Source organism: Pseudoalteromonas sp. SG41-2, assembly GCF_014164535.1.
Lineage (GTDB): Bacteria > Pseudomonadota > Gammaproteobacteria > Enterobacterales > Alteromonadaceae > Pseudoalteromonas > Pseudoalteromonas rhizosphaerae.
In genome coordinates, this window is record NZ_JACJFK010000003.1 from 1 (window position 1) to 56,866 (window position 56,866).

Annotated in this window: 58 protein-coding genes, 3 tRNA genes, 2 pseudogenes and 1 riboswitch (1 of these 64 cut by a window edge); of the genes and pseudogenes, 37 read left to right on the forward strand and 26 right to left on the reverse strand. The window is 40.8% G+C overall.

What is annotated here, in order from left to right:
- Positions 1-218, forward strand: a pseudogene (locus H5186_RS22835) (helix-turn-helix domain-containing protein); the annotation flags it as partial.
- A 394-nt stretch (positions 219-612) separates the two neighbouring features.
- Here the strand turns inward: H5186_RS22835 and H5186_RS02795 are convergent.
- From H5186_RS02795 to H5186_RS02820, 6 genes are read right to left on the reverse strand one after another with little or no spacing between them, the layout of a single operon-like run.
- Positions 613-1,998 (reverse strand): lipopolysaccharide assembly protein LapB, encoded by a 1,386-nt coding sequence (locus H5186_RS02795; RefSeq protein WP_182718361.1) that lies wholly within the window; start codon positions 1,996-1,998, stop codon positions 613-615.
- A gap of 27 nt (positions 1,999-2,025) precedes the next feature.
- Positions 2,026-2,688, reverse strand: a complete 663-nt coding sequence (locus H5186_RS02800; protein ID WP_182718360.1) for a hypothetical protein — start codon at positions 2,686-2,688, stop codon at positions 2,026-2,028.
- A 1-nt stretch (position 2,689) separates the two neighbouring features.
- Complete coding sequence (locus H5186_RS02805) at positions 2,690-3,094, reverse strand: biopolymer transporter ExbD (protein WP_182718359.1); 405 nt, start codon at positions 3,092-3,094, stop codon at positions 2,690-2,692.
- A gap of 4 nt (positions 3,095-3,098) precedes the next feature.
- The gene (locus tag H5186_RS02810) at positions 3,099-3,470 is read right to left on the reverse strand and encodes a MotA/TolQ/ExbB proton channel family protein (protein WP_145234597.1); all 372 of its coding nucleotides are present in this window, start codon (positions 3,468-3,470) and stop codon (positions 3,099-3,101) included.
- Positions 3,463-4,773: a MotA/TolQ/ExbB proton channel family protein gene (locus tag H5186_RS02815; RefSeq protein ID WP_149983260.1), complete on the reverse strand. Its 1,311-nt coding sequence runs from the start codon at positions 4,771-4,773 to the stop codon at positions 3,463-3,465. The genes H5186_RS02810 and H5186_RS02815 overlap by 8 nt, the downstream gene beginning before the upstream one ends.
- Positions 4,770-5,534, reverse strand: coding sequence for a DUF3450 family protein (locus H5186_RS02820; protein ID WP_182718358.1), 765 nt, complete (start codon positions 5,532-5,534; stop codon positions 4,770-4,772). Before H5186_RS02820 ends, H5186_RS02815 begins: the two co-directional genes overlap by 4 nt.
- A gap of 336 nt (positions 5,535-5,870) precedes the next feature.
- Here H5186_RS02820 and H5186_RS02825 point away from each other — a divergent pair, with 336 nt between their 5' ends.
- Complete coding sequence (locus tag H5186_RS02825) at positions 5,871-8,051, forward strand: TonB-dependent siderophore receptor (RefSeq protein ID WP_182718357.1); 2,181 nt, start codon at positions 5,871-5,873, stop codon at positions 8,049-8,051.
- Between the two features lie 87 nt (positions 8,052-8,138).
- Positions 8,139-8,819, forward strand: a complete 681-nt coding sequence (locus tag H5186_RS02830) for a Fe2+-dependent dioxygenase (protein WP_149983258.1) — start codon at positions 8,139-8,141, stop codon at positions 8,817-8,819.
- Positions 8,820-8,953: 134 nt separating this feature from the next.
- Here the strand turns inward: H5186_RS02830 and H5186_RS02835 are convergent, their stop codons facing one another.
- Both H5186_RS02835 and galE read right to left on the reverse strand, forming a co-directional pair.
- Positions 8,954-9,691: a DUF417 family protein gene (locus tag H5186_RS02835; protein WP_310736249.1), complete on the reverse strand. Its 738-nt coding sequence runs from the start codon at positions 9,689-9,691 to the stop codon at positions 8,954-8,956.
- A 204-nt stretch (positions 9,692-9,895) separates the two neighbouring features.
- Entirely contained in the window at positions 9,896-10,909 is a 1,014-nt protein-coding gene (gene galE, locus H5186_RS02840) for a UDP-glucose 4-epimerase GalE (protein WP_149983256.1), read from the reverse strand.
- 248 nt (positions 10,910-11,157) lie between these two features.
- On the opposite strand from galE, the gene H5186_RS02845 reads away from it, so the two are divergent.
- Positions 11,158-11,655: a DUF3016 domain-containing protein gene (locus tag H5186_RS02845; RefSeq protein WP_182794102.1), complete on the forward strand. Its 498-nt coding sequence runs from the start codon at positions 11,158-11,160 to the stop codon at positions 11,653-11,655.
- A 45-nt stretch (positions 11,656-11,700) separates the two neighbouring features.
- On the opposite strand, the gene H5186_RS02850 is transcribed toward H5186_RS02845, so the two are convergent.
- On the reverse strand, positions 11,701-11,991 hold the full coding sequence (locus H5186_RS02850; protein WP_182794103.1) for a prephenate dehydrogenase: 291 nt from the start codon (positions 11,989-11,991) through the stop codon (positions 11,701-11,703).
- A gap of 71 nt (positions 11,992-12,062) precedes the next feature.
- Here H5186_RS02850 and H5186_RS02855 point away from each other — a divergent pair, with 71 nt between their 5' ends.
- Positions 12,063-12,272, forward strand: a complete 210-nt coding sequence (locus H5186_RS02855; protein WP_145234615.1) for a hypothetical protein — start codon at positions 12,063-12,065, stop codon at positions 12,270-12,272.
- 9 nt (positions 12,273-12,281) lie between these two features.
- Here H5186_RS02855 and epmB read toward each other — a convergent pair whose 3' ends face one another.
- Positions 12,282-13,295 carry an EF-P beta-lysylation protein EpmB gene (gene epmB / locus H5186_RS02860; RefSeq protein ID WP_182794104.1) on the reverse strand — a complete coding sequence of 338 codons (1,014 nt, stop codon included), beginning with the start codon at positions 13,293-13,295 and terminating at the stop codon, positions 12,282-12,284.
- Between the two features lie 40 nt (positions 13,296-13,335).
- On the opposite strand from epmB, the gene efp reads away from it, so the two are divergent.
- Positions 13,336-13,902, forward strand: a complete 567-nt coding sequence (gene efp, locus H5186_RS02865) for an elongation factor P (protein WP_145234620.1) — start codon at positions 13,336-13,338, stop codon at positions 13,900-13,902.
- A 55-nt stretch (positions 13,903-13,957) separates the two neighbouring features.
- The gene (epmA, locus tag H5186_RS02870; protein ID WP_145234622.1) at positions 13,958-14,932 is read left to right on the forward strand and encodes an elongation factor P--(R)-beta-lysine ligase; all 975 of its coding nucleotides are present in this window, start codon (positions 13,958-13,960) and stop codon (positions 14,930-14,932) included.
- A gap of 78 nt (positions 14,933-15,010) precedes the next feature.
- Here the strand turns inward: epmA and H5186_RS02875 are convergent, their stop codons facing one another.
- Entirely contained in the window at positions 15,011-17,104 is a 2,094-nt protein-coding gene (locus H5186_RS02875) for a TonB-dependent receptor (protein ID WP_182718364.1), read from the reverse strand.
- 120 nt (positions 17,105-17,224) lie between these two features.
- Between H5186_RS02875 and H5186_RS02880 the strand changes: the two genes are divergently transcribed.
- The 8 genes from H5186_RS02880 to H5186_RS02915 all read left to right on the forward strand — a co-directional run bounded on the left by H5186_RS02880 (position 17,225) and on the right by H5186_RS02915 (position 24,873).
- Positions 17,225-17,620, forward strand: a complete 396-nt coding sequence (locus H5186_RS02880; RefSeq protein WP_182718354.1) for a thioesterase family protein — start codon at positions 17,225-17,227, stop codon at positions 17,618-17,620.
- Positions 17,621-17,744: 124 nt separating this feature from the next.
- Positions 17,745-18,146 carry an META domain-containing protein gene (locus tag H5186_RS02885; protein ID WP_281290953.1) on the forward strand — a complete coding sequence of 134 codons (402 nt, stop codon included), beginning with the start codon at positions 17,745-17,747 and terminating at the stop codon, positions 18,144-18,146.
- A 55-nt stretch (positions 18,147-18,201) separates the two neighbouring features.
- Positions 18,202-18,313: riboswitch (TPP riboswitch) on the forward strand.
- Between the two features lie 168 nt (positions 18,314-18,481).
- Positions 18,482-20,434, forward strand: a complete 1,953-nt coding sequence (thiC, locus tag H5186_RS02890) for a phosphomethylpyrimidine synthase ThiC (RefSeq protein WP_220491364.1) — start codon at positions 18,482-18,484, stop codon at positions 20,432-20,434.
- Between the two features lie 85 nt (positions 20,435-20,519).
- Positions 20,520-21,521: an FAD-dependent oxidoreductase gene (locus tag H5186_RS02895; protein WP_182740642.1), complete on the forward strand. Its 1,002-nt coding sequence runs from the start codon at positions 20,520-20,522 to the stop codon at positions 21,519-21,521.
- Positions 21,522-21,541: 20 nt separating this feature from the next.
- Entirely contained in the window at positions 21,542-21,739 is a 198-nt protein-coding gene (gene thiS, locus H5186_RS02900) for a sulfur carrier protein ThiS (RefSeq protein ID WP_145234634.1), read from the forward strand.
- 1 nt (position 21,740) lies between these two features.
- The gene (locus tag H5186_RS02905) at positions 21,741-22,538 is read left to right on the forward strand and encodes a thiazole synthase (protein WP_149983249.1); all 798 of its coding nucleotides are present in this window, start codon (positions 21,741-21,743) and stop codon (positions 22,536-22,538) included.
- A gap of 33 nt (positions 22,539-22,571) precedes the next feature.
- Positions 22,572-24,107, forward strand: a complete 1,536-nt coding sequence (gene thiE, locus H5186_RS02910; RefSeq protein WP_182794105.1) for a thiamine phosphate synthase — start codon at positions 22,572-22,574, stop codon at positions 24,105-24,107.
- Entirely contained in the window at positions 24,100-24,873 is a 774-nt protein-coding gene (locus H5186_RS02915; protein WP_182732512.1) for a HesA/MoeB/ThiF family protein, read from the forward strand. The genes thiE and H5186_RS02915 overlap by 8 nt, the downstream gene beginning before the upstream one ends.
- Positions 24,874-24,980: 107 nt before the next feature.
- On the opposite strand, the gene asd is transcribed toward H5186_RS02915, so the two are convergent.
- Together asd and rsgA are read right to left on the reverse strand one after the other, a co-directional pair.
- A complete protein-coding gene (gene asd, locus H5186_RS02920) occupies positions 24,981-25,847 on the reverse strand; it encodes an archaetidylserine decarboxylase (RefSeq protein WP_179959238.1) in 867 nt (288 codons plus the stop codon).
- An 18-nt stretch (positions 25,848-25,865) separates the two neighbouring features.
- Entirely contained in the window at positions 25,866-26,924 is a 1,059-nt protein-coding gene (gene rsgA, locus H5186_RS02925) for a small ribosomal subunit biogenesis GTPase RsgA (protein ID WP_145234644.1), read from the reverse strand.
- A 121-nt stretch (positions 26,925-27,045) separates the two neighbouring features.
- Here rsgA and orn point away from each other — a divergent pair, with 121 nt between their 5' ends.
- The 4 genes from orn to H5186_RS02945 all read left to right on the forward strand — a co-directional run bounded on the left by orn (position 27,046) and on the right by H5186_RS02945 (position 28,352).
- Positions 27,046-27,591: an oligoribonuclease gene (gene orn / locus H5186_RS02930; protein ID WP_145234646.1), complete on the forward strand. Its 546-nt coding sequence runs from the start codon at positions 27,046-27,048 to the stop codon at positions 27,589-27,591.
- A gap of 247 nt (positions 27,592-27,838) precedes the next feature.
- Positions 27,839-27,914: transfer RNA gene (locus H5186_RS02935), tRNA-Gly, on the forward strand.
- A 239-nt stretch (positions 27,915-28,153) separates the two neighbouring features.
- Positions 28,154-28,229: transfer RNA gene (locus tag H5186_RS02940), tRNA-Gly, on the forward strand.
- Between the two features lie 47 nt (positions 28,230-28,276).
- A tRNA-Gly gene (locus tag H5186_RS02945) sits at positions 28,277-28,352 on the forward strand.
- A gap of 184 nt (positions 28,353-28,536) precedes the next feature.
- On the opposite strand, the gene H5186_RS02950 is transcribed toward H5186_RS02945, so the two are convergent.
- From H5186_RS02950 to H5186_RS02960, 3 genes are all read right to left on the reverse strand, one after another.
- Positions 28,537-28,962 (reverse strand): secondary thiamine-phosphate synthase enzyme YjbQ, encoded by a 426-nt coding sequence (locus H5186_RS02950; RefSeq protein ID WP_145234649.1) that lies wholly within the window; start codon positions 28,960-28,962, stop codon positions 28,537-28,539.
- On the reverse strand, positions 28,959-29,426 hold the full coding sequence (locus H5186_RS02955) for a chemotaxis protein CheX (protein ID WP_145234652.1): 468 nt from the start codon (positions 29,424-29,426) through the stop codon (positions 28,959-28,961). The genes H5186_RS02950 and H5186_RS02955 overlap by 4 nt, the downstream gene beginning before the upstream one ends.
- A gap of 80 nt (positions 29,427-29,506) precedes the next feature.
- Positions 29,507-29,941, reverse strand: a complete 435-nt coding sequence (locus H5186_RS02960) for a transcriptional repressor (protein ID WP_145234655.1) — start codon at positions 29,939-29,941, stop codon at positions 29,507-29,509.
- Between the two features lie 93 nt (positions 29,942-30,034).
- On the opposite strand from H5186_RS02960, the gene H5186_RS02965 reads away from it, so the two are divergent.
- The 9 genes from H5186_RS02965 to H5186_RS03005 all read left to right on the forward strand — a co-directional run bounded on the left by H5186_RS02965 (position 30,035) and on the right by H5186_RS03005 (position 36,215).
- A complete protein-coding gene (locus H5186_RS02965) occupies positions 30,035-30,655 on the forward strand; it encodes a MarC family protein (protein ID WP_149983245.1) in 621 nt (206 codons plus the stop codon).
- 104 nt (positions 30,656-30,759) lie between these two features.
- Positions 30,760-31,230 carry an outer membrane lipoprotein-sorting protein gene (locus H5186_RS02970; protein WP_149983244.1) on the forward strand — a complete coding sequence of 157 codons (471 nt, stop codon included), beginning with the start codon at positions 30,760-30,762 and terminating at the stop codon, positions 31,228-31,230.
- Between the two features lie 175 nt (positions 31,231-31,405).
- A complete protein-coding gene (dusA, locus tag H5186_RS02975) occupies positions 31,406-32,365 on the forward strand; it encodes a tRNA dihydrouridine(20/20a) synthase DusA (RefSeq protein ID WP_220496371.1) in 960 nt (319 codons plus the stop codon).
- Positions 32,366-32,600: 235 nt separating this feature from the next.
- The gene (locus tag H5186_RS02980; RefSeq protein ID WP_182718349.1) at positions 32,601-33,272 is read left to right on the forward strand and encodes a PspA/IM30 family protein; all 672 of its coding nucleotides are present in this window, start codon (positions 32,601-32,603) and stop codon (positions 33,270-33,272) included.
- Between the two features lie 11 nt (positions 33,273-33,283).
- Positions 33,284-33,490, forward strand: a complete 207-nt coding sequence (locus H5186_RS02985; protein WP_149983241.1) for a PspC domain-containing protein — start codon at positions 33,284-33,286, stop codon at positions 33,488-33,490.
- A gap of 9 nt (positions 33,491-33,499) precedes the next feature.
- Positions 33,500-33,823 carry a hypothetical protein gene (locus H5186_RS02990; protein WP_145234667.1) on the forward strand — a complete coding sequence of 108 codons (324 nt, stop codon included), beginning with the start codon at positions 33,500-33,502 and terminating at the stop codon, positions 33,821-33,823.
- A 101-nt stretch (positions 33,824-33,924) separates the two neighbouring features.
- Complete coding sequence (locus H5186_RS02995; RefSeq protein ID WP_182718348.1) at positions 33,925-34,443, forward strand: copper chaperone PCu(A)C; 519 nt, start codon at positions 33,925-33,927, stop codon at positions 34,441-34,443.
- A gap of 8 nt (positions 34,444-34,451) precedes the next feature.
- Entirely contained in the window at positions 34,452-35,438 is a 987-nt protein-coding gene (locus H5186_RS03000) for a DUF2333 family protein (protein WP_145234671.1), read from the forward strand.
- Between the two features lie 3 nt (positions 35,439-35,441).
- Positions 35,442-36,215 (forward strand): TIGR04219 family outer membrane beta-barrel protein, encoded by a 774-nt coding sequence (locus H5186_RS03005; protein WP_182794106.1) that lies wholly within the window; start codon positions 35,442-35,444, stop codon positions 36,213-36,215.
- Between the two features lie 24 nt (positions 36,216-36,239).
- On the opposite strand, the gene H5186_RS03010 is transcribed toward H5186_RS03005, so the two are convergent.
- Both H5186_RS03010 and H5186_RS03015 read right to left on the reverse strand, forming a co-directional pair.
- On the reverse strand, positions 36,240-37,127 hold the full coding sequence (locus tag H5186_RS03010) for a TIGR03899 family protein (RefSeq protein WP_182740730.1): 888 nt from the start codon (positions 37,125-37,127) through the stop codon (positions 36,240-36,242).
- Positions 37,096-37,599 (reverse strand): SRPBCC family protein, encoded by a 504-nt coding sequence (locus H5186_RS03015; protein WP_246175639.1) that lies wholly within the window; start codon positions 37,597-37,599, stop codon positions 37,096-37,098. The genes H5186_RS03010 and H5186_RS03015 overlap by 32 nt, the downstream gene beginning before the upstream one ends.
- A gap of 268 nt (positions 37,600-37,867) precedes the next feature.
- On the opposite strand from H5186_RS03015, the gene H5186_RS03020 reads away from it, so the two are divergent.
- Positions 37,868-40,063, forward strand: a complete 2,196-nt coding sequence (locus H5186_RS03020; protein WP_182794107.1) for an EAL domain-containing protein — start codon at positions 37,868-37,870, stop codon at positions 40,061-40,063.
- Positions 40,064-40,157: 94 nt separating this feature from the next.
- Positions 40,158-42,332: a YgiQ family radical SAM protein gene (locus H5186_RS03025; RefSeq protein ID WP_145234682.1), complete on the forward strand. Its 2,175-nt coding sequence runs from the start codon at positions 40,158-40,160 to the stop codon at positions 42,330-42,332.
- A gap of 67 nt (positions 42,333-42,399) precedes the next feature.
- On the opposite strand, the gene H5186_RS03030 is transcribed toward H5186_RS03025, so the two are convergent.
- The 3 genes from H5186_RS03030 to coaBC all read right to left on the reverse strand — a co-directional run bounded on the left by H5186_RS03030 (position 42,400) and on the right by coaBC (position 47,252).
- Positions 42,400-45,174, reverse strand: coding sequence for a prolyl oligopeptidase family serine peptidase (locus H5186_RS03030; protein WP_182794108.1), 2,775 nt, complete (start codon positions 45,172-45,174; stop codon positions 42,400-42,402).
- Positions 45,175-45,331: 157 nt separating this feature from the next.
- Positions 45,332-45,919, reverse strand: coding sequence for a nucleoid occlusion factor SlmA (slmA, locus tag H5186_RS03035; RefSeq protein ID WP_182718344.1), 588 nt, complete (start codon positions 45,917-45,919; stop codon positions 45,332-45,334).
- Between the two features lie 115 nt (positions 45,920-46,034).
- Entirely contained in the window at positions 46,035-47,252 is a 1,218-nt protein-coding gene (coaBC, locus tag H5186_RS03040) for a bifunctional phosphopantothenoylcysteine decarboxylase/phosphopantothenate--cysteine ligase CoaBC (RefSeq protein ID WP_179959239.1), read from the reverse strand.
- Positions 47,253-47,405: 153 nt separating this feature from the next.
- Between coaBC and radC the strand changes: the two genes are divergently transcribed.
- The 3 genes from radC to rpmG all read left to right on the forward strand — a co-directional run bounded on the left by radC (position 47,406) and on the right by rpmG (position 48,761).
- On the forward strand, positions 47,406-48,080 hold the full coding sequence (gene radC / locus H5186_RS03045) for a DNA repair protein RadC (protein ID WP_169020545.1): 675 nt from the start codon (positions 47,406-47,408) through the stop codon (positions 48,078-48,080).
- A 277-nt stretch (positions 48,081-48,357) separates the two neighbouring features.
- Entirely contained in the window at positions 48,358-48,594 is a 237-nt protein-coding gene (rpmB, locus tag H5186_RS03050; RefSeq protein ID WP_004335549.1) for a 50S ribosomal protein L28, read from the forward strand.
- A gap of 11 nt (positions 48,595-48,605) precedes the next feature.
- Positions 48,606-48,761, forward strand: a complete 156-nt coding sequence (gene rpmG, locus H5186_RS03055; protein WP_004335545.1) for a 50S ribosomal protein L33 — start codon at positions 48,606-48,608, stop codon at positions 48,759-48,761.
- 251 nt (positions 48,762-49,012) lie between these two features.
- On the opposite strand, the pseudogene H5186_RS03060 reads toward rpmG, so the two are convergent.
- A pseudogene (locus tag H5186_RS03060) lies at positions 49,013-50,131 on the reverse strand (GGDEF domain-containing protein).
- 160 nt (positions 50,132-50,291) lie between these two features.
- Positions 50,292-51,218, reverse strand: coding sequence for a manganese-dependent inorganic pyrophosphatase (locus H5186_RS03065; protein WP_182718343.1), 927 nt, complete (start codon positions 51,216-51,218; stop codon positions 50,292-50,294).
- Between the two features lie 172 nt (positions 51,219-51,390).
- On the opposite strand from H5186_RS03065, the gene H5186_RS03070 reads away from it, so the two are divergent.
- Both H5186_RS03070 and mutM read left to right on the forward strand, forming a co-directional pair.
- A complete protein-coding gene (locus tag H5186_RS03070; RefSeq protein WP_145234706.1) occupies positions 51,391-51,909 on the forward strand; it encodes a hypothetical protein in 519 nt (172 codons plus the stop codon).
- A gap of 1 nt (position 51,910) precedes the next feature.
- Positions 51,911-52,720, forward strand: coding sequence for a bifunctional DNA-formamidopyrimidine glycosylase/DNA-(apurinic or apyrimidinic site) lyase (gene mutM / locus H5186_RS03075; protein ID WP_145234708.1), 810 nt, complete (start codon positions 51,911-51,913; stop codon positions 52,718-52,720).
- A gap of 72 nt (positions 52,721-52,792) precedes the next feature.
- Here mutM and H5186_RS03080 read toward each other — a convergent pair whose 3' ends face one another.
- From H5186_RS03080 to H5186_RS03090, 3 genes are read right to left on the reverse strand one after another with little or no spacing between them, the layout of a single operon-like run.
- Positions 52,793-53,293, reverse strand: coding sequence for a DUF3299 domain-containing protein (locus tag H5186_RS03080; RefSeq protein ID WP_182731300.1), 501 nt, complete (start codon positions 53,291-53,293; stop codon positions 52,793-52,795).
- Positions 53,294-53,303: 10 nt separating this feature from the next.
- The gene (locus H5186_RS03085) at positions 53,304-54,554 is read right to left on the reverse strand and encodes an FtsX-like permease family protein (protein WP_182718341.1); all 1,251 of its coding nucleotides are present in this window, start codon (positions 54,552-54,554) and stop codon (positions 53,304-53,306) included.
- Complete coding sequence (locus H5186_RS03090; RefSeq protein ID WP_149983162.1) at positions 54,551-55,240, reverse strand: ABC transporter ATP-binding protein; 690 nt, start codon at positions 55,238-55,240, stop codon at positions 54,551-54,553. Before H5186_RS03090 ends, H5186_RS03085 begins: the two co-directional genes overlap by 4 nt.
- Before the next feature lie 184 nt (positions 55,241-55,424).
- On the opposite strand from H5186_RS03090, the gene H5186_RS03095 reads away from it, so the two are divergent.
- Both H5186_RS03095 and H5186_RS03100 read left to right on the forward strand, forming a co-directional pair.
- Positions 55,425-56,531: a phosphoribosylaminoimidazolesuccinocarboxamide synthase gene (locus H5186_RS03095; RefSeq protein ID WP_182718340.1), complete on the forward strand. Its 1,107-nt coding sequence runs from the start codon at positions 55,425-55,427 to the stop codon at positions 56,529-56,531.
- Between the two features lie 163 nt (positions 56,532-56,694).
- A protein-coding gene (locus H5186_RS03100) for a methylamine utilization protein (RefSeq protein WP_182718339.1) crosses the window boundary here: on the forward strand, positions 56,695-56,866 show its 5' portion. 488 nt of this gene lie beyond the right edge of the window; 172 of the gene's 660 nt are visible here — the first part of the coding sequence; the start codon lies at positions 56,695-56,697; its stop codon lies beyond the right edge, outside the window.

Consider the following 56,866-nt stretch of genomic DNA (forward strand, 5'->3'; position numbering starts at 1 on the left):
TTTTAGCTTTATCACGTAAAGAGCCTAATGCAAGAAAGCGCATACGCCTGCTTGCTGTTTCATTATTCTTTGAGGGTGAAAACAGAACGAATATTGCTAAGCGCCTAAATACAGCGCGCGGCAGTGTCAATAAATGGGTTTCAAACAACCTTAACAATGGAGTTGGATACGGCAACACTGTTTATCTAATCGTGTGTTTAGTGGTTATGAAGAAATAGTCGAACAGGTTTCGCAAGCGTGGAATAAATTCATTCCTGATCCTGATACGGTTAAAAGCATATGCTCTAGAGACTGGATCAAATTGACTTAATCTTTATGCAGACTGGTATCACAGACAAACCCGCACTCTCTATAAAATCACCCAACTCGCTAACGACATAAGAAGAAACTATAAACTAGACAATAAAAAGCCCAACGTTGTGCTGGGCTTGGTGTAATACCAATCGACTTAAATATTTAACCATTCTAGCGAGCTAAATAAAGTGCTAACTGCGTTATAATTTATTCAAGTATAACAACTACATGTCGAAACTTACGCCTTGTTATCACTGTATTTATCTGTCGCTATAAATGGTCAGTAACTTAACACGATTGGTATAAATCTATTAACTATTAACCTTCTCGTTGGATCAGTCCTTCAAGAGCGCGAATGTTGGTGAGTAAGTCTTGCCTTTGTGGGTTGGCGTTAAGTGCTTTTTTAAGCTGGCTTAATGCTTCTTTGTAGTTTTTATTTTCAATTTCAATTTGCGCGAGGCCTAACCATGCAGAGAGTTGGTACTCAGGTAAAGCTTGTGCTCGTACATACATTAACCTTGCTTGTGTCAGTTGGTTTTGTTGCTGATAGATATTTGCCAGGCTTAACAGTGCATCGCCAAGATTTGGGTCGATTGTTAATGCTTTATGTAAACTCTTTTGAGCTTGTTTAAAGTTACCTTGCTCAATTGCTAGCTGAGCGGTATAAACTGAAAACTCTGCGCGGGATTGTTTTGATAACTTATTTATAAAAGGGTTTAGTTGCGAAACGAGCTGCTTGGCTAGCTGCCATTTTTTTTGTGCGATAAGCCAATTTAGGGTTTGCATACTAATCTCGCTAGCTTCTGCTATTTGAGGTGGCTGAGTGCTTGCTAATGCATTACTTAACAATTCAACAGAGCGTGAGTAGCTACCTTGTGTAAGATGAAGTTGTGCTGCAAGTAATTGATTACTTGCATTGCTAGGTGCCAGCTTTAAAGCTACTTCAATACTTGCCAAAGCTTGTTTATTGTTGTCTTGTTGTAAGGCAATTTGTGCACGTTCTAGCCAAAGCTCTGGATTGTTAGGGGATGCATTTAATAGCTCTTTTAGCAGAGCTTGGGCTTGACCTAGATCGCCGGCAGCAATTAGTGAAAATAGTAACCCTTGTTGATATTGTGCTTGCTGTGGCTCAAGCATTAATGCCTGACGATAAGCTGCAATTGCGCTCCAAGGTTGCTCAGCTTGTACATGAATATAGGCAAGTTGCGCATAGACTTGCGCATCAGCTTGGCCAAGTTCAATACAGCGGGTTAGATGTGGCTGTGCTTGTTGATAATTACCTTGCTGCATATAGAGCAGACTTAAACCTTGATGAGCTTTAACTAAATCTGGCATGCTTGATAAACTTGCCTTTAACGCCTGCTCAGTTCCTGCAAACTGTTTTAAGGTTAACAAAACTTGGCCACGTAAAAGTTGTAACGCAGGGCTATCGTTACCTAATTCACGTTGTGTAAATAGATCAGCAACAGCTTGGTAGTTACCTTGTTGTAATAGTGGTTTTAGTTGCTGGGCGAAGCTGCGTTCATTAGCTTCGATTTTTATATCTGTTGGGCTCAGTAAATTATTATTGATCAGCAACTGCCAGTGTGGATCGCTTGGCTGTAGTTTTACCTGCAATGAGGTTGCTTGGCTGGCAGTCATATAAAAGGTTAATGGCACGATAGCTAAACACGTTAACCATTTTTTTGTTGTTAATCTTTTCATTGTATTTTCACTTAAATACTGGCTTTACTAAGGTTTAAATTCAATGGGCCAAATAAATCTGGCTCTCACTATTTCACCGTCTTTTTTTGGTGAACTAAACCGACTTTGCTTAATGATCTTATCTATTTCAGGCTTTAGCTCAGGGTACGGGTTTTGTATAACATCAATTAAGCTTAATCGGCCATTTTCATCGATAAAAACATCGAGCTTCACGATGAAGGTACTCACACCTTGGCGAGTTAACTTTTTAGGTAATACTGCTTTTACGGGAGTGAGTAGCGTGGGTAAACCATCTAGTTGATTTAAGCTAAAGGCATCCCAATTAACGTCGATAGATTGAAATTCAGGAGTCGCAATTGGCATATTTGCAAGGGTTGGTTTACTAAGCGAAATTTTACTTTCAATTTTTATATTAATGGCTTGAATAGTTACACCCGCACCTTCGACAATGAGGCTTTGCATCGGCTCTGTCACAGCTGATTGCGTCACGGTTGGTGGCGGAGGTGGAGGCAGTGGCACTAAAGCAACTTCCCGAACGATAACTTTGTCGTTGATAGCGTGCTCAGCAATTTGCCCAAGCCAAAGTAGAACTAACGCGCATGCAAGTACCGTTAGGCTCAACATAAAAGCAAAAAACGGATGACGTTTATTAGCTATTGCAGGTTGTGATGCGAGTATATTATTTTGCATATTATTGCTGGGTCGCTAAGTTAACGGTTGCTGCACCAGCAAGTTTTGCTTCGTCTATTACCTTTACTAATAGCTCGGTTGGTACGGTTTTATCAGCTTGGATCACTACCGGTCTTTGCTGTTGTTTTAGCATTTGCTCTACGCTGCTGCGCACACCGGCCACGCCAATTTGGCTACCGTCAAAGTAAACCTGCTGGCTATCAGTTATGGCAAGAAAAATAACTTGTTGCTTTAATCTGCTTGCTGAGACGGCTTGCGGTTTATCAACCTCGACCCCACTTTCGCGAACGAAAACGGTGGTTACAATAAAGAAAATCAATAGTATAAATACCACATCTAATAGTGGTGACATATCAATATGATGCGCAGACTGTTGTTCTAGGCGTTGTTTTAAACGTGCTTGCATTGGCTTAGCTCGCTTGCTGTTGGATAGCACTGTTACGTGTTACGTACAGCAAGTAAGCTTGCATCAGCCATGCAGGAATTGCGCAGACTAACCCCAGTTGTGTAGTGAGTAGAGCATTACTTATCGCTTCGCTCATTAATTCGTTTTCGCCTTGCGACATCACTTTAAATGTATCGAGTAAACCAATAATGGTGCCTAATAAACCAAGTAATGGCAGCGCAGCGGTCAAAATAGAGCTGACATCGTGCCAGTAACCTTGGCGTTGCAGTTTATATTGTTTTAAATGCAGGATATCGTGCCAAATGAGCTGATAAACAAATAGCGCTAATAGGATGATAAGCCAGCAGATAAAATTATCGAACAGTTGCTCAAACATTTTTCACCTCAAGTTGACTAAGTTGCAGTGCGAACGCTTCAAGTTGGGTGTAATAGGCTTTAGCTTTACGCGATAGTAGCGCATTGAGTACTAATGCTGGTATGGCAACAACGAGGCCAAGCTCGGTAGTGATCAAAGCTTGGGCAATACCACCAGATACCACTTCTGGATCGCCTGAGCCAAATAACGTCATCATTTTGAATGTTTCAATCATGCCACTGACTGTGCCCAATAAGCCCAGTAGCGGTGCTACCGATGCTGTGATCGCGATTGCGCCAATGTAGTTATCAAGCTTGTGTTTATTATGCATCAGCTGATTAAATAACTGGTCATCTCTTATTTGTCCTATGTTGCTATCAACAGAGAGTTGAAACAGCGTTGCTTGCATTCCGCTGAAGCTGTGTTGCTCAGGTTGATTAAACGCAGTTTGTAAAGTCAGCGTCGAGACAGCTTTGATCTTACTAAGGCTAAATAATTGATATGCCTTGAATAGCGCAATTAATAATGCAAAACATGCAAATAAAATAATAGGGATTGCCCATAAGCCACCTTTTTCAAGATGTTCAACTGCACCTTCTTGTTGCGCTTGACTGGCAACTAAGCGGGTTAAACTTGGATCAAATGTTAAAGAAGCTGCGACCTTAGCTGAGTTTGTATTTACTTGTGAGTAAGCAATATCAAATGGGTTATTCTCATCACTTGATTGAACTATAGCTACTTTTGGTACTGCAACGTTAGCTGCTGATGAAAGCAGGCCGGTTAGTTTTGGCTGTGCAACACTAAACCAAGCCACGGGACCTACTTGTAATGTTGTAGCTGCGGTCAGTTCGCCATTTTTCAATACTATATTTTGCTTTTTAAACTCTGGGTATAATGCCGCAGTTTGCTGCTCTATCACCGCGACTACATCATTCAAAAGTGCTTGTTGATCGTTTTTACTTTGCGCTTGCTGAGCGTATTGACGAGTAAATCGGTTGAGTAAATTTAGCCGATATTGCTGTTGTTGTTGCCAGCTATCTAAGCGTGTTTGTAGCTGGGTTAAACTCAATGTGTCTTCATCAGCTAAACGGCGATTGAGTGTCGCTTGCTCACGCTCTTTTTTAAGTGCTTGCTGTTTTTCAAATATCTGTTGTGCCATAGTGGTTTGCTGTTTGGCAATCCGCTGTTGTGCTTTATTTAAAACGCTCTGCGCCGTTTTAATATCCGTTAGCAATTGTTGTTTGGCAGCATCCGCAGTCGCGGCTGTTACTACTTGGCTAAAACTCAGTAGTGTAACAAACCAAAAAGTACAGAATCGTTTCATGGCGTCAGCTCCTTAGCTGCATAGCTAAATACAGGCAAGGTAAGCCAGTGAGCTGCTTGTTTTTTTTCTTGTACAGCGATACCGTGGGCAATTTGCTCGCCATCAATCTCAGTATCAAATTGCCATTGCCAACCTAACTCAGAAGGGAAGCCAATGCCCGCATAACTTAAATCATTACTAACAAACCATGCTTGTGCGGCACCCAAATAAAGCTGTTTTACCCATATTTCTTTACCTTCACTATTACTGATTGCCATTTCATGAATTGAAATTCGGTTTTGAAAATCAGCCAATTGGCCAAGCATTTTTAAAGCAATTTGTAGCTTTTCATTCGCATCTAGGCTTTCGTTATCTAGATCGCCAATACTTTGCCAGCTCGCCAGTAATGGGGGAGGTAATTGTACTTGCAGTGAGCGCAATTGCTGGCTGAGCTGGATTAATTGACTATTGAGCGCGTTTTCATCGGTCTCAAGCTGGCTTTGTTGTTGAATTAGCGCAGTGCGCTTTTCTGCCAGCTCAGAGGTGTTCTTTTGACGATTTTGGTTTAGCTGTTTGAGTTGTGCTTGCTCTGCATCAAGTAAGATTAATGTTTGTTGCATCGAGGTTTTTTTTTCTAGCCAATGTGTTTCTAACTCACTAGTTTGTTGTTCTATTTGTAACCACTGATTAACGAGGTTTTCAAGTTCGCTAACCGGATCAGCTAAGCTTGAGAATGAGCTTAGTAAAATAACTGCCCCAACAGATTTTATAAAACGTTGCATATGCTAAGTAATGCCCTAAAAGTAATAACCATTTACAGTACAAAGCCAAGCTCTGGCTTTAACTTTATAAAATTAAAAAACCTTGATTTTTAAGCGCTTAAACTTAATTTTTTACGCCACTCATGCCCCCAAGTTTACTGTGCATTTACAGTCGCGTTACGTAAGTTTAAAAGTGTGAAAAATAGTACAATGATTGATAAAATAATACAAGTGATAACATTTCGCATTTACATTAATATTACTCAGTGCTAGGATTCCGCCGAACTTAAATCAACGTGCTTAAATGACTTGCTACAAAAACAACGTGTTAGCAAGTTCCCTGCTAATGGAGCTAAAATGGGTAAAATGACTAATAAACGCCGAACTTATATAAAACCGCTGGCTGCTTTTGTTACCGCAACTTTATCAACTTGGGCGTCTGCTCAAGGAGCTGAAAATATACAAGAGCTATCAGTAACCAAAGCAAAAACGCAATCGGAACAAAGCTATAAAGTTGAAAAATCATCATCAATAAAGAACACCCAGCCGTTGGTTGATACTGCAAAATCAATAACGGTTATTAACAAAGCTGTGATGAAAGATAGAAATGTAGATAGTTTGCAAGATGCGTTACGTAATGTTTCGGGTATTTCATTGGCGGCGGGTGAAGGCGGTGCGCCAGCTGGTGACAGTTTATCTATTCGTGGTTTTAGTGCTGCCAATGATATTTTTATCGATGGTATTCGTGATATTGCCGGGTACGACCGTGATACTTATAACGTTGAGCAAATCGAAGTTGCAAAAGGCCCAAGCTCAGCGACAACAGGTCGAGGTTCAACGGGCGGTAGTATTAACTTAACTACAAAAACGGCGACGTTGGATGAATTTAATGATGCTTCGCTGCGTTTAGGCACAGAGAGTGATTACCGCGCGCAAATAGATAGTAACTTTAAAGTGGCTGAAACATCAGCGCTACGTGTCAATTTACTGGTTGATAAAGGGGATGTTGCTGGGCGTGATCATGTTGAAAAAGAAAAACAAGCAGTCGCGGTTTCGTTTGCGACTGGTTTAGGAACCAATAGCCGTTTTAATCTTAATGCTGATTATCAGAATCAAGATAATATGTCTGATTACGGTATTCCGTGGGTTGGTTCTAGCCCTGTTGCTGAACTTGCTGGTAGCGAAAATGCAGCGCCACCGGTGAATTTCACTAATTTTTACGGTAACGTATATCGTGATTTTGAAGATATCGAAGCGTATTCAACAACTGCAAAGTACGAGTATGACTTGTCGCAAACAACCACGCTACGTGCCCAAGGTCGCATTGGTCGTGTAGAGCGAAAAGATACAGTGACAGCGCCGCGTTTTATTGATGTAAAAACAACAACTGATATCAGAATGAGCGACGTTAAAAATCGCGATACGCGCAATGAATTGGCTACACTGCAACTTGATTTAGTTGGTGAGTACTATTTTGCTGGTGTAAAACATAATGTGGTTACTGGTGTTGAATTAACTAACGAGACATTTAGCCGTTGGAATGTGACTGCATTGGTAGCTGATAATTTAAAGAACGAACCAGCGCTGAATGACTTATACAACCCAGATGCTTATTTACCTTACACTGGTCAGTATGGTCGTGATGGCACTAGTACTGAAGCGGTTGCTAAAACCCGTGCAATTTATGCATTTGATACAATTACATTTAATGAATATTGGCAATTAACTGCGGGTTTACGTTCAGAGCAGTACGATAGCGATTATCAGTATGATTACAAGGATCCAGCATTAACGATCTCAACTAGCGATACCATGACTAGTTGGAACGCATCTGCTGTATATAAGCCAAGTCAAAATAGCAGCATTTACTTTGGTGCAGGTAACTCGTATAACCCATCGGCTGAAGGCATTGCAGTATCTACTCGTGGTAATTCAAGTGAGTTAGATCCGGAGAAGAGCCAAAGCTATGAGTTAGGCACTAAATGGAATTTACTTGATGATAAGTTGATGACCAGTGCCGCTATTTTTAGAACGGTTAAAACTAATGCGCGCGTGGATGATCCTAATAGTGATCAGCGTGGTGTTGAAGTGCTTGATGGTGAGCAACGAGTGCAAGGTTTAGAGTTGTCTGCAACAGGTATTATCACCGATGAATTAAGTATCATCGGTTCTTATAGCTATCAAGATAGCGAAGTTACTGAATCTACGGTTGATGGTGATGTTGGGCATAACTTGGCTCGAGCACCTAAAAATAGCTACAGTGTTTGGGCTCGATATGACTTTAGCGACGCGATAGCTGCAGGTTTTGGCGCACAATATATTGGTGAGCGTTATAATGGTAATTCAGCGACCAGTCGTAAAGCCGACAGTTATGTTTTGTTCGATATGATGCTTTCTTATCAAGCAACTGAGCAGTTAAGCATTCAGTTTAATGGTGAGAATTTAACGGATGAAGATTATGAAGATAAACTAGGTGGCGGACACTTTATTCCTGGTCAAGGTCGTTATTTTACACTAACGGCTAGTTATTCTTTCTAATTACAAATTAATGTTTGTTGAATAGGTTAAAGCTTATTAAACAGGTTAATGCTTATTAGCCTGTTTTTTTAAGATTTGGGAACTTCCATGCTATTAAAAATACCAGACTTGCTTAGTGCTGATGAAGTCGCTTATTGCCGTAATGTTTTATTGGCCGCGCAATGGACTGATGGCAGTGTTACCGCAGGTTATCAATCAACGAAGACCAAAAATAACTTACAATTACCTGAGCAAAGCGCTGCAGCCAAAGAGCTTGGTGATATAGTTATGGGGGCTCTGGCTCGCAGTGATCTATTTATGTCAGGGGCGTTGCCTGCAAAAATTTTTCCACCTTTATTTAACTGTTACCAAGGTGGCCAATCGTTTGGTATTCATGTTGATAATGCGATTCGACAAGTACCTGGCACACCAGTGAAAATTCGTACGGATTTATCAATGACGTTATTTTTGAGCGAACCAGAAGACTATGATGGTGGCGAACTCGTTATTGAAGATACTTATGGCTCTCACACAGTAAAACTCCCTGCAGGTAGTATGGTGTTGTATCCATCAACCAGTTTACATAAAGTCACTCCCGTAACTCGGGGGCGACGTTTAGCTTCATTTTTTTGGTTGCAGAGCATGGTTAATAGCGATGAAAAGCGTGGTTTGCTATTTGAGTTGGATATGTCGATTCAAAGCTTGCGCGAAAAAGTCAGCGATAGCCCTGAGATTGTTAGGTTAACTGGCGTGTATCATAATTTATTAAGGCAATGGGCACAGACGTAAACAGGTTGTAGTGATGTGTATTTAAACTCAAAATATAAAAGTATATATTTATAAGGCGCTACCACGATTGGTTAAGTGATAGCGCTTTTTAGATCTTACAATACACATTATTAAATATGTTATTGAAATGGTAGTTAATTAAGACTCTTTTTTGCAAAGCTAACAATTACCAGTAAATTTGCGATAAACCATAAGTCTTTAATAACAAAAAGGCCTAATCTTGCAAGTAGTGTTGAGCTGTCAAAAGCTCCTTCAGCTGAGAATAAAAATGTCTGCGTCATTAAAAATACGGCACTGCAGCCAAGAGCCGCAACATAAATGGCTAATGGATGCTTTTTAATGATAGCCAGAGCGAGTGCTAAAGCAAAAAAGATGTCGTACGCACCAATTAGATTAGACGCTGTTTGCACTGAAAATAAGGTATATAACCAAGACATAAAAATAGAGGTTGATACCAGTGATATAATTCCATTTGCTTCAAACTCGTAAAATTTCATACCACCAATCCAAATAAGCACTAATGCAACAGGAAAGAAATTCAAAATTGCCATGCCTTGAGCCGACAAGCGCTGCGGTTTATAAAGGTAAATAGCGAGAGAAACAAGTGCAGTGTACTTAATTATACCTTGCCCAGAGCCTATAATTGGGAAGCCACCTAAGTCAGTCATCCAGCGGCTTTCACTTAATAAGGTAACAAGCGGTATAACGGCAACAGTGATCAGGCTAACAAAAGCAGGGGTCTGAAAACGTGATTGTTTTAAACTTAAAATAATAAATAAAGCGGTTACTAAAAAAGCCACTCCTGCGAGTATTGATTGCCCAGTTTTAGGGATTACATTGGCTAATTGATAAAAATTGAAAATAGCATGCACATTATTTACCCCTGCTCCTAATAAGAGACTAAGACCCAATAGCGATAAGCTAATAATTAGCAGTGAATGAATACTGAAACGAGTATAGGTTGGTTGCATTTTTTATAGGTGATTAAATATAGATACTGTAAAAGAGTGGTAAACGAGACTTTTTATTTCAAAAAATATAAAAAAACCAGCTTATTGAAGCTGGTTTAAGTTTAGCTATTTATACCCATTTGGGTTATTACTTTGCCAACGCCACGTATCTTGCATCATCACATCGATACCACGCTCTGCTTGCCAATCAAGTTCACTAAGGGCTTTTTCAGGCGCAGCATAACAAGCTGCAATATCACCTGGGCGACGAGGTGATACCTGATACGGAATATCTTTACCACAGGCTTTGCTAAATGCGTTGAGCATTTGTAGCACCGAATAACCATTACCGGTGCCAAGATTGTAAACATGGGCACCGGTATCTTGGTTTATTTTATTAAGTGCCTTTAAATGACCAAGCGCTAAGTCAACAACATGGATGTAATCACGCACACCAGTACCATCAACCGTATCATAGTCATCGCCGAAGATACCCAGCTGCTTTAATTTACCCACTGCCACTTGCGCGATGTAAGGTAATAAGTTGTTTGGAATACCATTGGGATCTTCACCAATTAGGCCTGACTCGTGCGCACCTACGGGATTAAAGTAACGCAAAATTGCAAATGCAAAGCGCTCATCTGATTTAGCGATGTCTTGTAACATCATTTCAACCATCAGTTTTGATGTGCCGTACGGATTAGTAGTGCCACCTACCGGGAAATCTTCTTGAATTGGCAGGCTTGCTGGATCACCATATACTGTTGCCGATGAGCTAAATACGAGTTTAAACACACCTGCATCGCGCATAGCATCAACGAGAGTCAGCGTACCTTGCACGTTATTTTGGTAATACTCAATGGGTTTCACCATTGATTCACCGACAGCCTTTAAACCGGCAAAATGAATAACACTCTCAATTGTATGTTTTGCAAACACGCTGGCCAAAAATGTTTTATCAAGGATGTCACCTTGATAAAAGTGCACAGTTTTACCAGTGATTTTTTTTACACGCTCAAGTGATTCCACACTCGAGTTGCTTAAATTATCAATGATAACAACATCATTATCTTGTTGTAATAATTCAACAACAGTGTGTGAGCCTATGTATCCCGCGCCACCTGTTACTAAAATTGTCATGAAATCTCCATATATAAGGTGAAGGTGTATAGTTGTAATTTCATCATAAATAGCACTTCAATACATGCTTTATCTGATCTTTTTGTTGCTCCATGATGTTACGGTATCAATTAATCATAGTTAACTGGTGTCTGGTTACATGTTTTACGTAAATGATAACAATGATGGTGAATAGTATTAAGCTATAGTTAAGTTGTTAATGCTATTATTTCAACTACATTAGCCCACGGGCATTTTGGAGATAGACAATGAATACATTTAAAAAAGTAGCGATGGCTATGTTAGTTATGCTGCCGGTATTTTCTCAAGCAGGAGAAGCTGTCGTTAAATGGCAAGACTTCAATGACTACCGTGATGTACGTCCTTCAAATGAACCTAAAGGCTCATACCATAAACATGTAGCGAGCAGTTTCGAAAAGCACTTTAATAAACTGGCAGAAAAGTTGCCCGAAGGATATAAGTTTAATGTTGAAGTGACTGAGCTGGATTTAGCCGGTGATGTACGCTTTGGCGGTATGAATGATTTACGTATTGTAAAACCAATTTATTTTCCACGCATTGAGTTTCAATATTCGGTTACTGATAAAGACGGTAACGTGATTAGTCAAAGCGATAAAGTCGAATTAAAAGATATGGGCTTTATGGATAAAATTAAAATGGGCCGTGATGAACAGTTTTACTATGAAAAACGTTTGATCACTGATTGGTTTGATAAAGAATTACTGCCAGTTGTCACCCCAAGCTAAATTAACAGTAAAAAGCGCTAAAGTTTAATGTTAGCGCTTTTTTAGTTACTTGAACGTTGCGAGTAATTGCAGTAACTGTTGTAATTTAATAACAGTGGTTTTTAGCTTTTCTTCACTCAAACCTTCTGAACTTAAGCTTTCTACATCTGCAGCTACATCTAACACATAAGGTTTGAAGCGTTTTGCTTCAAAGGTAAAACCAGCATCGGCAGGAAATAACGCTGTAAATTTACCTAAGCCTTGTTGTTGCAACTCATCTAATTTTTTATCTGCGTCAAGTGACTGACGATAAACAATTTTTAAGTTGGCATTGAGTTGTTCAATAATTGAATCCATTTTTTTCCTAAAGCTTTAGACCGCAATGCCGATATAATACGGGTAATAAACTAAAAAGTCAGGTATGAGCTATGAATATATCAGGTGGAAATCTACCGGCCATGAGTGGCGCGGGTCAAAGTGGCGAAGTATACAGCGCAGCATTGGCAAAAAAACAGCAAAAAGCGGATGGTGCAGCAGCACTGGCACTCATTGAAGGTGCCGCTAGTTCGAGCGCTGCACAAACGCCAGCAAAATCAGTTACAGCTTCGCTTGGCAATAACGTTAACGTATACGTTTAAGCCTTGTGTTTATAAAAGCTTGAGGTCAATCGGCGTTTTACTTTTTTGACCGCCGATTTCGCGCATCAGCTTTGGTACTAAAAATCCTGGCAATGCGATAAGCATTTCGGCAATGATTTTGCGTGCCTGTGATTCGTTGATATCAAAATGACTCGCTCCTTCAACTTTATCAAGTAAATATAAATAATAAGGCAGTACGTCGGCATCAAATAACGCTTCGCTTAATGCGACTTGCGCTTCGCTGGTATCATTTACATCTTTTAATAGCACCGCTTGATTGAGCAATGTGACACCTACCTTTTTGAGTTTTTGCATTGCCACTTTAAAATCATCATCAATCTCGTTGCCATGGTTAATGTGATTAATAAACACAATTTTAAGTGGAGACTTTGCAAAACGTTCGCACAATTGGTCAGTAATGCGAGATGGGATCACCACCGGTAGGCGGCTATGAATTCGCATTCGTTTAATTTGTGGTAATTGTTCAAGCTCATCCATAAACCAACTAATTGCGTCGTCTTTGGCCATTAACGGATCACCACCACTTAAAATCACCTCGTTAATATTAGCATCCGATTTTATGTAATCGAGCGCTGCAATTAAGCTGCGTTTATTTAGCTGATTTTCTTGGTATGGAAAATGGCGACGAAAGCAATAACGGCAATTAACGGCGCAACCAGTTTTAAACATCACTAAAACTCGGGATTTATATTTATGTAATAATCCTGGTTGAGCGTTGTTTTGCTCTTTTAATGGATCTTTATCAAAACCTGTTTTAGCGATAAACTCTTGGTGGCGCGGCATGACTTGCAGCAGTAATGGGTCATTTATATCGCCATAACGCATTTTTTTGATAAAAGGCACAGGCACACGTACCGGGAAAAGAGCTCGTGCTTTGAGGTCTTTTTCGTCGGCCATGCTTGATAAACCTAGCATTTCTAGCAAGGTGCTTGGGCAAGTAACAACATTAGCTAATTCTTTTTGCCAGTTTATATGCAAATTTGCTTCATTTCTTTGTATCATTGGTAGGTAGATTACTCGAAATTATTAGATAGAGGAAACGATGGCGAATTATAGCACCAACGAGTTCAAGGGCGGCCTAAAAATTATGATGGACGGCGAGCCTTGCAGTATTTTAGAAAATGAAATGGTAAAACCTGGTAAAGGCCAAGCGTTTAACCGTGTTCGTATTCGTAAACTTATCTCTGGCAAAGTACTTGAAAAAACTTTTAAATCAGGTGAGTCAGTAGAGGGTGCTGATGTAATGGATACCGATCTTGCGTATCTTTACACTGATGGTGAATTTTGGCATTTCATGAATAACGAAACATTTGAACAAATCGCAGCTGATGAAAAAGCGCTTGGCGATGCTGGTAAATGGTTAGTTGAAAATGATGTATGTACTATTACTTTGTGGAACGGCAATCCAATAGCTGTTGCACCACCTAACTTTGTAGAGCTTGAGATCACTGAAACAGATCCTGGTCTTAAAGGCGACACAGCAGGTACTGGTGGTAAGCCAGCAACGCTAAGTACTGGTGCTGTTGTGCGTGTACCATTATTCGTACAAATCGGTGAAGTAATTAAAGTCGACACCCGTAACGGCGAATATGTAAGCCGTGTTAAGTAACTTTAATATAGCTTAATAAATCCCAGCTTAAGCTGGGATTTTTTTTGGAGAAAATATGTCAGCAGATCTTTGGCAACCAAGCGCACAAGTAAATACTTTGGCACAACGAGCCGCAATTTTACGCACTATTCGGGAATTCTTTTACCAACGCCACGTTATGGAAGTTGATACGCCTAGTTTAAGTGCAGCGAGTGTTACTGATGTTCATTTAGCGAGTTTTAAAACGCAGTTTATTGGCCCCGGTTTCGCTAAAGGCTTACCGCTTTACTTACAAACATCACCAGAATTTGCCATGAAGCGATTATTGGCAGCCGGCAGTGGTGCTATTTACCAAATTTGTAAGGCATTTCGTAACGAAGAGGCGGGCAGCCATCATAATCCTGAGTTTACTATGTTGGAATGGTATCGCCCTGGGTTTGATGAGTTTGCGCTGATGGATGAAATTGATGAATTAATGCAGCTTATCTTAAATGTTCCACCTGCAGAGCGTTTAACCTATCAAGATGCTTTTACCAAAGCATTAGGACTTGATCCGCTCAGTGCCACTATTGAACAGTTACAAACACTTGCCTGTGAACAGGGGTTTGCTGATATCGCTAAGCATGAAACCCACCGTGATACGTTACTACAATTATTATTTTGTATGAAAGTTGAGCCAACAATTGGCCAACAAAAACCTTGTTTTATTTATCATTTTCCTGCATCGCAAGCCGCACTGGCGAGTATTTGTGAGCATGATATTAGAGTCGCTGGGCGGTTTGAGCTTTATTATCAGAACATGGAGCTGGCGAATGGTTTTAATGAGCTCACCAATGCACAGGAGCAAGCTAAACGTTTTACTGAAGATAATGCATACCGCAAAGCGAATAACTTAACACAAGTGCCTATGGACACCCGTTTAATTGCCGCTCTTGAGCATGGTTTACCACAATGCGCAGGAGTAGCATTAGGGGTTGATAGGTTAGTGATGTTAGCAACGCAAAAAAACACGATAAAAGAAGTCATCGCGTTTGATGTAGGCAGGGCTTAAAAGGCTCAAGATTCAAGGTTAAGAAAAGGTAAAAGTAATCTAGCTTTTACCTTTTAACTTATCCCTTGAAACTCGTTTTTATAACTCGTAGATAAATGTGACGCCGGCAACCATTGGTTCGCCAAGCTGAGTGTATGTATGAGTTGCATACCCTTCGCGTGGGTCGTTACCAAATTCAAAACCACGTGTAGGTACTTCTTCATCAAACACGTTACGTGCCCAAGCGCGAATTGACCATTGCTCAGCCTCGTAACCAGCAGTTAAATTAACTAAATTAATGTTCGGTGCCTGCGAGTTGTGGCTATCTGAGAAGTAATAATTATCTTTACCTTCAATGCCGATTGTAGCAAATAACTCATCAGTAAAGTTATAGCGAGCCGTGAATGCATACTGGTATTTAGGCGCTTGTGATTGCTCGCGACCATCTTGATCTAGACCAGATTGAGCGACAAAGTCATTGATTTTAGTATGTAAATAACCAGCGCTACCGGTGAAAAATAAGTCATCAGTTAATTGGTAACTGCCTTCAATTTCAAGGCCGTAATTCTCTCCTGAGCTGGCGTTATCAATATAACCAGTAAACTTTTGGTCTTCCACTTTCCAGGCTTTTAACTGCATATCTTCGCGATACATATAAAAGGCCGCTAAGCGCAGAATAAATTTCTCATCTAAAGAGCTACCTTTAACGCCAAATTCACCACTCCATAGGTACTCTGGTGCGAAACTAGTGTGGTTTTTAAAGAAATCAGCATCAAGATTTAAACCGTCATCTTTCGCTTTGGCGAGTGCTTCTGAGTTAATCCCTCCTGCTTTGTAACCACGAGTTAGGCTGGTATAAATCATGGTACGGTCAATGACTTGATACTCAAGGGCAAGTTTACCACCGACCATCACATCATCAGTACTTTCAATAAAACCATTATTATCGGTGTAATCACCTTGGTATTGCTCAACGCGTAAGCCTGTTATTAAGGTGGTTTTATTACCAATCGGCGTTGCTAGTTGGCCGTAAATTGCGGTATTACTAGTTTCATAAGTTGAAGCGAATGGAGCTGCAAGCCAAGTGTATTGGCGTTCTAAATCAACATTACGGGCTTGATAATAAAGTCCCGTAACCCAGTTACCACCTTTGCCATTAAATTGCAGTTCAGCAGCCTGGTCTTGACGATCTCGAAAGTAGCTATCGGTTGAGCTATAACCATCGGGGTGCAGTCCTGCACCGCATAACTGCGGCTTATTAATATCGTTACATACCCAGTCTTCATCAAAGCTATAAACTAAATCACTATCAATACCTGATAAGTTTAAACTGACATCAAACCAATCAAAGCCAGTGTAGATGTTGGCAAGACCTATCGCGATACTTTCTTGGTTATCTTGGCCTGGGTTATCGGCTACACTATTACGGCTATTATCAAGCGTAAATGCATCGTAGCCGTTATTGATATCAATATAATGAACGCTTAATTCTGTGCGAAGGTGATCTGTAAGTTGGCTGTGTAGTTTAAAACGACTAACCAGTTCATCTTGCTGTTGTGTTGACTCGTTTAAATATAGGTTATCAACATAACCATCAGACTCACGTTGATAAATACTAGCGCGCACTGCGGTGCTGTCTGTAATACCAATACCTGCGGCAACACCGGCTTCATAACTGTTGTAGTTACCTGCGCCTAGCTGCACTTTGACGCTTGGATCAAAAGTTGGATCGGCTGATTCCATTTGGATCATACCAGCCATACCATCAGCACCAAAGCGAGTACCTTGCGGACCGCGATAAATCTCAACTTGGTTAACATCAAACAGTAATGAACTACCACCTAACCCTGAATAATTAATGCCATCAATCACTAAGCCAACAGAAGGGTTAATAGGGTCAACAAATTGTGAGCGTAAACCAACCCCACGAATTTGGATGTAACGGCCACGAGAAGCACCAGCGGTAAAATTTACGTTGGCAGCACTGGCAAGCATTTCGTCTAGAAAACTAGCGCCTCGGTCATTAATTTCGCGTTCGCTAAATAAACTGGCACTGGCACTAAGGGTTTGAATGCTTTCTTTTTGAAAGTCTCCGGTGACGAGTATTTTTTCAAGATCAGTATCTTCAGCAAAAGCTGGGGCGCTTATCAAAGGTAAAAGCGCGGCAGTAATTAAAGACAGGCGTAGTTTCATTCTATTACTTAACTCCATTTTAAGGACTTGCATGATAGCAACTATTCTCATTAAAGTCGTGATACCAGTTATATTTATGTGCTATAAACGCGCACAGTATACATAATAAGGAATACAAATATGACCTTTAAAGTTGACTTTAAAGTACGCGACTACGAATGCGATTTACAAGGCATTGTAAATAATAGTGTGTATTTTAATTACCTAGAGCATGCGCGCCATGAGTTTTTGCATGCGAATGGGGTTGATTTTGCTCAGCTTACTCGCGATAAAATTAATTTAGTCGTAATGCGTAGCGAGATGGATTACAAGCAATCACTAATGCCCGGCGATGAGTTTTATGTTGCTGTAGAGCCTGAGCGTATTAGTCGCTTAAAGTTTGGCTTTCGACAAACCGTGGTACGAAAGCATGATGAAAAAGTGATGTTAAAGGCACTGGTGATTGGCACCGCGGTGAATGATCTAGGTCGGCCATTTTTGCCCGAGCAAGTTGATCTACTATTTAAGTCTGAGTAATTTTCCGGTGCCACCTTTTTTACTATCTTAGAACATTTTTTTACATTAAAAACATGCATTATTAACGGTATAAACTGTTATTTATTGTTATCATGTTGCAATTGAGTTTTAGGTTAGTAATTACATGAAATTAGCAGCAATCCCGATGCTTATAATCGGTTTATGTATTGGCTGCTCATCGACAGGGACAGTCACCAGTGAGCAATTAAAATACACTAAGTGGCAACTATCACGGGTTGATGGTTTAGCGATCCCTGCATCATATTCAGCATCATTAAGTTTTATTGAAGCTCTGCAAGTCAATGGTTTTGCTGGTTGTAATAAATTTTTTGGTGAAGGTCAACTTGATGATAATCATTTAACGGTGAATAAATTAGGTATGACCCGTAAATCATGCGGAGATAAATTGGACGAGTTTGAACAGCAGTTTTTAAATGCGTTAAAGCAAGGTGTGCCACTGCAAATTCAAGATCAACAATTGGTTTTAAATGGCGAGCAAACATTTGCGTTTATTCCCGCAAGTTGATCTCTTGCAGGCTCGCAATATCTAACGTACACTCGTTAGCGAACAATATATAGAATTTTACTTGTCGGAGTGCCTTGAGTTTTTAACTTAAAGGCTGAGATCGCGAAAGCGGGATCCGTGAACCTGATCAGGCTAACACCTGCGTAGGGAACAAGCTGCCTAAAACGGGTGCTTGTGCGCCAGTTTTGGGCATAAGCACTGTGGCTGCCAAGGTTGGTAATGCTTTTTTGTAACACCAATCTACGATCCATGTAGCATTTGCTACTCTCTATTGCGTTGCTTTTTATCGCACAGCAGTATCTGACAAGACAACCCTTTTAGCAATGAGGTAAGTCATGTCAAACACATCAAATAAACCGTCTCGCCGCGAAACTCGTGCGGCTGCATCAGATTATATTTATAACCTTACTGGGCAACCATTTCCAAGCTCACACAAAGTTTATGTACAAGGTACGCAAGATAATGTGCGTGTTGGTATGCGTGAAATTACTTTGAGTGATACCTTTATCGGTGGCACCGATGAAAACCCAGTGTACGAATCAAATGCACCACTGCGTGTTTATGATACGTCAGGCCCATACACAGATCCTGATTTTACTCTAGATGTTCGTAAAGGGCTGGATAAGTACCGCGAACAGTGGATTGAAAGCCGTGGCGATACTGAAATTTTAGGCTCAGTCAGCTCGCAGTTTTCTCAGCAACGCATGGCCGATGAAGGCCTTGATCATATTCGCTTTGAGCATCTCCCAAAAATTCGCCGCGCTAAAGCCGGTAAAAATGTCACGCAAATGCATTATGCTCGCCAAGGTATTATCACACCGGAAATGGAATATGTCGCAATTCGTGAAAACATGGGCCGTGCGCAACTTCAAAAAGAGTTATTAGCACAGCAGCACCAAGGCGAGTCGTTTGGTGCGAGTATCCCTGAGTTTATTACTCCTGAATTTGTGCGTGATGAAATTGCCCGTGGTCGTGCGATTTTACCTAACAACATTAATCACCCAGAAACCGAGCCGATGATTGTAGGGCGCAATTTTTTAGTGAAAGTGAACGCTAATATTGGCAACTCATCAGTTAGCTCATCTATTGAAGAAGAAGTTGAAAAAATGGTCTGGTCAACCCGCTGGGGCGCTGACACAGTTATGGATTTATCAACGGGTCGTTATATTCATGAAACTCGTGAATGGGTAGTACGTAACTCACCAGTGCCAATTGGTACAGTGCCTATTTATCAAGCGCTTGAAAAAGTAAATGGGGTTGCCGAAGATCTAACGTGGGAAATTTTCCGCGATACTCTAATTGAACAAGCCGAGCAGGGGGTGGATTACTTTACTATTCACGCTGGGGTGTTATTACGCTACGTTCCAATGACGGCAAAACGTGTCACTGGGATTGTGTCGCGCGGCGGTTCAATTATGGCGAAATGGTGTTTAGCGCATCATAAAGAAAACTTCCTTTATACTCATTTTGAAGATATTTGTGAGATTTTGAAACAGTACGATGTATGTTTCTCATTAGGAGATGGCCTGCGTCCTGGTTCAATTGCAGATGCCAACGATGACGCGCAATTTAGTGAACTGCGTACGTTAGGTGAGCTGACCAAAATCGCGTGGAAACACGATGTACAAGTGTTTATTGAAGGCCCAGGGCATGTGCCAATGCATATGATCAAAGCCAATATGCAAGAGCAGCTTAAGCATTGCGACGAAGCACCTTTTTACACCCTTGGCCCGCTGACAACTGACATCGCCCCAGGCTATGACCATATCACCTCTGGTATTGGGGCTGCGCAAATTGCATGGTATGGCTGTGCAATGCTGTGTTATGTCACACCAAAAGAGCATTTAGGCTTACCAAATAAAGAAGACGTAAAAGAAGGGCTGATCACCTATAAAATTGCCGCTCATGCCGCCGATTTAGCCAAAGGTCATCCCGGAGCGCAAGAGCGTGATAATGCGTTATCAAAAGCGCGTTTTGAGTTCCGCTGGCATGACCAATTTAATATTGGTTTAGACCCTGTTCGTGCTCGTGAATACCATGACGAAACACTGCCACAAGAATCTGGCAAAGTAGCGCATTTTTGCTCTATGTGTGGGCCAAAATTCTGCTCAATGAAAATCACCCAAGAAGTAAGAGAATACGCTAAAGATCTAGAAGCCAGAGGCATAGATCCTAACAACGTAGGTGATGCTATTGAGATCAAAATGGTCGATGTTGAAGCCGAGATGCAAGCTAAATCAGCCGAATTTAAACAAAGCGGCTCAGAGATTTATCATAAAGCGGTTTAAAAACTAGTTAGCGAGTTAGAGAGTTGGCGAGTGAAAAGCTCGCTAACTTTACTCTTGTAGCTAGAAAACTGAATTAAGGATTCTCATGTCTTACAATATTGCGGTGGTGGGGTTTGGTTTAACGGGCCGTTTAACGGCGCTTGAGTTGAGTTTACAGCATCGGGTAACTGTTTATGAAGCGGGTGACGAACAAGCGCTTGATAGTGCAGGAAGAGTGGCAGCGGCGATGCTTGCACCACTGGCTGAATCTGTATTCTGCGAGCAAGACTTGGCCTTGATGGGGCTGGATTCAATAAAGCGTTGGCCGAGAATTTTAGCGCAACTTGATGAAGCGGTGTTTTTCCAACAGCAAGGCACACTTGTGGTTGCACACCAGCAAGATAAAGGTGACTTACAAAGTTTTATACTGCGTTTAAAGCCTTTAGCTGAACATCAAGGACATCAGTTAACAGGGGCACATATTGCTGAATTAGAGCCAGAGCTTACAGGGCGTTTTAACCAAGGTGTGTATTTACCTTGCGAAGGGCAAATTGATAATCAGGCTTTTTATCAAGCTAGTTTTAACACTCTAAGGCAGCGTAATGTGAGCTTTAAGTTTGCACAACAGGTTGATGTAACATCGCTAAATCTACAGCAATCGTTTGATTATATTATTGATTGCCGTGGCCTTGGCGCTAAAAGCGCAGCGTGTAAGCTACGCGGAGTGCGTGGTGAAGTAGTGCGTTTGTACGCCCCTGAGGTTAATTTAACGCGGCCAGTGCGGTTAATGCACCCGCGTTATCCTATTTATATTGCTCCGAAGCCAAATCATCAATACGTAATTGGCGCGACAGAAATTGAATCACAAGATAAGGGGGCTGCCACTGTGCGTTCGACTCTTGAGCTGTTGTCAGCAGCGTACACAGTACACAGTGGTTTTGCTGAGGCGCGAGTGTTGAATATTCAAACCGGCCTGCGTCCTGCATTTAGTGATAATCGCCCGCAGGTTTCCCAGCAGCAAAATGTGATCAGCATTAATGGCTTATATCGTCATGGTTATTTACTCGCACCGAGTTTAGTGGCCGATGCCATTGCACGGATAAAATAAGGCTTATTATGAAAGTAAGTATGAAAATAACAATTAATGGTCAACATTTTGAGTTAGCAGATAACGCCAATATAGCCCAAGGTTTGACGCAGTTTGCAGCAAAAGAGCCTTTTGCAGTGGCGCTTAATGGTCAATTTATACCGCGTAGTCAATGTGATACTACCTTACTTAACGAAGGCGATAGCATTGAATTACTGTCACCGATCCAAGGTGGCTAATATGAGTAGCGTAATATCAGATAGTTTCAGTATTTATGGTGAGCAGATCACTAGTCGGTTATTAATTGGCTCAGCACTTTATCCATCACCTGCGGTTATGGCCGATTCGATTGTTGCCTCTGGCGCGCAGATTGTTACTGTGTCATTACGACGTCAACAAAGTGCCGCCGCAGGAGATGACTTTTGGCAATTGATCAAAGATACGGGCTTAAAAATTCTACCCAATACTGCAGGCTGTCACAGTGTCAATGAAGCAATTACACTGGCACAAATGTGCCGCGAAGTGTTTGCTACCGATTGGATAAAACTTGAGTTGATTGGTGATGATTATAACCTGCAACCAGATCCATTTGCATTACTGGAAGCGACACAGATTTTATTAGCCGAAGGCTTTAAAGTATTACCTTATTGTACTGACGACTTAGTGTTATGTCAGCGTTTAGCTGATGCAGGGTGTGAAGTACTGATGCCGTGGGGAGCGCCTATTGGCACAGGTAAGGGCTTGTTAAATAAATATAACTTAAAAACTATTCGGGAGCGCTTACCCGATACCACATTGATTGTTGATGCTGGCCTTGGCTTACCATCACACGCCTGCCAAGCGCTTGAATTAGGTTATGATGCGGTGTTATTGAATTCGGCTATTGCAGGGGCGGGCTGCCCTGTTACCATGAGTCATGCATTTAAAGCAGCCGTTGATGCGGGTCGTTTTGCTTACCGAGCAAAGGCGATGCCAGAAAAAGACGTCGCTGCGCCATCTACGCCCACTATGGGTATGCCATTTTGGCATCAACAGTAATAAATGAAGTAAAAAATTAGGAAATACGTAACTATGAATCATGTTGTTTGGACAATTGCTGGCTCTGACTCTGGCGGTGGTGCAGGTATTCAGGCGGATATTAAAGCGATGCAAAGTTTTGGCGTCCATGGTTGTACAGCGATCACCGCATTGACTGCGCAAAACAGCCTAGGCGTTGAAGCACTTAACCCGATTTCAACCGATGTTATTGAGTCGCAATTACTCGCCCTTGAAAGCGACATGAAAGCCCGTGTTATTAAAATTGGTATGCTGGCCAATGTGCAGCAAATTCAATTGATCAGTGAGCATCTAAAACATTATAAAGCCACTTGGCCGGTTGCGCCTTTGGTTGTATATGATCCGGTGGCCATTGCTAGCAGTGGTGACTTACTGACAGAAGAAGATACCGTTAGCGCAATTAAAGAATGCTTATTGCCGCTGGTGGATGTGATCACCCCCAATACCCATGAAACGCAGTTGCTCACTGGGATATATTTAATTGGTCCCAGTGCTGTGATCGAGGCTGCGCAAAAGCTACAAAGTTGGGGCGCAAAAGCGGTACTGATCAAAGGTGGCCATTGGGATTATCCAAGCGGATATTGCATTGATTACTGCAGTGATGCCAGCTCTTATGGCAGCAATGAATATTGGCTTGGTAACGAAAAAATTCAAACGCCGCACTGCCATGGTACCGGTTGTAGTATGGCGTCAGTGATTGCAGCGTGTTTAGCGAAAGGTTACCCGCTTAAAGATGCCTTTATTTTAGCCAAAGCCTATATAAATCAAGGCTTAAAAGCTGCGGTTCGTTATGGTGAAGGAATTGGCCCTGTGGCACAAACGAGCTTTCCCGATAATCTTGATGATTACCCACAAGTCATTGAAGCGGGCAGTTGGCTGGGTGATGAGCTGGATTTTGAACAACCAAACGAATTTACTATGGCGGCAGGTTTTACTGAGTGTGAAAACAAACAGCTTGGTTTATATGCAGTGGTTGATAGTCTCGATTGGTTAGAAAAGTGTTTAGCGCAAGGCGTTAAAACTGTACAACTTAGAATGAAAAACGCCAGCGAAGAAGAGCTTGAACACGCTATTGCGGCGGCGGTCACACTTGGTAAAAAGTACTATGGCAATGTGTATATCAACGATCATTGGCAGCTGGCAATCAAACATGGCGCTTATGGTGTGCATTTAGGTCAAGAAGATTTACTTGAGGCTAATCTGGTGGCCATTAAAGAGTCGGGCATGCGTTTGGGGATTTCGACCCATGGTTTTTATGAAATGCTGCGCGCTCATAATTACCGCCCGAGTTATATGGCGTTTGGCGCTATTTACCCAACCACGACCAAAGATATGACAGGGCAAATTCAAGGGCTTGAAAAGTTAAAGCATTTTGTGCCGTTAATGAGTGATTACCCAACGGTAGCTATTGGTGGCATTGATTTAGCACGAGCGGGCGAGGTTGCTGCAACCGGTGTTGGCAGTGTAGCTGTTGTTAGGGCTATTAGTGAGGCCAGTGACTATCAACAGGCGATTGCCGATTTACAAATGGTTATTAATAGCAATGAGTGAGGCAATAAAAGGATCTTTATCTGACAAAGAGCAGTTACGTTACAGTCGTCATTTAATGCTTAAAGAAGTCGGCTTTGAAGGGCAATTAAAGCTCAAAGCCGCTCACGTTGTGGTAATTGGAGCGGGGGGGTTAGGCAGCCCCGCATTACTGTATTTAGCTGCGGCTGGCATTGGCGAATTAAGCTTGCTAGATGATGATAAGGTTGAGCTTTCAAATTTACAGCGCCAAGTGCTCTATAAAGTAAATCATTTAGGGCAAGATAAGGTCAGCGCTGCGGGCAAAGTATTAAGCAGCTTAAATAATCAAATCAAGATCAACACAGTAAGTGCAAAACTAACCACTGAAAATGCTGAACAAGTTTTTACTGGCGCAACCTTAGTACTTGATTGCAGCGATAACTTCAGCACTCGCTATGTAGTAAACCAGCAATGCTTGGCACTGGGTATTCCACTGGTGTCGGGGGCGGCAATAGCGAGTGAAGGGCAGTTGATGTGTTTCGATTTTCGCCAGCCACAGAGCCCTTGTTACGGGTGTATATTTGGAGCACAACCGCAACAGCAAGCGCTTAATTGCAGTAACGCGGGCGTGCTTAGTCCGTTGTTAGGTGTTATTGGCTCGATGCAAGCACTGTTGGCAGTTAATATCTTGCTGGGCCATCATCAAGGCAGTCAGTTTATTCGTTTTGATGGGCTAAGTTTAGCGCAGCAGCAGTTTAAATTAACTAAAGCGCCCGAATGTACTGAGTGTGCTGGGGAAAGAGCTTAAATAAAAAACGCGGCATGACTGCATTAGTCAGTCCGCGTTTTTAATTAAAATGAGTTATAACTTAATTATTAATTAGGTATTAATCATCAATCATCAATCATCAATCATCAATCATCAATTTTAGCAAACGGTGTGCCCATGCGAGTCACTGTGCCTGGTTTTTGATCATCAAAGATATCTGCTTTATTAGCACCCCAGGCTAAAATAACCGTGGAGCCTAATTTAAAGCGACCCATCTCTTCACCCTTTTTCAAGGTAATTGCATTTTCACCTGAGGTTTTGTAGTTCCAGCTAAATACATCTTTACCTGCTGGTGGTGTAACTGTACCTGCCCAAATAGTTTCGATACTGGCAACAATTGTTGCACCCACTAATACCATGGCAAGCGGGCCAATTTCAGTCTCAAAAATGGCTACTACGCGTTCGTTACGAGCGAATAGGTTAGGTACATTTTGCGCGGTAAGTGGGTTTACTGAAAATAAATCACCGGGGACGTAAATCATTTTACTCAAGGTGCCATCAATCGGCATATGAATACGATGATAATCTTTTGGCGCTAAGTAAATCGTTGCAAAGTCGCCGCCTAAAAAAGGCGCTGTATCTTGCTCTGAGCCGCCAAGTAAAGCTTGTAAGCTATAGTCATGTCCTTTGGCTTGAATAAGCTGGCCTTCAACAATTGGGCCTAGTTGACTGATGGCACCATCTACAGGATGAGTAATGATGTCATCTTCAGTGGTTAATGGCCGAACGCCTTCTTTTAAAGGACGAGTAAAAAACTCATTAAACGTTTTATAGTGAGCTGGGTCGCTATATTGCGCTTCATTCATATCAATTTTATATTGTTTAATAAACAATTTAATTAAAGTAGTTGTTAGTGCGCCTGCTTTAGCTGCAGCTAACTTGCCTACCATACGGGATACAAAATGTTTTGGCATTGCGTACTGCATTGCGATTTTGAATTTGTCTAAACTCACAAGTTTTTTCCTAAAAAATTATACGCGTGGAGCACGAGCACCCGCTCGGCCATCGGCCATTGTTTCTAAAATTCTATGGTAGCTATCAAAACGTAGCTGTGAAATATCACCATCATCGATTGCTTGGCGAATTATACAGCCCGGATCATTTAAATGCTTACAGTCTCTAAAGCGGCAACCGCCAATAAACTTGCGAAACTCTTTAAAGCACCAAGTAACGCGCTCTACATCTAAATGCCACAAGCCAAATTCACGAATACCAGGGGAATCAATTAAGTTACCGCCTGAAGGTAAGTGATGAAGTCGTGACACGGTTGTTGTGTGTTGGCCAAGGCCACTATTTTCAGAGACCTCTTTGGTCAGTATTTCAGCATCAGGTAAAACAGTGTTAACTAAAGTTGATTTACCCACACCACTTTGACCAACAAAAATACTATTTTTATCAATTAAGGTTTCTTTGAGTGCATCAATACCGTAACCGGTTTTATTACTGACTAGTAATACTTGATAATCAAGTGACCTATAAATATCCAGAATTTTATTGATGTTAGCAAGCCCAGGCTCATCAATTAAATCTATTTTATTGAGCACTAAAATAGGCTCAATGCCCATATCTTCGCAAGCAATTAAATAGCGGTCGATAATACTGGGGGTAAACTCTGGTAGTACCGCAGAGACCATCAAAATCTGGTCAATGTTGGCGGCTATGACTTTTACACCGTCGTAAAAATCAGGGCGAGTAAGTTGCGAGCGCCGTTCATGCATCGCTTCTATAACGCCAGCTAAATCACCTTCGCTGACTTTTGCGCGGCGAAATTGCACTTCGTCTCCGCAAACAATACCTTTAACGGTACGGCGAATATTGCAGCGCAAAACATCTCCGTTATCAGTTTCAATATCGGCATGTTGACCAAACCGACTGATCACCACGGCATTTTCAGGCGCACCTAAATTGTCAGTTTGCCATTGCTCAACCTTGTTAGTGGTTGGCGCAGAATCTGCATTAGACAAGCGTTTTTGGTGATTGGCCTTAATCCTACGGGATTGACCTTTACTTAATTTCTTCTGTTTTGCCACTTTTGGCCCATAACTTAGTTAAATGTCGTGCTTTTTGAAAAAAAAGCTTTAGGTCGACTGATGATACTAATATGATATATCTAAATGCGTTAGATCTAAAGGAAAGCACCGCAAGGTAATTATGTCTTTTCATAAATCAAATCTGATTTGGCTCGACCTCGAAATGACAGGTCTTGAACCAAGTACAGACAAAATACTCGAAATAGCCACGGTTGTCACCGACAGTGCGTTAAACATCTTGGCTGAAGGGCCAACTATTGCTATTCATCAAAGTGATGAATTGCTTGATGGTATGGATGAATGGTGTACTAAGCAACATGGTCAGTCAGGGTTAACTGCACGCTGTAAAGCGAGCACATTCACAGAGCAAGATGCTGTTGAACAAACTTTGGCATTTTTAAAGCAGTGGGTTCCTGCAGGCGCTTCGCCTATGTGTGGTAATTCAATAGGCCAAGATAGACGCTTTATGAATAAATATATGCGTGAACTGGAAGATTACTTCCACTATCGTAATTTAGACGTAAGCACTATCAAAGAACTAGCACGACGCTGGAAACCAGAAGTTTTAGCACAAGTGCACAAAAAAGGTTCACACCTTGCTCTTGATGATATCAAAGATTCCATCATGGAATTAAAAGTCTACCAAGAAAAATTCTTTAATTTGTAAAAAACACTTGCAAACACATCGGATTATTGTAGAATCCTGCCCCGCTTAAGACGATAACCCCCGCGGGGTTAGTGTGCTTGAGCAATTTGAATGCGGCACTAGCTCAGTTGCCAGAACGTTTACCGCGACTTGTCGCGGACCAACGGAAAAATTACTGACTATTTTGAATGCGGCACTAGCTCAGTTGCCAGAACGTTTACCGCGACTTGTCGCGCACCAACGGACAAATTACTGACAATTTTGAAATGCGGCACTAGCTCAGTTGGTAGAGCGCGACCTTGCCAAGGTCGAGGTCACGAGTTCGAGCCTCGTGTGCCGCTCCAATTTCTCACCAAAGAAATTGCAGCAAGTTTCAAATTAAAAGCTATAAACTTTTTTAGAACCTAGAAGCTAAAAATTATAATGCGGCACTAGCTCAGTTGCCAGAACGTTTTACCGCGACTTGCCGCGCATCAACGGACAAATTACTGACTATTTTGAAATGCGGCACTAGCTCAGTTGCCAGAACGTTTTACCGCGACTTGTCGCGCATCAACGGACAAATTACTGACTATTTTGAAATGCGGCACTAGCTCAGTTGGTAGAGCGCGACCTTGCCAAGGTCGAGGTCACGAGTTCGAGCCTCGTGTGCCGCTCCAATTTCTAACCAAAGAAATTGGAGTAATTTTAAAGTGAAAAATATTATGCGGTACTAGCTCAGTTGGTAGAGCGCGACCTTGCCAAGGTCGAGGTCACGAGTTCGAGCCTCGTGTACCGCTCCAATCTCTTTAAGCAATCTAAAATAAAATATGCCAAGGTCGCACTAAATCATAAGCAGTTCGAGCCTCGTGTACCGCTCCAATCTCTTAAAAATGAATACCCACCCAAATTTGATTGACAAGCAGTTATTGCTTAAAGCACATATCCAATTTATTTGGTACTTCAATTTAAATTAAATAGTTTTATTTAAACTTGCCCTTGCAGCGTTGCAATAATACGTCTTGCGCCGCCATGATCACGATGTTCGCCTAAGTAGATCCCTTGCCATGTACCAAGCTGTAAACGTCCTTGGCTAATTGGAATCGTTAGTTCGCAGCCTAAGGTACTCGTTTTTATATGCGCAGGCATATCATCATCACCTTCGTAATCATGACGATAATAAGGTTGGCGCTCGGGAACAAATTTATTGAAGTGACTTTCCATATCCATACGTACTGTCGGATCGGCATTTTCATTAATCGTTAAGCTGGCTGAAGTATGCTGTATGAAAAGGTGTAATAAGCCAATTTGGTAATCGGAAATCTCAGGGAGTTGGCTGAGTATTTCGCTATCAATAATATGAAAGCCTCGAGAGCGAGGCTTTAAAAGTAGTTGTTTTTGCAACCAGCTCATATTTTATCGAAACTAACTTCAATATTGGCATTACCGGCATCAGAGGTAAATGGGATTAATATTTTTGCCCCTTCACTTTTATGAGTTATGGTATGGCCTTTACCAGACACAACGATTGGTGTAGCCATATTAAAGTCATAGCCTTTTTCACCAAGTAGATTTTTTGCCCCACCAGTGACCATATTGGTAATTTCACCAACCATATCGGTTACTTCTTCATTGATCGAATCAGGGCGTTCACCTAGCATTCTTTCCATAATAGTCAAGGCAAGGCTCTCATCAAAAGTGATCGAAAATGAACCTTTAGTTTGCGGTCCTACCATGCCAATTAATCCCGAAACGTCGCCACAGGCAACTTCATCTTTTTTTATTTTCGGCTTACCCGGTTTTAGTTCGGTTTGCGCCATTGTGCTGAGCACATTTAATAAAGATGATAAAAAAGGATTGATGAACTCTACATTCATTATTGTTTATCCCTCGAATTTAGCAGTTTAACTGCGGTTATACGTTAAAGTGTAGTGAGTTATTTTAGCTCTGCACTTAATTATTCTTTACAATTTCCACATCTACCATGGGCTTCAATAGTTTGCCCCGATACGACGAAACCACTCTCAGCAGCAAGACTATTAAGTTCATGCGAAATCACGCTAGAGTGCAGCTCTTTGACAAAACCACAACTGTCGCATATCAACAGTTGTACAGGGTGGATATGATCAAAATGATGACACAACATAAATGCGTTAGTACTTTCAATTTTGTGAATAAAACCTAATTCAGCTAAAAAGTCTAAGGCACGGTAAATTGTGGCTGGTTTTGCTCCTGATTCAGTGAGTTTTAGTTGCTCTAATAAATCATAAGCGCCCACTCCGCCTTGCGCACTTGCTAATAGGCGAAATACTTTTTCACGAATTGGAGTGAATCGCGCACCGCGATTGTCACACACTTGTTTGGCTTTACTAACGAGTGATTCTATTTTCATCTTCTCTTATCCTTACGCTACCGTGTTATACTAACATACTGTATTGTAGTTGCAGCGTTTTTATTAGACAGTTTTATTCTAGGAAGGCTAACAATGAATGAATTATTAGCGGTATTTATTTTCTTTTTTGCGGTTATCGATCCAATCGGTACTGTGCCTGTTTTTATAGCCTTAACACGCGGAGATAGTGACAAATTCAAACGTAAAGTCGCGTTGAAAGCTGTTCTGGTGTCTGCTGGGGTATTATTGTTTTTTGTTGTCGCTGGGGAGCTGCTTTTAAATGCTATTAATATCCCCTTGTCAGCGTTTCAAATCGCAGGTGGTATCGTGTTATTGCTGTTCGCTTTGTCGATGATTTTTGGTGAAAGTAAACCAGAAATGGAAATTAAAAGTGTACGTGATAGCACTGAAACGGCCATTTTCCCTTTAGCTATCCCATCAATCGCCAGTCCAGGCGCGATGCTTGGCGCTGTTTTGATGACTCGTAATACTGAATACACGTGGGTTGAGCAGTTAATTACTTCATCAATGATGTTAGCTGTTCTTACTGTGGTACTTGTGCTTTTACTGTTGGCAACCCATGTTCACAAATTAATTGGTGATAGCGGTGCGAGTATCGTTAGCCGGATCATGGGTTTGATCCTTTCATCAGTTGCCGTGACAAATATACTCGACGGGATAGCCCATTATTTTGGCTTACAAGTATTCATATAAAGGCTGTGTAGCGCTGTTAAAAAACTATTGTCATATAAAATTTTGAATTATTGCTTAGAATTATCTAGATTAAATATAACGTAATAAAATTTAAGGAATGAAAAATGTTATTAAAAAAGATTATTTTATGCGGTTTTCTCGCTTTAGGATTAACGGCTTGCGTTGAACCGCCTCCAAGCGAAATGAAGGTTATTCAAGTTACTGACTATGATTTTAGTCATAATGACAATCATGCCGTTACCGTATATTTCGGTCATACGGGAGGAGATCATTACACCGTTACTTTATTACGAGACGAAATTAAAGAGGGAGTGTTTATTGAATCTTCCGCTAAAAATGCGCCTAATTTAGTGTTTGATGCCAGTTGGGCTGGTGAATATTATGTGCAGTCAGCTAAGCATGATACTCATTCATCTTTAAAAATACTTGAGCTAAATAGCGAAGCTAAAGTTGCTAAATTTGAAGTCGCAGCACGTTTGGTTAACCCCAAGCAAAAAAATGATTATATAAGCTTAGAAAAAACCACTATTACAGTGCAAGGCCAGCAATTTGATAATCTAACAAAATCGTTTTAAGTATATTATCTAAAGCGCAGCATACATTTTTGTTGCTGCGTTAAACAACTCAATCTCTGCTACCGACAAACAACAACTTGCTTACGATTGAAGCTCGGCTTTGATTTGTGTAAAATATAGCGCCTTCCAATGAGGGAATAACCCTTATACTTATATATCATCTGAGGATTTTACTTTGAATAGACGTTTTTCTGTGGCACCCATGCTCGATTGGACAGACCGCCATTGCCGTACTTTTCATCGTAAAATGACCAAGCATGCGGTGCTTTACACCGAAATGGTAACAACCGGTGCAATTTTATTTGGGCGTGGTGATTATCTACACTTTAATACACATGAAAACCCCGTTGCTTTGCAATTAGGTGGCTCTGATCCTGAAGCTTTGGCAAAGTGTGCAAAACTGGCTGCTGAACGTGGTTATGATGAAGTAAACCTAAATGTTGGTTGCCCTTCGGATCGAGTGCAAAATGGCCGCTTTGGTGCGTGTTTAATGGGCGAGCCGCAGCTTGTTGCTGATTGTATTGCAGCAATGAAGGCGGAGGTTACTATTCCTGTTACGGTGAAAACACGCATTGGTATTGATGAGCAGGATTCATATGAGTTTTTATGTGCGCTGCTCGAAGCGAGTCATAAGGTTGGCTGTGATGACTTTATTATTCACGCCCGTAAAGCATGGCTAAAGGGATTAAGTCCGAAAGAAAACCGTGAAGTTCCACCACTTGATTATCCGCGTGTTTATCAACTGAAAAAAGATTACCCACAGCTTGATTTAAGCTTAAATGGTGGGGTTAATACCATCGCTGATAGTGTTGCTCATTTAGCGCATCTTGATGGCGTTATGATCGGTCGTGAAGCGTATAGTAATCCATTTATATTAAGTGAAGTGGACGAGAAAATTTACGGTGATACTGCGTGTACATTATCGCGTCATGACGTGGTGCGTTCAATGTATGGTTATATTGAAGATGAAATGCGCCAAGGCGCTAACTTTTGGCATATAGCTCGCCATATGTTGGGTATTTTCCAAGGCCAACCAGGGGCGCGAGGATTTAGACGTCATTTATCTGAAAACGGCCATGGTAAGCAAGCAGATTTATCAGTGATGGATAAAGCATTAAGTTTTGTGCCTGAATAGCTTAAATTTTAATCTTGGAAGCCACTTTTTAGTGGCTTTTTTTGATCCTAAAATTTAGTCAAAATATCACTTTTTTAGTTAATTTAACGTATTTTAATTCAGCTAAACGTCACTTTTAAATTGATGTTATCTTTCTATCCTATTGTTATTTATTGTTTTAGTTGTTTTTCTAACGACATGGCATAAGTCTTGGAATCTCCTTGGTGTAATCACCCATAATCAACAGGAGAAAATCATGGGCCTAATGAATCGTGTTAATGATCTAATTCAATCAAACTTGGTCGCTGTGCTTGATAAGGCAGAGGATCCAGCAAAACTACTTAATTTACTTATTATCGAGATGCAACAAGCTCTGAATGAGTGTCGTACTACTACTGCAGCGATTTTGTGTGAAGAAAAAGCATTGAAACGCCAGCAAAGTGATAAGTTAACATCCATAGCACAATGGCAAGAAAAAGCCGAAATAGCCGTTAGTAAAGGCCGAGATGATTTAGCCACAGCCGCATTAAAAGAAAAGCAGCGTGTAGTCGCTGATATGGCAGCTGTTGAACCTGAGCTCGTTAAATTAACCGATTCATTGGCCAAGTTAGCTGACGATGCACAGCGTTTACAAGACAAACTTAGTGCTGCCAAAGCAAAGCGGCAGAGCTTAACTCAGGTGCATAGTGTTTTAAATGCACGAGTACGAGTTAATCAGCAGTTACATAGCGATAAAGTGGCACATGCACTGTCGCGTTTTGATGTGATTGAGCGCCGAGTTGAGTCAATTGAATCACAAGTGGAAGCATACGAAATGGCTGCAGCTAATCAATCAGACACGGCAACGCAAATTGATGCGCTTGTAAAAGACGAAGCCTTGGATAAAGAGCTTGCAGCACTTAAAGCTAAAGTAAAACAGTCGGCTTAGGAGTTATAAAAATGAATACATTTAATAACAATACTCAATGGTGTAAAGATCCATTAAATAAAAAAATATCGGGAGTATGTAGTGGCTTAGCGCGTCGGTTTGACTTTCCGATTTGGGCAACTCGATTAGCAACTATTGTACTGTTTATTCAGTTCCCACTGTTTATTGGTGCGGGTTATTTAATTGCACATTGTTGTTTAGACAACAAGGTTTATTAGGAGAGCGCCATGAAAATTATTGCACTGTGTCTACTAGCAGCATTGTTTATCGCTTCTAGTCCATTTGAGATAATGCAGTTTGACTCATGGCAGCTCCCTTTGTGGATTGCTGACTTGAGTTGGGTTGGCATTGAACTATTTGGTGCATTAGTCGCTGTGGTGGTCGTTATTGCCATTATTGCGCTGGTTAGTGTTGGTTTGATTGGCGCAGGTCTAATAATAGGAGTCGGCGTGATGCTGGCTTTGTTGTTTGGTTCTGTGATGATCGCATGGCCGCTACTGCTGATTGTTTTTCTGTGTTGGTTAGTCGCGGATAATAAAAAGGTGGCATAGCTTGCCACACAGAGGTTACCTTAAATGCTAATTTAGCTGACTATTTTTTCGCAAATATGCTAAATTTAGCACTTAAAGTGATTATTATAACAAGGATCGAAATGACTCTTAAGCCATTACTAACTATCTTCACAGCGGCTTTTTTAGCTGTAGGCCTATACTCTCCTGTGCTATTTGCCCATGCAGAGCATCAACATGATACAGCAAGTGATATTGTAGTTAGCAATGCCCAAGTAAGGATTTTTTTACCTGGCAGTCAATCCAGTGTTGGTTATTTAACGCTTGTTAATCATGGTGATGCAGCAGTGACATTAACTAAGGCTAGCCTTGAGGGCTTAGGACGAGTTGAAGTACATGAACATCAGCATGTTAATGGTATGATGAAAATGCAAAAAGTAGATGGGTTAGAGATCAAAGCACATCAACAGCTAGATTTTAAGCCAGGTAGTTATCATTTAATGGTTTTTGAACCAAAAGAGCCGTTAAAAATAGGGCAAGAACTCAAACTCACGCTATATTTTAGCAATGGAGATCGTGTATTTACTCAAGCTACCGTGGTTTCATTAGAAAGCCAAGTTGAGCAAGTATCACTATCTGAACAGCACCATACACATCACTAGGAGATTAAATGTCACAACATAAAGGGAAAATTATAGCAGGGCTAATATTAGTTTTTATTTTATTTTATGCCGTATCTGTGTATTGGAGTGTTGAGCCAAGCCGCGTAAATGTGATCACGCAAGCTAAACAGGATGCGCAGCAGCGTGGCGAAAAACTAGTAACAGGTTACACAACAACTACGGCTTTGATTAATGTTGCCAGCACATTATTGAATAAACCTGGTGGCTATTTATCAAATGATGTAATACCTCCGAGTATTCTTATGGATAATATGCCTGCTTGGGAATATGGCGCATTAGAAATGACGCGCGATTTGGCGCTATCAATGCGTAAAGACTTTAGCCGTTCTCAGTCGCAATCGACCGAACATGAAGCTCTAAAAAAAGCCCAGCCCCAATTTAATATTAGTTCAGAAGCATGGGCGTGGCCAAGTGCCGAGAGTGAATACCAAAAAGGCATTGATTTATTAATCGTGTATCGTACTCAAATAGCTGACCAAAACAGCCGTGACAGTCAGTTTTACGCGCGGGCAGACAACCTACGAGGCTGGTTAAAAGAAGCCGAAAAACGCCTTGGTAGTTTAAGTCAGCGGTTAAGTGCCAGCGTTGGTCAAGATCGGTTAAATACTGATTTAGCTGGTGACAAAGAAGCACACCAAGCGACTTATGCACCATTACAAAATCAGATAAAAACCTCTTGGTGGGAAATTGATGATGTGTTTTATGAATCACGCGGTGCAACTTGGGCTTTATTACATTTTTTGCAAGCTGTAGAATATGACTTTGCTGATGTATTAGAGAAAAAGAATGCACGTGTGAGCTTACAACAAATTATACGTGAGCTTGAAGCAACCCAAGAGACTGTTTGGAGTCCGGTGATTTTAAATGGTAATGGTTTTGGTTTTGTTGCTAATCACTCATTAGTAATGGCAAATTATATTTCACGAGCCAATGCGGCTCTTATTGAACTTAGCGAACTTTTAGCGCAAGGATAACACATGAAAAAGTACTGTTTAGCCGCTGCCCTTTCGATGGCATTTTTAGCTCCAGCGGCTCACGCTGACACTCTATTAGGTTTATATGTTGGTGTTGATGGCTGGCAATCTGATAATTCAGGTAGCTTTTCTGATAGCGGTAATATGCAAGACTTTAATTTTGAAGATGAAACCTTCATTAGCTACTACGCAGCGCTTGAGCATCCAATTCCATTAGTGCCAAATATTAAGTTAAAGTATACCGAGCTTGAGTTAAATGGTTTGGGAGATATTCCAAATGGCAGCTCATTTTCTTTTGGTGGTAGTGTCTTTGTTAGCGGCTCAAGTGTAAATGCTATCAGTGATTTTTCACATATGGACTATATTCTTTACTACGAAATTTTCGATAATGACTTGTTGTCTATCGACTTAGGTGTAAATGCTAAGCAGTTTGATGGAGAGATATCAGTTACAGGGAAAGTTCAGAATTCGGATGATGAAAAAACAGTAGTTGTTGATTTCTCAGGCTTTGTGCCATTAGTTTATGGTCGTGCTGAAGTAGGCTTACCGTTAACGGGTTTAAGCGTCTTCTTTGAAGGCAGCTTACTTGCTATCGATGATAGCAAAGTACAAGACTACCAAGCGGGTATTGCATGGGCTTTGCTTGATAACTTAGCGGTAGATTTAGATATCAAAGCGGGTTACCGTAAAATGACGCTAGAGCTTGATGATATTGATAATCTATATACTAATATTGATGCATCAGGTCCATTTGCCGGCATACAAATTCACTTCTAATTTGTGTGCTTTGGCGTGGTACCGTTATTTAATTGCGTGCCACGCTACTTCAAACTCTTCTTCAAGTGCACTGTTTAACAAGTGCTTATAGGCCTTATTAACTGGCGTGTTAATCAATTTTCTAAGTTCATCACCCGTTTGCGTAAATTTATAGTAACTGAGCACTAAATCGTTATTTTTTGGTTTGAGTGCAACCCGTTGGGTTAAAAATGTCAGATTCATTTCTTGGCCCGCCTTAAGTGCTGCGGATTCAATTTCTTTACGGTAGATTAGGCCGATATCCATCAAAGTTAATACATCAGGAAAGCTGATCCCAGCTTTACCTAAGTTAAACGACACTTTATTGCCTTTGCGTAGCAAATCAAATAGCGAAGGTTTTTTATAAAAGCCTAATAAAATTAAATGGCTATTATCTTTTTCATTATAGCCACAAATCGCGGTACATTTTTGTAGTGCATCCGCTTCGCGCTGGGTCATTTGCTTAAGTGTTTGTAAGCTTTTAATTGAAAATGTTCCCGGTGATACCGTTTCTCCCGCTAAAATTTTTGCCCACAGCTTTTGCATTGATTCGTTTGAAGTATCTTCACATAGTGCAATAAAGCGTTCGACCCAATCACTGTCAGGTTGCCCTTTACTAGTTACGTCAGGGCAAAAATCCATTGCCATGGCCATAATCGCTTCAATATTGTGTTGTTGTTTGATAAGGAGCAATTGTTGGCGATGTTGGGCTCTATTGAGTGTTGAGTTATCACTATTGACTTGATAGGGCAGTTTACTTTGCCCTTGTGGGCCATAACTATCATCACTGGTACTGGTAAGGCGAGTCGAACTGGTTTTACTCATCGAGTAACCTAGCTTAGTTTCAATTATATGAGCAAGGTTAATTTTTGCTTGGGCTGTTTGAATCGTCATCGATCTTCTCGCTGTGTGGGGCTATTTGCAGCTGTGCAGTAGTTTTTAAATTATTAAGTCCAAGTTTCACCGTATTTGCCAAAATATATTGGCTAAATAGCGCCAAGTAACCACCTAAAATTGAAGTAGTAACTTCGCCATCTAGTGAGCATGTCACTTGATTACCATTAGCTAGTGGTGAAAAAGAGACCACACCTGTAACAATATGCTCTTCATTAAAGAGAATATTAAAATTGATTTTAGTGCTGCTTATATTGGTAATCGTCATTTCACCAAATCCCCAGCTACTTTGCCAAAATTGATGAGCACCAACGCCAGAGCTCGGCTCTCCAAGCGTGAAAACAATACTCGGATCTACTTTTTGCCAAGGTGACCAGCTAGACCACTTGGTAAAATCACTAAGTAACGGGGTGATATCTGTTTGCGGAGCATGAATTTCAATGCTCTTTTGTACTTGGTATTGCTGTGGCAATAGCAGCCCAATTACCAAAAGAATTAAAGTAATCAGAAAAATAAATTTAGTAATTCTGGGTAAAATATTAATGGCTGTTCCTTAAATTATAAATTCCACTGTCGCACAGCAAGCTGCTGAATATCGACTATAATCTGTAAATCAATATTCATTAATCATCGACATTAATACTGTATCATAAGTTAAATAGTGATAACTTATTAGTCAATAACTGAATTGTCTCAATATTAAATGATGGCGCGTAATATTTGAATTTAAAGGATTTGGAATGACGTCAGAACACAATGATTTTTTGTTTTTTAACCATGAAGATGAGCCTCATGAAGAGGTTGTGCCCAAAGATTACTGGGATGTTCTGATTGTTGATGACGATCCTGAAATTCACACTGTAACAGAACTAGCACTCTCAGGCGTCGAGTTTTGGGGAAGAGCACTGCGTTTTCATCATGCTTATTCTGGCGCTGAAGCAGTTGAAGTGTTAGCTAATACTAATAATGTGTCGGTATTACTGTTAGATGTAGTCATGGAATCCGATGATGCGGGTTTAAAAGTAGTTAAAGAGGTACGTGATACGCTGAAAAATCATAACGTACGAATTATCTTACGAACGGGTCAGCCTGGATATGCGCCTGAAGAACAGGTGATCCGAGAATATGATATCAATGATTATAAAACTAAAACCGAACTTACCCGCAGTAAGCTAGTTACCTCGTTAGTTACAGCTATTCGCTCATACGAACAAGTTTGCCAACTTGAATATCAAAGCAAAGCGTTAAATAATATTCTGTTAGCCTCAAAGGCAATTTTAGGTTTTACCGACATTAAAGCATTTACTATGGCGGTGATTAAGCAGCTCTCGGTAATTTTAGATTGTGCGCCAAGGGGGGTTGTGTGTGGCAGTCTGGATGATAGTTATCAAGTTCAAGTGTTGGGTGGTTGCGCTGAGTTTAGTGCTTTTATTGGCCAAGGTGTAGAACAACTTGATGATGGGCGGATTATTTTGCAAGTGCAAAATTGTTTTGAGTTTGGCGAACATCAGCACACTGAGCACGACACTACGTTTTTATTGAAAAGTAAAAATCGTCAGGCTGCTATTTACTTAGAGTACGTTAGCCAACCAAGCTTAACACAATTGCAATTTGCTGAAATTTTCTTAACAAACGTCAGTGTAGGCTTAGATAACGTCAGACTTTTTAATAAACTCAGAGATGCAGCCTACAAAGATGTGTTAACAGGTCTTGCCAATAGAACTGATTTTATTGAACAAATTGAAAAGTATCATCGATTAAATAGTAACGAGTATCTATTTATTCTAATTGATGTCGCTCATTTTTCAGACATCAACAATGGTCTGGGTCAAGAAGTGGGTAATCACTTACTTACATCAATCGTTGAGCGACTCAAACAAGAATACCCAAACGCTAAATTACTGTCACGGATTGGTGCAGATGTATTTGGTTTTTTAATTGAGCGCGATGGATTTGATCTAAACGAATTAAGTGAAAATTTAAGCTTACCGTTTGCAGCAGCAGAGCATCTGTTACCGGTTAATTTTAAAATTGGTTTGTGCGAGCAACTGGACTTTCAAACCACCGGTATTGAAACACTTAAGCTTGCGTATATTGCACTCAATCACGCTAAAAAAGGTAATCAGGGGAATGCTGTTTGTTATACACCCGATATGGAAGAGCAAATGGCTTGGCGATTAGGGATTATTCGCCAGCTTCGCCAAGACTTTGAAAATAATAAATTGGAAGTATGGTATCAACCGCAATTGGCGTTTAGTGATTTGTCATTAAAAGGCTGTGAAGCATTACTACGTTGGCCATCGGGACAAGGTAACTATATTTCTCCTGCGATTTTTGTACCACTTGCTGAAGATGCCGGGCTAATTGTTGAGATTGGTCAATGGGTATTGGAGCAGGCTTGTCAGCAGCAAAAACGTCTTGAGGTTCAAGGTGTTGAAATTTGTATTGCGGTCAATGTGTCGGTACCGCAATTTAAGGTAAAAGGCTACGCACAACAAGTCAAAGATACTTTGCGAAAATATCAGGTAAACCCAAAAAATATTGAATTAGAAGTTACCGAAAGTGTGGTGATGGATGATCTCTCGATGGTGATTGAAACACTGCAAGATCTAAAAGAGTTTGGTATTGAAGTGGCGATAGATGATTTTGGTACTGGTTTTTCATCACTGAGTTATTTGCAAAAGTTACCGTTGGATAGGTTGAAAATAGATCGTGCATTTGTCAAAGACTTACCCGAAAAAGACAGCGGCGCAATTGCCAAGCTGGTTATAGCTCTTGGCGCGCAGCTCGGATTAAAAACGATTGCAGAAGGTGTTGAAACACAAGCACAAGCTGATTTTCTTAAGCAATTGGGTTGTGATGAAGTGCAAGGTTTTATGTACGCTAAACCGATGCCTGAAGTTGAGCTTATTCAATATATTGAAAGTAAAAAATAATATTATGTTTGATGCCAGTGTAAATAGCTAATATCGCTTGGTGATTAATTCGGGTATACTCTGCGACCTTTTTTAAAGCAATTGGTTACTTTATATGAGCGCACTTAAAGCCAAGCGAGCGTTATTCTCATACCCTAAATATTGGGCTGAGTGTTACGGCACAGCACCATTTTTACCAACTACACGCGAAGAGATGGATGCCCTTGGCTGGGATAGCTGCGATATCATCATTATCAGTGGTGATGCTTATGTAGATCACCCCAGCTTTGGTATGGCGGTAATTGGTCGTGTACTTGAAGCACAAGGTTTTAGGGTCGGTATTATCGCTCAGCCAGAATGGGATTCGAAAGATGCCTTTATGGCTCTTGGTAAGCCTAACTTATTTTTTGGTGTGACTGCCGGTAACATGGACTCGATGATCAACCGCTATACGGCTGAAAAGCGTATGCGCCATGATGATGCCTACACGCCCGGTAATGTGGGTGGCAAGCGTCCTGATCGTGCGGTGATGATTTACTCACAACGATGCCGCGAAGCCTACAAAGGTGTGCCAATTGTAATAGGTGGTATCGAAGCCAGCTTACGTCGAATTGCCCATTATGATTACTGGCAAGAAAAAGTTCGCCGTAGTATTTTATTTGATGCCAAAGCCGATATTCTTATTTACGGTAATGCTGAGCGACCATTAATAGAAGTTGCTCATCGTATTGCCGCCGGCGAAACGATGGATACCATTCAAGATATCCGTGGTACGGCGGTTATTCGTAAAGAGCCATTACCGGGCTGGCGTGGTAGTGATTCCACCGCGATTGATAAAATTGGTAAAATTGACCCAATTCCAAACCCATATGGTGCGGATGATGTGGGTTGTAGCAAAAGCGAATTTAAAAAAGCGGGTATTGATTTACAAGCTGAAGCGGCAAAACCAATTACCATTCAGCCAGCGCGTCCTAAACCTTGGGAAAAAACCTACGTTAAGCTACCTGCGTTTGAGCAAGTGAGTGTTAATAAACCACTGTACGCTCATGCATCACGTATTTTACATCAAGAAACGAACCCAGGTTGTGCTCGAGCGTTATTCCAACGCCATGGCGATCGCTCTATTTGGGTTAACCCACCTGCGTATCCGCTTGAAACACATGAAATGGATGCGGTGTTTGGATTGCCTTATCAGCGAGTTCCGCATCCAAGTTATGGTACTGCAAAAATCCCCGCTTACGACATGATCAAAACCTCAGTTAATATTATGCGAGGTTGTTTTGGTGGCTGTAGTTTCTGTTCAATTACTGAGCATGAAGGACGGATAATTCAAAGTCGTTCACAAGAATCGATTATTGAAGAAATCGAACAAATTCGTGACAAAGTACCAGGGTTTACTGGGGTTATTTCGGACCTTGGTGGGCCAACTGCAAACATGTATAAACTGCGTTGTAAGAGCAAAAAAGCTGAGAGTACCTGCCGACGTTTATCGTGTGTATATCCTGATATTTGTAAGCATATGGATACCGACCATACACCGACTATCGAGTTGTATAAAAAGGCTCGTGAAGTTAAGGGTATTAAAAAAATCCTAATAGCCTCTGGTGTTCGCTACGATTTAGCTGTGCAAGACCCTCGTTACGTCAAAGAACTCGTAACCCATCATGTTGGTGGTTATTTAAAAATTGCGCCTGAGCATACCGAAGACGGGCCATTATCTAAGATGATGAAACCAGGCATGGGCGCATATGATCAGTTTAAAGAGCTTTTTGATAAATATTCAAAAGAAGCAGGGAAAAAGCAGTACCTGATCCCTTATTTTATTTCTGCGCATCCTGGCACTAAAGACGAAGACATGGTGAACATGGCGTTGTGGTTAAAGTCGAATGATTTTAAACTAGATCAAGTGCAAAATTTTTATCCGTCACCAATGGCTAATGCCACCACTATTTATCACACTGGGATGAACTCGCTGCGTAATATTAAAAATAATACTGAGCAAGTACCGGTACCAAAAGGCGCGCGTCAACGTCGTTTACATAAAGCGATATTGCGTTATCACGATCCAGCAGGTTGGCCGATGATCCGTGAAGCACTGCGTAGTATGGGCAAAGCTAAGTTGATTGGTAAAGGTCCAAACTGCTTAGTGCCAGAAGAAACCCGTGACGAAAAATCGCTTAAAGCAGGTAAAGGCGGGCGTCCAGCGCTTAGTCGTCACACCGGATTTAGCCAGTTTAAAAAAGCCAATACCAAACCTAAGGTTGGCGGTAATCGTCAGCGGGCTAGGTAGTTTTAGGTAAATAAAAAACGCCCAGCATTTGCTGGGCGTTTTAGTTTATGGCTGCTTATTCTTCAGCTTATTCTTCAATGAAAGCTTCGCCTTCGGTCATCCACTTAGCGGCAGGCTTGCCTTTTAAGTAGTGATCAAAGTACTGCATCATCCGAATTGAAAAATCCACTTGGTTAGGGAATTTCTTTAAGTGGTGTGGTTCACCTTCATACTGCAAAAACGTCGCATCTTTGCCTGCACGGCGCAGCGCTAAATAATACTGTACGCCTTCGTGCCATGGTACAGCATCATCTTTATCACCAAACATAATTAAGATTGGTGTATTTACTTTATCAGCGAAGAATACCGGTGAGTTTTCGATGTAAAGCTCTGGCGCTTCAAACAAGGTTTTACCGATACGGCTTTGCCCAGTTTCATATTGGAACTGACGCGCTAATCCAGATTTTAAGCGAATACCGCTGTAAGCGCTGGTCATGTTTGACACGGGCGCACCCGATACTACCGCTTTGAACATATCAGTTTGGGTGATCATAAAGGCACTTTGATAGCCCGCCCATGAATGCCCTTGTAAGCCAATTTTATCAGGGTCAGCGATACCTAAATCAATCAGCTTTTGGGTGGCGTTGATCATGGTTTGCGTTGATGATTTACCTGGGTGACCAATTTCAAAGCGAATATCAGGTAAGAAAATCGCATAGCCATTTGAGGTAAACATTGGGAAGTTAGGACGGTGGTTTAATTCCATTTTAGGGAAATCAAACATGCGTTGACTCATATAACGGTAAAAGTACACCACCACTGGCACTTTATCGCCCTTTTTATAGCCTGCAGGCTTTATCAATACGCCTTGCAAGTCTTCGCCATCGAAGCCTTTATAGCTAATTAGCTCCGGTTTTTGCCCCCACGCAAAGTCGTTAACTTGTGGGTTTAAGTTAGTAACGCGTTGTGGCTTTTTAAAGCTAAAATCAGCTTGATAAAAATCAGGGAACTGCTGATAAGTTTGCTCAGTGAATAGGTATTTATCGGCATATTTAGCTTTTTTTACCACGTCAAAACGTTTTTTACCGCTTAATACTTTGCTGATCGAGTTATCAGCAAGATTGAGTTTTGCTATTTCAGTTTGCTTTTGCTGTAAGTTTGTAGCACTTAGCAACAATGTATCGTCTTTTTTAAAGCCAACTTGGTCTTTATCAAGTTTGATGACTCGATATTGCGTGTTGTTTTCTTTGCCTTGTGTAAGGCGTGTGGCTTTGAGGGTTTTAACGTCAAATGCCCAGATATCGTATTTGCTATATACCAGCACTTGGCTGCTATCAGTTAACCAACCGGCAAAACCATAACCCGGTTGAGTTGAAGGGTAATCGTGCTGATCATCAGCGAACGTTGCTTTAATCGCTGTTGTTAAGGTACTGACTTTATTGTTACCTAAGTCTTTGAGTTGCACTTGGCTATTTTCAAAGTAAGCAGCAAATTGTCCACTGGGTGATAGGCTGGGCCTAAACGGGTAATCACTGATAATTGCTTTACGCTCACCATTTTGCACATTGACTGCATAGTAGTCAGCAAAAAAACCGCCATACATAATACGTTTAAGATAAGGTAAATTTGAAGAACCAAGTAACGCAGTGCGATTGTTGGTATTGAGTGCCACATCTGGCATGTCAGTGTTACTTAGTTGCGCAACTTGTTTGCCATTAAGATGGTAAACGGCTTGATAATGGCGGTTTTTATTGATTTCTTTCCATTGTTGCTCTTCGCGGGGTTTAATTTCGGCATCGTTGTTATGCCAAACATTAAGGCCTTTTTGGTCGCGTATCGTATCGTAATCAAATAACGAGGCTTGATCTGTGTATTTCTTTTCTTTAATTTTTGCCGCTAACTTAGGGTGATTTTCAAAGTACAAGCGTTCACCGTCTTCAGACCAGCTCAATTTTGCTGTTTTACCAATAGTCCAATCTTTTTCAGGAGCAGCAATATTTGTAAGCTGTTCGTTTTGCCACAGTTTTAGCTGATGATCGCGACGGCGCATATCGTCATTTACATAATTACCCAGTGTAAATGCGGCAATATTCTTAGTTGGATGCCACACTATTTTGTTTGCAACAACGCCTGGTTCATCAATTAATACACTCGTATCAAATGTTTGGTTTAATGTAATTAATGCTACTTGGTTATCGTTACCGTCAGGATAGCTTTGGCTGACAAGAAGCTCGCTGCCAAATGTATTGATTGCGTAACTAAATACGCTATTTACTGTATGAGTTGTTTTGTCTTTTAAATTTACAACAATGAGCTCAAACGCTTTATCTTTTTTATCAGGTTTGATTTCACTGGTTTTAGCGGTGTTTTTTGTGTCATCAATATCTTTACTATCAGCGTCTTTATCTGCTTTTTCATCAAAGCGATAAGCTAACCAGTTACCATCATCAGAGAGCTGGTAATCTTTTACGTTCTCAAAAACTTGTTGTTCCCCCGTTATTGTATTAACGAGTACTAGATTGTTTTTTAAGGTGTCTTTCTTTTTTGTGGTTTCTTTTTCAAGCAAAGTAGGGACTTGGGTGAATGCTACCCAGTTAGCTGCTTTGTTGATCTGAGGTTTAGTGCCGCGCTCAATTTCTGCAAGTAATTTATTATTGTTTAAGGTATAGACTTGGCCTGTTGCATCGCCACGGTATGGGGTTGCACTAAAGCTCAGTACTTCACCATTTTCAGATAATTGCGTTGTTTTAGCTGCTTTGAAATCGAATACATCTTTAAATTGTAGCGGCTCTTTTGCGGATGCCATGGCACTGCCAAGGCTTGCAACCAGTGCTACGCTGAGTAGGGAAAGTTGTGCTTTCATTGTTACTTCTCGTTTTGTTTCATCTGCATCATCATAACGAGTTTGTTCAACAATTCGAGTAGAAACGATAAGCGGTCGAAAATAAAGGTTGAAAGTAACATTTATAAAAAAACCTTGTAGGAAAACCGACAAGGTTGATAATTTTAGGAGCTAGGAGTTAAAGCCATATTTTTTGTAATTCTAACCACTGTTTTTCAAATTGCGCGCTAGGTTTTGCTTTAAAGTCACTGCGGACAAATTGGTTCATCTTGCCTTCAATGTAGGCAAGTAAAAAGTTGGCAATGGTTAACTCATCACTTTGAAAGGTTTTACCTTCGCGAAGTTTACGCTCGCGTAGTACTTGTTTTAGTTGTGTTTCAAGCTTTTCAAACAAGCTTTGTACACGCTCACGCAAGCGTTCTTGTTCACCTTGCAAGGCGTCGCCGGTCAAAATACGAGTGATCCCCGGATTTTTCTCAGCAAATGCCAGTAGTAGCAATAAAATATTATAGATACGGCTTTGAGTTTCTTTTTCGTTTTCAAGAATGAGATTTATGCGCGACAACAAAGTGTCTTCAATAAACTCTATTAAGCCTTCAAACATCCGTGCTTTACTCGGGAAATGACGATAAAGCGCAGCTTCAGAAACGCCTACCTCAGCAGCTAATTTTGCTGTGGTGATACGTTGACCTAGGCTGGTTTCTAACATTTGTGCGAGTGCTTGTAGTATTTGCTCTTTGCGATTACTTCTTTTTGTCGCAGGCATGAACATTCCTTTCTTTATAATTATTTACTTAGCTTTTGGCGGCTACTTATCACTCACTTTTTGAGCAAGCGATAAGGGCTATGTTAATGTTTTATTCAGTTTCTTTCCAGCCTTTTTACAATCGTTTAGCAAGCTCACTCATTACACTCAGTGCTAATGCGCTTTTGGTATCGACGGGCAGTTCTTTTTGTTCATTATGCCAGAACAGTGTTAAAGCATTATGATCTGAATTAAAACCAAGGCCCGTTTGTGATACATCGTTAGCGCAGATCATATCGAGGTTTTTATTGCTGAGTTTGCCTTTCGCATAGCTTGCGACATCTTGAGTTTCTGCGGCAAAGCCAACTGTATATGGGCGACCCTCTGTAAGGCTAGCAACTGCGGCAATTACATCTGGATTTTTAACTAAAGTGAGAGTCAGTTCATCGCCTTGTTTTTTCATTTTTTGCTCGGCTATCGCTGCGGCGCGATAATCGGCAACCGCGGCGCAACCAATAAAAGCATCCGATTTGGGAGCAAAAATAAGTGATTGTTCAAGTAGTTGCTCAGCGGTCTCAATGTTTATTAGGTTTACACCTGGTGGTGGCGCAATTGTTACCGGACCTGAAATCAGGTTAACCGTTGCACCTAAACTAACTGCCGCATGTGCAAGCCCAAAGCCCATTTTCCCAGAGCTGTGATTTGATATAAAACGCACCGGATCAAGTGGCTCACGAGTTGGCCCTGCGGTGATTGTAATTGTTTTACCAGCTAGTAGTTGCGGTTGCGAAGGTTGCGTGCATAGTGCCACTAACTGATGTGGTTCAAGCATTCGCCCTGCACCTACATCACCACATGCTTGTTCACCCTTACCTGGGCCCCAAATTGCAATGCCACGCTGTTTTAAAGTTGCTAGGTTAGCTTGAGTTGCTGGGTGGGCATACATTTGTTGATTCATTGCAGGCGCCACTGCTACTTTTGCGGGGGTTGCCAGCAATAGAGTGGTGAGTAAATCATCTGCAATGCCGACTGCCATTTTTGCGATGATATTAGATGTGGCAGGAGCGACTAATATTAAATCAGCCCATTTAGCAAATTCAATATGGCCCATAGCGGCTTCAGCAGATGGATCGAGCAAAGAGTCTGAGACCATTTCACCACTTACGGCCTGCATGGTAAGCGGAGTAATAAAGTGCTTAGCTGACTCAGTCATCACCACTTTGACATCACAACCATGATCTTTTAAACGTCTAACAAGTTCGGCGCATTTGTAGGCGGCAATACCACCGCTGATACCAAGTACAATTTTTTTATTTACTAATTCTGTCGCTAAATTGGTCATTAACTTTGTCATACTCTGATAAAACTGTTTGTCGATATGCGCTAACGATAGCAAATCTTTGCCTTGGGGACGAAGTTTTAATATGGAATTTATTCGCAGTTTTACAGGCGAAATTTTATTTTTGCATTACAGTTAAATTATAAATCATTTTTCAGGGACGAAATAATGCAGCTCACCTCTTTACCAAGTAGCCAGCGACCACGCGAAAAGTTATTGGCGAAAGGGGCTAAGTCGTTAAGCGATGCCGAGTTATTAGCGATATTTTTGCGAACGGGTTTGCCGGGCATGAATGTAGTTGAGTTAGCACAACATTTAATGACACAAAATCAAACACTGCATAACTTATTTAATGCATCAATCGATGATTTTTGTGCACAAAAAGGGCTGGGCACAGCAAAATTTGTGCAACTTCAAGCAGTACTGGAGTTGAGTCGTCGTTATATGATGGAGCAATGCCAGCGCGAAGCAGTATTTAATTCACCGCAATCAGTATATGACTATTTAACGATTGAGCTGCGAGGCTTGCAGCAAGAAGTGTTTATGGTGTTGTATTTAGATAGTCAGAATCGCTTAATTAAAGAAGAAACACTTTTTTATGGCACTATTAATGCGGCATCTGTTTACCCAAGAGAAGTCGTCAAAGCGGCTTTAAAAAATAACGCTGCGGCACTTATTCTGGCTCATAATCATCCATCAGGTATTGCTGAACCAAGCCAAGCTGATAAATTAATTACCACTAAATTGCAGCAAGCTTTGCAATTAGTCGATATAAATATTTTAGATCACATCGTTGTTGGGGGAGATAATTGTGTTTCGTTTGCAGAACGAGGCTTGATTTAAGCGTATTCAAATCACTAAGCGTGTTAAAAATGAGCGGTTTAGTGCTTATTTGCAAATTAGTTTAATTTAAATGCAGTTTTTACTTTCCCTAAGGGCATTCGATCTTTATAATTAGCCGCTATCAAATTTACACATGAGCTGGTTGGATTAGATCAATCACTTGATCTTTGCCTGTATAAGCTGTATAAAGAGCGCCCTTCGATTTATCCCTGGGGCACAAAATACATAGCCTAGGGGACAAATTAAGCTCGAGCGAAGTTATTGGAGATATATAGACATGTCTAAAGTATGTCAAGTTACAGGTAAGCGTCCTGCGGTTGGTAATCACCGTTCACACGCGAGAAACGCGACTAGACGTCGTTTCCTACCTAACCTACAAACACACCGTTTTTGGGTTGAAAGTGAAAAACGTTTTGTAACATTACGCACTACTACTAAAGGTATGCGTATTATCGATAAAAAAGGCATCGACACGGTTCTTACTGAAATCCGTGCTCGCGGCGTAAAAGTTTAAGGACCTGAGTCATGCGTGATAAGATCCGTTTAGTTTCTACAGCTGGTACTGGTTTTTTCTACACTACCGACAAGAACAAGCGTAACATGCCGGAAAAAATGGAAATCAAAAAGTTTGATCCAAAAATCCGTAAACATGTTCTTTTCAAAGAAGCTAAAATCAAGTAATTTTAGTTTTCTATGAATATCAAAAACCCAGCTTAGGCTGGGTTTTTTGTTTTTCAAATGCGTAGTTTTTCCGTTCTCGAATCACAGATTATACCAATCGTTTTAAGTTACTGACCATTTATAGCGACAGAAAAATACAGTGATAACAAGGCAGAAATTTTGACATGTAGTTGTTCTACATGAAAAATTACTAACGCAGTTAGCGCTTTATTTAGCGCGCTAGAATAGTTAAATATTTAAGTCGATAGGTATTATTCGTTTATATCATCGTCGACTAATTTTAAAAATGTGTCATAACAGGTAACATGTGCGTTGTTATCGTTGATGCAAACTAAATTTCGGCCGTGATGTTTAGCAAAGTAGAGTGCCTTATCAGCTCGCTCTAATACTTTTAAAACGCTATCATTACTCTTTTGTATAGCGGTTACCCCAAGGCTGATAGTGATAGGCATATTGGCAACTGTATTTGAGCTAATTAAACTCCTTAATTCATTCGCTTGCTTTGCTGCATCCAACAAAGCAGTGTTGAGTAATATTATTACAAACTCTTCACCACCCCAACGAGCGATTAACGCTTACTCACCTATTTTTTGCTGCAACAGATGGGCAAACTCTTTTAGTACTTTATCGCCAACTAAATGCCCGTGGGTATCATTAATTTTTTTGAAATAGTCTATATCACACATAAGTAAACAATGAGATGTTTGAGAGTGCTCGCTTTTAGTTATTAATGCCGATAACTCTGCATCAAATTTTTGTCTGTTATATAACTCAGTCAACTTGTCTGTTTCTGCTAACTTTTTAATTTCGTCATTAAGGTTAGATAAGTTTTGATACGCTAACGAACGTGTTTTTTCGTAAAATCTAAAAATTAGAATATGAGCGATACTGACTTCGATAGTGTTAAATAATGATCCTAACCCTATGGTTATTGTTTGTTGTTGCTGTGTATAAATTAAGTATGCACAAATAGAGAATGCAATTGCGCTGATGATGCTTCCCCGTTTTCTGCCTATTAAAAAAAATGCAATAGGGGGGATAAGCGTAGCCCATAATATTGAGAATGGATTTCCGCCTACCGAAATTATAAATAATATAGCTAAGCTGCTAGCCATTAATGTAACAGCCCATGCGGTTACATTAACGTTGCCAGATTTGTAAAACCAGAAATAAATAGTTAATGAGATAACAAGTCCTAAACAGTCAATTAAGGCAAGGTCTAATTGCTCGAAATAGAAAACATTGAGTACTGTTAAAATGAAAAAGTAAGCTGTTGAAAATAATAAAAAATGGGCGATTAAACGTGCTCGCCAAAAATCTTTGTGATCCTTTGCAAATTGCGGAGACTTACTGTACCAAAACCCTAACATAAATGAATATTACCTAATTATTTATGATGTTAAGTATTACTTATTTGCAGAGTCCTGTGTAGCACAAATATTAACTGATAAGTTTTAGGTATAAAAAAACCTTGCAGGAAAAACCCACAAGGTTAATATTTTTAGCACCTAGCACCTAGCACCTAGCACGTTAAAGCTTTGCAAATGCATCTTGCAGTGGTGGTACTACTTGCTTTTTACGGCTCAGTACGCCGTCTAGCCATGCTTTTCCGTCTTTGGGCGTTACACCATAAGCAGTTTCAACTAGTGTTGCATCGTCAGATACGATCAGCATTTGTGAGCCTTCTTTCATGATGTCGGTAAGTAATAAGAATACCGAGTGGCGTCCACCTTCTTCTTTAAGCTTAGCAATATCAGCTTCAAGGTCTGCTTTAATATCATCAAATACCGCTAGATCGATAACTTCTAATTGACCAATACCAACTAGTTTACCGTTCATGTTGAAGTCTTTAAAATCACGCATTACTAAATCACGCGCTGGAGTATTCTCAACCGCTGACTTAACACGGAACATATCCATGCCTAATTCTTTAAAGTCTTCGATGCCGGCAATTTCAGCAAGCGCTTCAACACATTTAATATCAGCTGTGGTGCAGGTTGGTGATTTGAAAATAACCGTATCACTTAAAATTGCACACATCATGATGCCTGCAATGTCTTTTGGAATTTCAACATTGTAGAAGTCATACATCATTTTAATGATAGTGTTTGAGCAGCCAACAGGGCGGATCCAGCATTCAAGAGGTGTAGAGCTGGTTAAATCGCCTAGTTTATGGTGATCAACAACGCCAACAACGCGAGCTTGATCGATATCATCAGGTGCTTGCGTTTTTTCGGTATGGTCAACGATGTAAACATCTTCACCGGCATAACTTAATTTTAGCTCTGGTGCTTCAAAGCCGAATTTATCAAGAATAAACTGCGTTTCAGGTGATATTTCACCAAGACGAGTTGGAATTGCTGGTTCTTCGATTTGGTTTTTCAAATATGCGAGTGCGATTGCACCACAAATAGAATCTGAATCTGGGATTTTATGACCCACTACATACATTGACATGACGGAACTCCTTAAATTTTGCCGTATTTTAGCAAAGTAATTTAACTTTGACACATTCGCGTTGGTGATTTTTTGTAATATTCAGTCTTAACAGTAGTTAAAAAATTCAACTGCCATTTTTATATGTTTTTGGTTACACTTTAACTAATTGAATCTTTTAGGAAGAACTCAAATGCAGTTAGGTCGCAGGGGCTGGAATAATGTGGTTATTTTTTCCATGCTGTTGATGATTTTCTTTTTTAATGGATTACATACAAAACTCAACAGTGGTTCAGAACAATCTAGTGTGCAAAGTGTATTGCCAGCGCAAAACTTTATTTTAGCTCTAGAGTTTCCCGATCAAAAAATAGAGCGCATAGGCACTTCTTGGCGCGCCACTGCATTAATCAATAATGCACCTGCTAGTTTTTGGCAAGCAACAACAGCAAACCTTGTGGCATTAGTAAATGAATGGCAGAGCATGCAATTGTCGGTCGCTGATAATCAGCAAGCATTCCATAATACCTCAGCTTTGACTGTAGCAACCGTATGGTTGGCAGGCGAGCAACTTCCTTGGTTGTATCAATTATATAGCGCACCACAAGGCTATTATTTATTAGATAAAAGCAACCAGCGCGTGTTATCACTTGATAAAGCAACTGCGCAGCGTTTATTCCCTAGTTTTAATTTCTCACAAAGTGAGCCTAAATAGTATGCCTGAATTACCAGAGGTTGAAGTTAGCCGAATGGGGATCACCCCACATATTTTGCAGCAAACAGTTACAAAGGTGAATATTCATAATCCGAATATGCGTTGGCCTGTGCCTGATGATGTGTACAAAATCGCTAACTTAGCTGTGTTAGCTGTTGAGCGTAGGGCAAAGTATTTGCTACTTGAGTGTGAACTGGGCAGCATTATTTTGCATTTAGGTATGTCGGGTAATTTACGAGTTGTTGAACAAAATGAGCCATTAAAAAAGCATGATCATATCGAGTTTATATTTGCCAACGGTAAAGCTCTTAGACTAAATGACCCACGCCGATTTGGTTGTTGTTTATGGCAAGCGCCCGGCGAATGCCATAGCTTACTGAGCAAACTGGGCCCTGAGCCACTCACTGATGAATTTACTGCTAAGCGCGTATATGAGCAGTCACGAAATAAGAAAGTGCCAATCAAACAATTTATTATGGATAACGCTGTGGTGGTTGGTGTGGGTAATATTTACGCTAACGAGTCTCTTTTTAAGGCCGGTATTCATCCAAAACGTGAAGCAGGAAAAGTATCACAAGCGCGCTATCAGCAATTAATCCCTATTATTAAAGATACTTTGGCTGCGGCTATCACCCAAGGTGGCACGACATTAAAAGACTTTGCCCAAAGTGATGGTAAACCAGGTTACTTTGCACAACAGTTATTAGTTTATGGCCGCAAAGGTGAGCCATGTATGGTATGTAAGAAAGCATTAACAGAAATTCGTTTAGGGCAACGTAGTACAGTGTACTGTAGTCAATGCCAAAAATAAGTTAAGGCATGTTGCACTTGAGAGCTGCTATTTGCAGCACTGGGAACAACACGCCTGAGGTATGTATCTGAGTTACAGCTCAAACGGTGCAACGCCGACGGCTGTCATTTTATAGCCCACTTGTGCAATGTCGCCACTCCAGGTTTCAGTGCTGATGACGCCGGTAACTACTATGGCATCGTACAAACTTTCAATTGGCACGCCGCCTTTAATTGTCACATGAACAATTTGATTCGGTGGTGGTGGTGGCACGTGGATGCAAGCACCAAAGTAAGGCACTAATAAAAACTCAGTAATCATTTCGCTGTCACCTTCAAGAGGTACTACAAACCCAGGTAAGCTGACTGATTGGCCATTGAGTTCCTTAACAATTGGTGCATCTAGATCAGGTTGCACCCAATTTTGCTCTGTACCTTCATGGCTAGCTTGATCTTGAGTATCTATTTGTACATGTCCCTTAGGAATTAAATCTTCCCAAAAAATTTCTTTTGGTTCATTGGCATAACTACTAAAATTATAACCAAAGCTAAAAATAACTAAGCAAAGCAAACTGAGCTTTTGAAAGTACTGCATGATATTCCTCTTAAATTTTAATGCTCATGCCATCAGACAATGAGTAAAAATAGGCGCGGGTGGCTGGTATCAAACCAACGATAAAGCCGGCCGCCATAATAGCGCCGATCAATACCAGTTCATAGCTCGATAGCATCGCAATGGTGATTGTGATGCCGGCATTACTTTGCAAGTAACCTGTGGCAAGAGACATTAATAAATAAAATAACCCACAACCTACTAGGCAACCTAAAAAGGTTATCAGTAGTGATTCTATGCTGATCAATGTGAATAAATGCCAAGGACGCGCACCGACAGAGCGTAAAATGGCCAATTCGCGGCGGCGTTGGTTAAGGCTGGCCAATAGGGTCGTTAGCATGCCTAGCAGGCTCACGAGTACCACTACGATAGAAAACAGCAACAAGATTTTTTCAACAATTGTCAGCATTTCCCATAGCTCACGCAAAGTTACACCAGGCATGATGGCAAGCAACGCTTCAGGTTTGTACTGATTAATATTGCGCCTAACTTGTAACGTATAAAGCGGAGAATCAAAACCCACTAAAAACGCGGTGATTTGCTTAGGTTCGCCTGTTAGATCATCATGCTGTTCATGTTCATGTTCATGTTCATGGCTGGTATGGTTACCGCTGTGGATCAGTTCAATAGCCGCTAATGGAATATGTAGGGTTTTATCAACTGGCGTGCCTGTCGCATCTAAAATGCCCACCACAGTGAAGGGATTATCATCATGATGATGAAAGCTGGTATTACCCATACCGTGTGAAATAACGATACTATCACCCAGCGAATAGCCTAGCTTTGCTGCTACCTGCGCGCCCAGTACAACTTCATTTAAATGGGCGAAGGCGCGGCCTTGGCTAAAACTAAGCTGCTGCTTTTTAGCAAATTTATAATGTTGAAAATAATCAGCAGAAGTGCCCAGTACCGCTTGGCCTTTATGGCTGTCCCCTAGTGATAGCGGAATGGTCCAGTTGACGCCGCGTTGCTGTTTTATATATTGGTAGCTTTGCCAGCCAACGCCATTATTAGCATGACCAATGCGAAAAACCGAAGACAATAACAGCTGTATATCTCCGGTACGAGCGCCAACAATTAGATCAGTACCAGAAATGGTATTACTAAAACTACTTTTGGCATCAACCCGCACTCGCTCAATACTCAGCAATAACATGACACTAACAGCAATAGTAAACAGAGTTAAGAATGCACTGGCGCGGCGATTATATAAGCTACTAATAGCAAGTTTTAAGAGGATCATTTACCTTGCTCCTGTAGCGACAGTAAATCAATGTTGCGATTAAAAAGCGGTTGTAAGCTTGTATCATGGCTGACAAAAAGTAAGGTGCTATTCGCTTCGTTTGCTTGTGTAAAAAGTAAGTTGATAAAGGACTGGCGATTGTTTGCATCAAGAGCAGACGTTGGCTCATCGGCAATTATCAATTCTGGGCTGCCAATAAAGGCGCGCGCCGCCGCGACTCGCTGTTGCTGGCCAATACTCAAACTAGCGACATTTTGTTGATGTAATTGCTCGTCTAAGCCCAGTGCATTTAATAGCCTTGAGGCCTCTTGATTAAGGGTTGGACTATTGATTAATGCTTTTTTTTGCCGTGGTTTTGAAAATTGGCAACCTAATGTGACATTATCAATCGGTGATAGGTAAGGAAGTAAATTAAAATTTTGAAAGATATACCCAATATGCTCAGCGCGAAACTTATCGCATTTACTTTTACTTAATTGACCCAGTTCACAGCCTAAAATACTCAGTTGGCCTGATGTAGGGCGGTTAATGCCTGCAAGTAACGATAATAAAGTGGATTTACCACAGCCGCTAGGGCCATGTAAAAACACATGTTCGCCTTTAGCAATGCTAAGTGTTGCAATTGCTAAAGTGGGTTTGACTTGTTGTTTTTGCCATTTAAAACTTAGCTGCTGTATATTAATCATCACGTAAATTACTACTGGATTTTGATGTTATCTTATAACGTGTATAATAAAATACCAACTAAACTGCGTTAAATCACATAGTGCTTTAATTGTGATTTCCCCCGGTCTCGATTATTATTAGCGGCTTATAACCCCATACCCATACAATCGCCCTTACAGGGCGTGCCATATACTCGGAGATAGCATGACTAGCTATAAAGTTTTAGACGTAAACGATGACTTACCAATACGCACTAAGGGCCCCGTTCACAGTGGCAAAGTACGTTCAGTTTATTGGTTAACAGACGAAGACAGCGCACGTTTGATCAGCGAAAAAGGCTATCAAGTACCTAAAGGTACTGAGCTGGCTATTATGGTAATTTCCGATCGTATCTCTGCCTTTGATTGTATTTGGCAAGGTGAAAATGGCCTAAATGGTGTACCAGGCAAAGGTATTGCGTTAAATACTGTTGCATCGCATTGGTTTAAGCTATTTGATCAAGCAGGTCTGGCGGGCAATCATATTGTTGATATTCCACATCCGTATGTATGGATTGTTCGTAAAGCCAGTACTGTGAAAGTAGAGGCAATTGCTCGTCAATATATAACTGGCAGCATGTGGCGTGATTACAGCAAAGGTGTTCGTAATTTTTGTGGTTTAGAATTACCTGAAGGCTTAACCGCTAATCAGCAGTTAGATGATGTGTTAATTACGCCATCAACGAAAGGTATTATTACTGGCGTTGCAGATATTCCTGCTGTGGATGATGTAAATATTACTCGTGACAATATCACTAATAACTTAACTGTGTTTAACTTTAAGTCTGAAGATGATGTTACGCAATACGAAAAACTTCTTGTTGAAGGTTTTACCTTAATTAGCGCTGAGCTGGCTAAATTGGATCAAATCTTCGTCGATACAAAGTTTGAGTTTGGGTATGTAGAAGATATTGATGGTACAGATAAACTTATCTACATCGATGAAGTCGGTACGCCTGATTCATCGCGCATTTGGGATGGTGCTGCGTATCGTGATGGAAAAATTGTTGAGAACTCTAAAGAGGGGTTCCGCCAATTATTAATTAGTAATGTACCTGATAGCGATGTGTTACTGAATAAAGACCGTATGCCTGAGCGAGAGCAACTTGCTAAAGATTACATACTGCCTGAATCAGTTATGTTATCTGTGTCAGAAACATATGTTGGCATTGCCAGTAAAATAGTTGGCTACGATATCGCTATTCCAACAGATCCTCGCGCAGAGGTTATAACTATTTTGGATCAACAATATGGCTTGATTTCCAAGCTTTAGTCACTAGTTATTTGCTTGCTGTTGTTTAAAAGCCTTAAGTTTTCCTATTATTTAGTGTAACTGGGCTTTTATTCTTGCATTTGGAGTCAGTCTCTAATTAACTTAACCTAAGATTAATTAGAGATACTCATATGTTAGTGTTCGCACAACAGGGGATGACCAAATGAGATTGCAAGTAATGGTAACAAAAAGCGTTATAACTCTTTTCGCAATGGCGCTTGCAAGTAAAGGTTATGCACAAGATGTTACGCTCAATATCGTTGATCAATATGGGCAGCCTCTCACCAATGCAGTTGTAGAAATTGCTAGCAAAAGCAATAAAAAATTATCGCAGC

Excerpts from the sequence above, each read along its gene's own strand:
- rpmB (WP_004335549.1), top strand. The coding sequence starts at position 48,358 with ATGTCTAAAGTATGTCAAGTTACAGGTAAGCGTCCTGCGGTTGGTAAT.
- H5186_RS02800 (WP_182718360.1), bottom strand. The coding sequence starts at position 2,688 with ATGCAAAATAATATACTCGCATCACAACCTGCAATAGCTAATAAACGT.
- H5186_RS02960 (WP_145234655.1), bottom strand. The coding sequence starts at position 29,941 with ATGAAAATAGAATCACTCGTTAGTAAAGCCAAACAAGTGTGTGACAAT.
- H5186_RS02880 (WP_182718354.1), top strand. The coding sequence starts at position 17,225 with ATGACCTTTAAAGTTGACTTTAAAGTACGCGACTACGAATGCGATTTA.
- galE (WP_149983256.1), bottom strand. The coding sequence starts at position 10,909 with ATGACAATTTTAGTAACAGGTGGCGCGGGATACATAGGCTCACACACT.
- H5186_RS02990 (WP_145234667.1), top strand. The coding sequence starts at position 33,500 with ATGAAAATTATTGCACTGTGTCTACTAGCAGCATTGTTTATCGCTTCT.
- H5186_RS02905 (WP_149983249.1), top strand. The coding sequence starts at position 21,741 with ATGAGTAGCGTAATATCAGATAGTTTCAGTATTTATGGTGAGCAGATC.
- H5186_RS03085 (WP_182718341.1), bottom strand. The coding sequence starts at position 54,554 with ATGATCCTCTTAAAACTTGCTATTAGTAGCTTATATAATCGCCGCGCC.
- H5186_RS02995 (WP_182718348.1), top strand. The coding sequence starts at position 33,925 with ATGACTCTTAAGCCATTACTAACTATCTTCACAGCGGCTTTTTTAGCT.
- thiS (WP_145234634.1), top strand. The coding sequence starts at position 21,542 with ATGAAAATAACAATTAATGGTCAACATTTTGAGTTAGCAGATAACGCC.
- H5186_RS03080 (WP_182731300.1), bottom strand. The coding sequence starts at position 53,293 with ATGCAGTACTTTCAAAAGCTCAGTTTGCTTTGCTTAGTTATTTTTAGC.
- H5186_RS02795 (WP_182718361.1), bottom strand. The coding sequence starts at position 1,998 with ATGAAAAGATTAACAACAAAAAAATGGTTAACGTGTTTAGCTATCGTG.
- H5186_RS03090 (WP_149983162.1), bottom strand. The coding sequence starts at position 55,240 with ATGATTAATATACAGCAGCTAAGTTTTAAATGGCAAAAACAACAAGTC.
- efp (WP_145234620.1), top strand. The coding sequence starts at position 13,336 with ATGGCGAATTATAGCACCAACGAGTTCAAGGGCGGCCTAAAAATTATG.
- H5186_RS02815 (WP_149983260.1), bottom strand. The coding sequence starts at position 4,773 with ATGAAACGATTCTGTACTTTTTGGTTTGTTACACTACTGAGTTTTAGC.
- H5186_RS03030 (WP_182794108.1), bottom strand. The coding sequence starts at position 45,174 with ATGAAAGCACAACTTTCCCTACTCAGCGTAGCACTGGTTGCAAGCCTT.
- H5186_RS03095 (WP_182718340.1), top strand. The coding sequence starts at position 55,425 with ATGACTAGCTATAAAGTTTTAGACGTAAACGATGACTTACCAATACGC.
- epmA (WP_145234622.1), top strand. The coding sequence starts at position 13,958 with ATGTCAGCAGATCTTTGGCAACCAAGCGCACAAGTAAATACTTTGGCA.
- epmB (WP_182794104.1), bottom strand. The coding sequence starts at position 13,295 with ATGATACAAAGAAATGAAGCAAATTTGCATATAAACTGGCAAAAAGAA.
- H5186_RS02915 (WP_182732512.1), top strand. The coding sequence starts at position 24,100 with ATGAGTGAGGCAATAAAAGGATCTTTATCTGACAAAGAGCAGTTACGT.
- H5186_RS03020 (WP_182794107.1), top strand. The coding sequence starts at position 37,868 with ATGACGTCAGAACACAATGATTTTTTGTTTTTTAACCATGAAGATGAG.
- radC (WP_169020545.1), top strand. The coding sequence starts at position 47,406 with ATGCAGCTCACCTCTTTACCAAGTAGCCAGCGACCACGCGAAAAGTTA.
- slmA (WP_182718344.1), bottom strand. The coding sequence starts at position 45,919 with ATGCCTGCGACAAAAAGAAGTAATCGCAAAGAGCAAATACTACAAGCA.
- H5186_RS02885 (WP_281290953.1), top strand. The coding sequence starts at position 17,745 with ATGAAATTAGCAGCAATCCCGATGCTTATAATCGGTTTATGTATTGGC.
- H5186_RS02855 (WP_145234615.1), top strand. The coding sequence starts at position 12,063 with ATGAATATATCAGGTGGAAATCTACCGGCCATGAGTGGCGCGGGTCAA.
- H5186_RS03065 (WP_182718343.1), bottom strand. The coding sequence starts at position 51,218 with ATGTCAATGTATGTAGTGGGTCATAAAATCCCAGATTCAGATTCTATT.
- H5186_RS02805 (WP_182718359.1), bottom strand. The coding sequence starts at position 3,094 with ATGCAAGCACGTTTAAAACAACGCCTAGAACAACAGTCTGCGCATCAT.
- orn (WP_145234646.1), top strand. The coding sequence starts at position 27,046 with ATGTCTTTTCATAAATCAAATCTGATTTGGCTCGACCTCGAAATGACA.
- H5186_RS03000 (WP_145234671.1), top strand. The coding sequence starts at position 34,452 with ATGTCACAACATAAAGGGAAAATTATAGCAGGGCTAATATTAGTTTTT.
- H5186_RS02845 (WP_182794102.1), top strand. The coding sequence starts at position 11,158 with ATGAATACATTTAAAAAAGTAGCGATGGCTATGTTAGTTATGCTGCCG.
- thiC (WP_220491364.1), top strand. The coding sequence starts at position 18,482 with ATGTCAAACACATCAAATAAACCGTCTCGCCGCGAAACTCGTGCGGCT.
- H5186_RS02825 (WP_182718357.1), top strand. The coding sequence starts at position 5,871 with ATGGGTAAAATGACTAATAAACGCCGAACTTATATAAAACCGCTGGCT.
- H5186_RS02830 (WP_149983258.1), top strand. The coding sequence starts at position 8,139 with ATGCTATTAAAAATACCAGACTTGCTTAGTGCTGATGAAGTCGCTTAT.
- H5186_RS02895 (WP_182740642.1), top strand. The coding sequence starts at position 20,520 with ATGTCTTACAATATTGCGGTGGTGGGGTTTGGTTTAACGGGCCGTTTA.
- H5186_RS02820 (WP_182718358.1), bottom strand. The coding sequence starts at position 5,534 with ATGCAACGTTTTATAAAATCTGTTGGGGCAGTTATTTTACTAAGCTCA.
- mutM (WP_145234708.1), top strand. The coding sequence starts at position 51,911 with ATGCCTGAATTACCAGAGGTTGAAGTTAGCCGAATGGGGATCACCCCA.
- H5186_RS03070 (WP_145234706.1), top strand. The coding sequence starts at position 51,391 with ATGCAGTTAGGTCGCAGGGGCTGGAATAATGTGGTTATTTTTTCCATG.
- H5186_RS03025 (WP_145234682.1), top strand. The coding sequence starts at position 40,158 with ATGAGCGCACTTAAAGCCAAGCGAGCGTTATTCTCATACCCTAAATAT.
- H5186_RS02875 (WP_182718364.1), bottom strand. The coding sequence starts at position 17,104 with ATGAAACTACGCCTGTCTTTAATTACTGCCGCGCTTTTACCTTTGATA.
- coaBC (WP_179959239.1), bottom strand. The coding sequence starts at position 47,252 with ATGACAAAGTTAATGACCAATTTAGCGACAGAATTAGTAAATAAAAAA.
- H5186_RS02980 (WP_182718349.1), top strand. The coding sequence starts at position 32,601 with ATGGGCCTAATGAATCGTGTTAATGATCTAATTCAATCAAACTTGGTC.
- H5186_RS02810 (WP_145234597.1), bottom strand. The coding sequence starts at position 3,470 with ATGTTTGAGCAACTGTTCGATAATTTTATCTGCTGGCTTATCATCCTA.
- H5186_RS02965 (WP_149983245.1), top strand. The coding sequence starts at position 30,035 with ATGAATGAATTATTAGCGGTATTTATTTTCTTTTTTGCGGTTATCGAT.
- rpmG (WP_004335545.1), top strand. The coding sequence starts at position 48,606 with ATGCGTGATAAGATCCGTTTAGTTTCTACAGCTGGTACTGGTTTTTTC.
- H5186_RS02985 (WP_149983241.1), top strand. The coding sequence starts at position 33,284 with ATGAATACATTTAATAACAATACTCAATGGTGTAAAGATCCATTAAAT.
- H5186_RS03010 (WP_182740730.1), bottom strand. The coding sequence starts at position 37,127 with ATGACGATTCAAACAGCCCAAGCAAAAATTAACCTTGCTCATATAATT.
- H5186_RS02970 (WP_149983244.1), top strand. The coding sequence starts at position 30,760 with ATGTTATTAAAAAAGATTATTTTATGCGGTTTTCTCGCTTTAGGATTA.
- H5186_RS02950 (WP_145234649.1), bottom strand. The coding sequence starts at position 28,962 with ATGAGCTGGTTGCAAAAACAACTACTTTTAAAGCCTCGCTCTCGAGGC.
- H5186_RS02955 (WP_145234652.1), bottom strand. The coding sequence starts at position 29,426 with ATGAATGTAGAGTTCATCAATCCTTTTTTATCATCTTTATTAAATGTG.
- thiE (WP_182794105.1), top strand. The coding sequence starts at position 22,572 with ATGAATCATGTTGTTTGGACAATTGCTGGCTCTGACTCTGGCGGTGGT.
- H5186_RS03005 (WP_182794106.1), top strand. The coding sequence starts at position 35,442 with ATGAAAAAGTACTGTTTAGCCGCTGCCCTTTCGATGGCATTTTTAGCT.
- H5186_RS02850 (WP_182794103.1), bottom strand. The coding sequence starts at position 11,991 with ATGGATTCAATTATTGAACAACTCAATGCCAACTTAAAAATTGTTTAT.